General features: G+C 61.8%; 53 protein-coding genes and 1 tRNA gene (2 of these 54 only partly in view). 27 read left to right on the top strand and 27 right to left on the bottom strand.

Annotated elements, in window-relative coordinates:
• Positions 1 to 675, top strand: partial view of an NAD-dependent epimerase gene (locus IB262_RS06190; protein ID WP_112975738.1) — the 3' portion only. Its footprint begins 342 nt before the window's first position; 675 of the gene's 1017 nt are visible here — the last part of the coding sequence; its start codon lies beyond the left edge, outside the window; it ends in the stop codon at positions 673 to 675.
• A 169-nt stretch (positions 676 to 844) separates the two neighbouring features.
• Positions 845 to 2158, top strand: coding sequence for a UDP-glucose 6-dehydrogenase (gene rkpK / locus IB262_RS06195; RefSeq protein WP_060522103.1), 1314 nt, complete (start codon positions 845 to 847; stop codon positions 2156 to 2158).
• 33 nt (positions 2159 to 2191) lie between these two features.
• Here rkpK and IB262_RS06200 read toward each other — a convergent pair whose 3' ends face one another.
• From IB262_RS06200 to IB262_RS06215, 4 genes are all read right to left on the bottom strand, one after another.
• The gene (locus IB262_RS06200; protein ID WP_034804097.1) at positions 2192 to 2509 is read right to left on the bottom strand and encodes a hypothetical protein; all 318 of its coding nucleotides are present in this window, start codon (positions 2507 to 2509) and stop codon (positions 2192 to 2194) included.
• Between the two features lie 195 nt (positions 2510 to 2704).
• On the bottom strand, positions 2705 to 5014 hold the full coding sequence (locus IB262_RS06205) for a Tex family protein (protein WP_192493479.1): 2310 nt from the start codon (positions 5012 to 5014) through the stop codon (positions 2705 to 2707).
• A gap of 140 nt (positions 5015 to 5154) precedes the next feature.
• Positions 5155 to 6462, bottom strand: coding sequence for a cyclopropane-fatty-acyl-phospholipid synthase family protein (locus tag IB262_RS06210; RefSeq protein ID WP_112975740.1), 1308 nt, complete (start codon positions 6460 to 6462; stop codon positions 5155 to 5157).
• A gap of 316 nt (positions 6463 to 6778) precedes the next feature.
• Positions 6779 to 7777: a glutathione S-transferase family protein gene (locus IB262_RS06215; protein ID WP_034804100.1), complete on the bottom strand. Its 999-nt coding sequence runs from the start codon at positions 7775 to 7777 to the stop codon at positions 6779 to 6781.
• A 179-nt stretch (positions 7778 to 7956) separates the two neighbouring features.
• Here IB262_RS06215 and IB262_RS06220 point away from each other — a divergent pair, with 179 nt between their 5' ends.
• A complete protein-coding gene (locus IB262_RS06220) occupies positions 7957 to 8946 on the top strand; it encodes a glycerophosphodiester phosphodiesterase family protein (RefSeq protein ID WP_112975741.1) in 990 nt (329 codons plus the stop codon).
• Between the two features lie 102 nt (positions 8947 to 9048).
• Entirely contained in the window at positions 9049 to 9477 is a 429-nt protein-coding gene (gene arsC, locus IB262_RS06225; protein WP_112975762.1) for an arsenate reductase (glutaredoxin), read from the top strand.
• Between the two features lie 75 nt (positions 9478 to 9552).
• Here arsC and era read toward each other — a convergent pair whose 3' ends face one another.
• The 8 genes from era to rpoZ all read right to left on the bottom strand — a co-directional run bounded on the left by era (position 9553) and on the right by rpoZ (position 16439).
• Positions 9553 to 10482, bottom strand: a complete 930-nt coding sequence (gene era, locus IB262_RS06230; protein ID WP_112975763.1) for a GTPase Era — start codon at positions 10480 to 10482, stop codon at positions 9553 to 9555.
• 8 nt (positions 10483 to 10490) lie between these two features.
• On the bottom strand, positions 10491 to 11210 hold the full coding sequence (gene rnc, locus IB262_RS06235) for a ribonuclease III (RefSeq protein ID WP_034804107.1): 720 nt from the start codon (positions 11208 to 11210) through the stop codon (positions 10491 to 10493).
• Positions 11207 to 11950, bottom strand: coding sequence for a signal peptidase I (gene lepB / locus IB262_RS06240; protein WP_060522099.1), 744 nt, complete (start codon positions 11948 to 11950; stop codon positions 11207 to 11209). Before lepB ends, rnc begins: the two co-directional genes overlap by 4 nt.
• 160 nt (positions 11951 to 12110) lie before the next feature.
• Complete coding sequence (gene acpS, locus IB262_RS06245; protein WP_060580956.1) at positions 12111 to 12530, bottom strand: holo-ACP synthase; 420 nt, start codon at positions 12528 to 12530, stop codon at positions 12111 to 12113.
• On the bottom strand, positions 12527 to 13081 hold the full coding sequence (locus IB262_RS06250; RefSeq protein ID WP_034804125.1) for a DUF2062 domain-containing protein: 555 nt from the start codon (positions 13079 to 13081) through the stop codon (positions 12527 to 12529). The genes acpS and IB262_RS06250 overlap by 4 nt, the downstream gene beginning before the upstream one ends.
• A gap of 187 nt (positions 13082 to 13268) precedes the next feature.
• Entirely contained in the window at positions 13269 to 13418 is a 150-nt protein-coding gene (locus IB262_RS06255) for a DUF3563 family protein (RefSeq protein WP_112975742.1), read from the bottom strand.
• A 165-nt stretch (positions 13419 to 13583) separates the two neighbouring features.
• Complete coding sequence (locus IB262_RS06260) at positions 13584 to 15818, bottom strand: bifunctional (p)ppGpp synthetase/guanosine-3',5'-bis(diphosphate) 3'-pyrophosphohydrolase (protein WP_034804141.1); 2235 nt, start codon at positions 15816 to 15818, stop codon at positions 13584 to 13586.
• 213 nt (positions 15819 to 16031) lie between these two features.
• The gene (gene rpoZ / locus IB262_RS06265) at positions 16032 to 16439 is read right to left on the bottom strand and encodes a DNA-directed RNA polymerase subunit omega (RefSeq protein ID WP_112975743.1); all 408 of its coding nucleotides are present in this window, start codon (positions 16437 to 16439) and stop codon (positions 16032 to 16034) included.
• A 464-nt stretch (positions 16440 to 16903) separates the two neighbouring features.
• On the opposite strand from rpoZ, the gene IB262_RS06270 reads away from it, so the two are divergent.
• Entirely contained in the window at positions 16904 to 17485 is a 582-nt protein-coding gene (locus IB262_RS06270) for an NYN domain-containing protein (RefSeq protein ID WP_034804147.1), read from the top strand.
• 192 nt (positions 17486 to 17677) lie between these two features.
• Here IB262_RS06270 and smpB read toward each other — a convergent pair whose 3' ends face one another.
• The gene (smpB, locus tag IB262_RS06275) at positions 17678 to 18157 is read right to left on the bottom strand and encodes an SsrA-binding protein SmpB (RefSeq protein ID WP_192493480.1); all 480 of its coding nucleotides are present in this window, start codon (positions 18155 to 18157) and stop codon (positions 17678 to 17680) included.
• Positions 18157 to 19041, bottom strand: a complete 885-nt coding sequence (dapA, locus tag IB262_RS06280) for a 4-hydroxy-tetrahydrodipicolinate synthase (protein WP_060522097.1) — start codon at positions 19039 to 19041, stop codon at positions 18157 to 18159. Before dapA ends, smpB begins: the two co-directional genes overlap by 1 nt.
• A 293-nt stretch (positions 19042 to 19334) precedes the next feature.
• On the opposite strand from dapA, the gene IB262_RS06285 reads away from it, so the two are divergent.
• The 3 genes from IB262_RS06285 (at position 19335) to IB262_RS06295 (ending at position 23093) form a co-directional block, all read left to right on the top strand.
• Positions 19335 to 21404, top strand: a complete 2070-nt coding sequence (locus IB262_RS06285) for a lytic transglycosylase domain-containing protein (RefSeq protein WP_112975744.1) — start codon at positions 19335 to 19337, stop codon at positions 21402 to 21404.
• Positions 21405 to 21513: 109 nt separating this feature from the next.
• Positions 21514 to 22044: a BA14K family protein gene (locus IB262_RS06290; protein ID WP_112975764.1), complete on the top strand. Its 531-nt coding sequence runs from the start codon at positions 21514 to 21516 to the stop codon at positions 22042 to 22044.
• Positions 22045 to 22205: 161 nt separating this feature from the next.
• Positions 22206 to 23093, top strand: coding sequence for an alpha/beta hydrolase (locus tag IB262_RS06295; protein WP_112975745.1), 888 nt, complete (start codon positions 22206 to 22208; stop codon positions 23091 to 23093).
• A gap of 150 nt (positions 23094 to 23243) precedes the next feature.
• Here the strand turns inward: IB262_RS06295 and IB262_RS06300 are convergent, their stop codons facing one another.
• The 4 genes from IB262_RS06300 to IB262_RS06315 all read right to left on the bottom strand — a co-directional run bounded on the left by IB262_RS06300 (position 23244) and on the right by IB262_RS06315 (position 27392).
• Positions 23244 to 24293: a porin gene (locus IB262_RS06300; protein ID WP_112975746.1), complete on the bottom strand. Its 1050-nt coding sequence runs from the start codon at positions 24291 to 24293 to the stop codon at positions 23244 to 23246.
• Positions 24294 to 24947: 654 nt separating this feature from the next.
• Positions 24948 to 25037, bottom strand: a tRNA-Ser gene (locus tag IB262_RS06305).
• 74 nt (positions 25038 to 25111) lie between these two features.
• Positions 25112 to 26503 (bottom strand): SEL1-like repeat protein, encoded by a 1392-nt coding sequence (locus IB262_RS06310; RefSeq protein ID WP_192493481.1) that lies wholly within the window; start codon positions 26501 to 26503, stop codon positions 25112 to 25114.
• Positions 26460 to 27392 carry a caspase family protein gene (locus IB262_RS06315; protein ID WP_162728753.1) on the bottom strand — a complete coding sequence of 311 codons (933 nt, stop codon included), beginning with the start codon at positions 27390 to 27392 and terminating at the stop codon, positions 26460 to 26462. The genes IB262_RS06310 and IB262_RS06315 overlap by 44 nt, the downstream gene beginning before the upstream one ends.
• A 294-nt stretch (positions 27393 to 27686) precedes the next feature.
• Between IB262_RS06315 and IB262_RS06320 the strand changes: the two genes are divergently transcribed.
• The 3 genes from IB262_RS06320 (at position 27687) to IB262_RS06330 (ending at position 29858) form a co-directional block, all read left to right on the top strand.
• The gene (locus IB262_RS06320) at positions 27687 to 28043 is read left to right on the top strand and encodes a hypothetical protein (RefSeq protein WP_060585995.1); all 357 of its coding nucleotides are present in this window, start codon (positions 27687 to 27689) and stop codon (positions 28041 to 28043) included.
• A gap of 201 nt (positions 28044 to 28244) precedes the next feature.
• Positions 28245 to 28622, top strand: coding sequence for a PilZ domain-containing protein (locus IB262_RS06325; protein WP_034804171.1), 378 nt, complete (start codon positions 28245 to 28247; stop codon positions 28620 to 28622).
• Positions 28623 to 28742: 120 nt separating this feature from the next.
• Positions 28743 to 29858 carry a pyridoxal phosphate-dependent aminotransferase gene (locus IB262_RS06330; RefSeq protein ID WP_112975749.1) on the top strand — a complete coding sequence of 372 codons (1116 nt, stop codon included), beginning with the start codon at positions 28743 to 28745 and terminating at the stop codon, positions 29856 to 29858.
• A gap of 51 nt (positions 29859 to 29909) precedes the next feature.
• On the opposite strand, the gene IB262_RS06335 is transcribed toward IB262_RS06330, so the two are convergent.
• The gene (locus tag IB262_RS06335; RefSeq protein ID WP_034804178.1) at positions 29910 to 30176 is read right to left on the bottom strand and encodes a sel1 repeat family protein; all 267 of its coding nucleotides are present in this window, start codon (positions 30174 to 30176) and stop codon (positions 29910 to 29912) included.
• Between the two features lie 594 nt (positions 30177 to 30770).
• Here IB262_RS06335 and IB262_RS06340 point away from each other — a divergent pair.
• The 5 genes from IB262_RS06340 (at position 30771) to IB262_RS06360 (ending at position 33901) form a co-directional block, all read left to right on the top strand.
• A complete protein-coding gene (locus IB262_RS06340; protein ID WP_034804181.1) occupies positions 30771 to 31112 on the top strand; it encodes a DUF2147 domain-containing protein in 342 nt (113 codons plus the stop codon).
• Between the two features lie 314 nt (positions 31113 to 31426).
• Positions 31427 to 31600: a hypothetical protein gene (locus tag IB262_RS06345; RefSeq protein ID WP_034804185.1), complete on the top strand. Its 174-nt coding sequence runs from the start codon at positions 31427 to 31429 to the stop codon at positions 31598 to 31600.
• Between the two features lie 72 nt (positions 31601 to 31672).
• Entirely contained in the window at positions 31673 to 31849 is a 177-nt protein-coding gene (locus IB262_RS06350) for a hypothetical protein (RefSeq protein WP_162728748.1), read from the top strand.
• 145 nt (positions 31850 to 31994) lie between these two features.
• Positions 31995 to 32315 (top strand): YnfA family protein, encoded by a 321-nt coding sequence (locus IB262_RS06355; RefSeq protein ID WP_034804329.1) that lies wholly within the window; start codon positions 31995 to 31997, stop codon positions 32313 to 32315.
• Positions 32316 to 32398: 83 nt separating this feature from the next.
• On the top strand, positions 32399 to 33901 hold the full coding sequence (locus IB262_RS06360; protein ID WP_034804189.1) for an AMP nucleosidase: 1503 nt from the start codon (positions 32399 to 32401) through the stop codon (positions 33899 to 33901).
• Between the two features lie 42 nt (positions 33902 to 33943).
• On the opposite strand, the gene IB262_RS06365 is transcribed toward IB262_RS06360, so the two are convergent.
• Complete coding sequence (locus IB262_RS06365) at positions 33944 to 34897, bottom strand: lysylphosphatidylglycerol synthase domain-containing protein (protein ID WP_112975750.1); 954 nt, start codon at positions 34895 to 34897, stop codon at positions 33944 to 33946.
• 130 nt (positions 34898 to 35027) lie between these two features.
• On the opposite strand from IB262_RS06365, the gene IB262_RS06370 reads away from it, so the two are divergent.
• The gene (locus IB262_RS06370; protein ID WP_112975751.1) at positions 35028 to 36005 is read left to right on the top strand and encodes a glycosyltransferase family 2 protein; all 978 of its coding nucleotides are present in this window, start codon (positions 35028 to 35030) and stop codon (positions 36003 to 36005) included.
• Positions 35998 to 37527, top strand: coding sequence for a glycosyltransferase family 39 protein (locus IB262_RS06375; RefSeq protein WP_112975752.1), 1530 nt, complete (start codon positions 35998 to 36000; stop codon positions 37525 to 37527). Before IB262_RS06370 ends, IB262_RS06375 begins: the two co-directional genes overlap by 8 nt.
• Here IB262_RS06375 and IB262_RS06380 read toward each other — a convergent pair.
• Positions 37464 to 38387 carry a diacylglycerol kinase family protein gene (locus tag IB262_RS06380; protein ID WP_060522090.1) on the bottom strand — a complete coding sequence of 308 codons (924 nt, stop codon included), beginning with the start codon at positions 38385 to 38387 and terminating at the stop codon, positions 37464 to 37466. The genes IB262_RS06375 and IB262_RS06380 overlap by 64 nt on opposite strands.
• Before the next feature lie 167 nt (positions 38388 to 38554).
• On the bottom strand, positions 38555 to 39028 hold the full coding sequence (locus IB262_RS06385; RefSeq protein WP_060522089.1) for an Lrp/AsnC family transcriptional regulator: 474 nt from the start codon (positions 39026 to 39028) through the stop codon (positions 38555 to 38557).
• A 151-nt stretch (positions 39029 to 39179) separates the two neighbouring features.
• Between IB262_RS06385 and IB262_RS06390 the strand changes: the two genes are divergently transcribed.
• Positions 39180 to 40088 (top strand): DMT family transporter, encoded by a 909-nt coding sequence (locus tag IB262_RS06390; protein WP_112975753.1) that lies wholly within the window; start codon positions 39180 to 39182, stop codon positions 40086 to 40088.
• A gap of 76 nt (positions 40089 to 40164) precedes the next feature.
• Here IB262_RS06390 and IB262_RS06395 read toward each other — a convergent pair whose 3' ends face one another.
• From IB262_RS06395 to IB262_RS06405, 3 genes are all read right to left on the bottom strand, one after another.
• Entirely contained in the window at positions 40165 to 41052 is an 888-nt protein-coding gene (locus IB262_RS06395) for a proline/glycine betaine ABC transporter permease (RefSeq protein WP_060522087.1), read from the bottom strand.
• A 112-nt stretch (positions 41053 to 41164) separates the two neighbouring features.
• On the bottom strand, positions 41165 to 42163 hold the full coding sequence (locus IB262_RS06400; protein WP_112975765.1) for an ABC transporter substrate-binding protein: 999 nt from the start codon (positions 42161 to 42163) through the stop codon (positions 41165 to 41167).
• 231 nt (positions 42164 to 42394) lie between these two features.
• A complete protein-coding gene (locus IB262_RS06405; RefSeq protein ID WP_112975754.1) occupies positions 42395 to 42967 on the bottom strand; it encodes an ABATE domain-containing protein in 573 nt (190 codons plus the stop codon).
• 91 nt (positions 42968 to 43058) lie between these two features.
• On the opposite strand from IB262_RS06405, the gene IB262_RS06410 reads away from it, so the two are divergent.
• Positions 43059 to 43964 (top strand): alpha/beta hydrolase, encoded by a 906-nt coding sequence (locus tag IB262_RS06410; RefSeq protein ID WP_112975755.1) that lies wholly within the window; start codon positions 43059 to 43061, stop codon positions 43962 to 43964.
• 83 nt (positions 43965 to 44047) lie between these two features.
• On the opposite strand, the gene IB262_RS06415 is transcribed toward IB262_RS06410, so the two are convergent.
• Complete coding sequence (locus tag IB262_RS06415; RefSeq protein WP_192356864.1) at positions 44048 to 45709, bottom strand: electron transfer flavoprotein-ubiquinone oxidoreductase; 1662 nt, start codon at positions 45707 to 45709, stop codon at positions 44048 to 44050.
• Between the two features lie 455 nt (positions 45710 to 46164).
• Between IB262_RS06415 and IB262_RS06420 the strand changes: the two genes are divergently transcribed.
• From IB262_RS06420 to IB262_RS06440, 5 genes are all read left to right on the top strand, one after another.
• Positions 46165 to 47463 (top strand): Hsp70 family protein, encoded by a 1299-nt coding sequence (locus IB262_RS06420; protein WP_112975626.1) that lies wholly within the window; start codon positions 46165 to 46167, stop codon positions 47461 to 47463.
• A 97-nt stretch (positions 47464 to 47560) separates the two neighbouring features.
• Positions 47561 to 48445, top strand: coding sequence for a uracil-DNA glycosylase (locus tag IB262_RS06425; RefSeq protein WP_192356862.1), 885 nt, complete (start codon positions 47561 to 47563; stop codon positions 48443 to 48445).
• Positions 48446 to 48623: 178 nt separating this feature from the next.
• Positions 48624 to 48800 (top strand): hypothetical protein, encoded by a 177-nt coding sequence (locus tag IB262_RS06430; RefSeq protein ID WP_089043882.1) that lies wholly within the window; start codon positions 48624 to 48626, stop codon positions 48798 to 48800.
• A 74-nt stretch (positions 48801 to 48874) separates the two neighbouring features.
• The gene (locus IB262_RS06435) at positions 48875 to 49030 is read left to right on the top strand and encodes a hypothetical protein (protein WP_089043881.1); all 156 of its coding nucleotides are present in this window, start codon (positions 48875 to 48877) and stop codon (positions 49028 to 49030) included.
• Between the two features lie 197 nt (positions 49031 to 49227).
• Positions 49228 to 50520: an MFS transporter gene (locus IB262_RS06440; protein WP_060516199.1), complete on the top strand. Its 1293-nt coding sequence runs from the start codon at positions 49228 to 49230 to the stop codon at positions 50518 to 50520.
• Between the two features lie 8 nt (positions 50521 to 50528).
• On the opposite strand, the gene IB262_RS06445 is transcribed toward IB262_RS06440, so the two are convergent.
• Positions 50529 to 51467, bottom strand: a complete 939-nt coding sequence (locus tag IB262_RS06445; RefSeq protein WP_060516200.1) for a DMT family transporter — start codon at positions 51465 to 51467, stop codon at positions 50529 to 50531.
• A gap of 429 nt (positions 51468 to 51896) precedes the next feature.
• Here IB262_RS06445 and pepN point away from each other — a divergent pair, with 429 nt between their 5' ends.
• The gene (gene pepN, locus IB262_RS06450; RefSeq protein ID WP_112975628.1) at positions 51897 to 54545 is read left to right on the top strand and encodes an aminopeptidase N; all 2649 of its coding nucleotides are present in this window, start codon (positions 51897 to 51899) and stop codon (positions 54543 to 54545) included.
• 182 nt (positions 54546 to 54727) lie between these two features.
• A protein-coding gene (locus IB262_RS06455; protein WP_162728745.1) for an ATP-binding protein crosses the window boundary here: on the top strand, positions 54728 to 56735 show its 5' portion. Its footprint extends 320 nt past the window's final position; the window shows 2008 of its 2328 coding nt (coding positions 1–2008); the start codon lies at positions 54728 to 54730; its stop codon lies off the right edge, out of view.

Genomic DNA, 56735 nt, shown 5'->3' on the forward strand with positions numbered 1-56735 from the left:
CGGGAGCTTAACCCTAAGCACCTGATGCTGGCCTCGACCTCCTCGATCTACGGCGCCAACGAAAAAACCCCGTTTGCCGAAACCGACCGTGCCGACGAGCCGATGACGCTCTATGCCGCCACCAAGAAGTCGATGGAGCTGATGGCGCACAGCTATGCCCATCTCTACAAGGTGCCGACCACTGCCTTCCGCTTCTTCACGGTCTACGGCCCCTGGGGGCGGCCCGACATGGCGTTGTTCAAGTTCGTCGATGCCATCCACAAGGGACAGCCGATCGATATCTATGGCGAAGGCCGCATGAGCCGCGACTTCACCTATATCGACGACCTGGTCGAGGGCATTCTCCGGCTTTCCCATGTGGCGCCGGCGGAAGAAAACCGCGTGCCGGAGGAAAAGGCCGAGGACACGCTCTCGCGCCAGGGGCCTTTCCGCGTGGTCAATATCGGCGGCGGGCAGCCGGTCGAACTGATGACCTTCGTCGAAACGGTCGAGAAGGCGGTCGGCAAGCCGGCGGTGCGCAACATGCTGCCGATGCAGCAGGGCGATGTGCCCCGCACCTACGCCTCCCCCGACCTTCTCGAAGCGCTGACCAATTTCAAACCCTCGCTTTCTGTCGAAGAGGGCGTGGCGCGCTTCGCTGCCTGGTACAAGGATTACTACAACGCGAACCGGTGAGCCGCTCACCAGCTACTCCCCACGGATTATTCTGCTGGCGGGACGGCTTGCTTTAAGCGCAATCGAGCATAAATGGGTGTGAACCTGAGCGCATAAGCAATTGCAAAAATACGCAATTGCACGTTCTATGAACTGAGTTCGCTGTGGAACACAACAAGGGAAAGAGCCTATGAAAATCACGATGATCGGCGCCGGCTATGTTGGCCTTGTTTCCGGCGTGTGTTTTGCGGACTTCGGTCACGACGTCGTTTGTCTCGACAAGGATGAGAGCAAGATCGACGCCTTGATGCAGGGGCGCATTCCGATCTTCGAACCCGGCCTGGACCAGTTGGTGGCCAGCAACGTCGCTTCGGGCCGCCTTACCTTCACGACTGATCTCGTTGCCGCCGTCGCCGACAGCGATGTCATCTTCATTGCGGTCGGCACGCCGTCACGGCGCGGTGACGGCCATGCCGACCTTTCCTATGTGCATGCGGCTGCGCGCGAGATTGCCGAGAACCTCAAGGGGTTCACCGTGATCGTGACGAAATCGACCGTTCCGGTCGGCACCGGCGACGAGGTCGAGCGCATCATCCGCGAAACCAATCCGGACGCCGATTTCGCGGTCGTTTCCAACCCGGAATTCCTGCGCGAGGGTGCCGCGATCGAGGACTTCAAGCGGCCCGACCGCATCGTCATCGGCCTTTCGGGCGACGACGCGCGGGCGCGGGACGTGATGACCGAGGTCTATCGTCCGCTCTATCTCAACCAGTCGCCGCTGGTCTTCACCTCGCGCCGCACGTCCGAGCTGATCAAATATGCCGGCAATGCGTTCCTCGCGATGAAGATCACCTTCATCAACGAGATGGCGGATCTCTGCGAGCGGGTCGGTGCCAATGTGCAGGATGTCGCCCGCGGCATCGGCCTCGATGGCCGAATCGGCTCGAAATTCCTGCATGCCGGTCCAGGTTACGGCGGATCGTGCTTCCCGAAGGACACCCTGGCGCTGGTGAAGACCGCGCAGGATTATGACAGCCCGGTGCGACTGGTCGAGACGACGGTGGCCGTCAACGACAACCGCAAGCGGGCCATGGGCCGCAAGGTCATCGCAGCGGCCGGCGGGGACGTGCGCGGCCGCAAGATCGCGATCCTCGGCCTCACTTTCAAGCCCAACACCGACGACATGCGCGACAGCCCGGCGATCGTGGTCGTCCAGACGCTGCAGGACGCTGGCGCCCATGTCATCGGCTATGACCCGGAGGGCATGGAAAACGCGAAGAAGGTGATCGACGGGATCGACTACGCCAGCGACCCCTACGAGGCCGCCAACGAAGCCGATGCGCTGGTCATCGTTACCGAATGGAACGAGTTCCGGGCGCTTGATTTCCGCCGGCTCAAGACCGTGATGAAGACGCCCATTCTCGTCGACCTCAGGAACATTTACCGCGAGGACGAGGTGGTGAAGCACGGCTTCAGCTATTCGAGCGTCGGCCGGTCGCTCTGACAGGAGCGGCTGCGCCCGCTCAGCCCCAAGAAGCTAGGCTTTCGGTATCGGCAAGGGTGGCAGGGTTTCCCAGCTCTTGCCGGCGAGGATGACGCAGCTTCGCCCATTGACGTCGGTGACGATCAGCGTCCAGCTGCCGTTGTCGGCAGCGTAGATCTCCATGATCGCCTGCTGGTTGATCAGCGCGGTTGCCGCCTGCTTCTCTTGATATTGCCGCGTCAGAAACGCGATCACTTCGGACCGGTCGGCACAATTGACCGGAGCCTGGGAGATCGCGGGAACGGGACGCGCCGCCACGCCCGCCGCCAAGAGGGCGACCAATGCCAGGCCGCGGATCGCACTGCCCACCATCACCGAACTCCTTTCACCGGACGCCCGGCGAAGGAGTTTGCGTTGACCTTTCCGTCGCCGGCCGGCTGCGGCATGGGCACAATATGTCCGCGCCGCCCTGCAGTCAGTATGGTGGAAAGGCCAGATTATTACAATTAGCTAATTTATAGAGCATGCGGCCGGGGACGCCGGATGCGCCCGCGGCGAAGGCCTGCCCTATTTGCGCTTCATCGCTTCCATCAGCGCCGCACCGAAGGCGCCCTGAGCCGGTTGCTGCGGCTTCTGCTGGCGCGGCACGGGACCACGATTGTTGTTGCCGCCCGCCGCGCCCGACCGCGGCTCGCGGCCCGTCTCGGCGCCACCATCCTTGCGCATGGTGAGGCCGATCCGCTTGCGCGGAACATCGACCTCCGTGACACGAACGGTCACCACATCGCCGGCCTTTACCACCTCATGCGGATCCTTGACGAAGCGATCCGCGAGCTGGGACACATGCACGAGGCCGTCCTGGTGCACGCCGATGTCGACGAAGGCGCCGAAGGCGGCGACATTGGTCACGGTGCCCTCGAGCTGCATGCCGACCTTCAGGTCCTTGATGTCGTCGATACCGTCGGCGAAGGTTGCGGTCTTGAAGCTCGGGCGCGGGTCGCGACCGGGCTTTTCCAGTTCCGCAAGGATGTCCTTGACCGTTGGCAAGCCGAAGCGCTCGTCGACGAAAACCTTCGGATCGAGGCTCTTCAGCGCGACGCTGTCGCCCATCAGCGCACGTACGTCGCGACCACAGGCAGCAACAATTTTCTTGGCGACACCATAGGCCTCCGGGTGGACCGAGGAGGCGTCGAGCGGCTCTTTGCCGTTGGGAATGCGCAGGAAGCCCGCGCACTGCTCGAAGGTGCGTGCGCCGAGCCGTGGCACGTTCAACAGTTCCTTGCGGCTCGCAAACGGGCCGGTCGCATCGCGATGAGCGACGATCGCCTCGGCGGAGGATTTTCCGAGGCCTGAAACGCGCGCCAGCAGCGGCGCAGAAGCCGTGTTGACGTCGACACCGACGGCATTCACCGCGTCTTCCACCACCGCGTCCAGCGAACGGCTGAGCTTCGACTGGTCGACATCGTGCTGGTACTGGCCGACGCCGATTGACTTCGGCTCGATCTTCACGAGTTCAGCCAACGGATCCTGCAGGCGGCGGGCGATCGAGACCGCACCGCGCAGCGAAACGTCGAGGCCCGGGAATTCCAGGGCGGCGGTTTCGGAAGCCGAGTAAACCGAGGCGCCGGCTTCGGAAACGATGACCTTGGTCGGCTTCGGCGCCGGGAGCTGCGAGAGCATGTCGGCCACGAGCTTTTCGGTTTCGCGGCTGCCGGTGCCGTTGCCGATGGCGATCAGCTCCACCTTGTGCTTGCGAATGAGCGAAGCGAGTTCCGCCTGGGTGCCGCGGACATCGTTCTTCGGCGGAAACGGGTAGACGGTTGTGGTTTCGAGCAACTTGCCGGTGCCGTCGACGATGGCGACCTTGACGCCGGTGCGGATGCCCGGATCAAGCCCCATGGTCGCCCGCGATCCCGCAGGTGCGGCCAGCAGCAGATCCTTGAGGTTGCGGGCAAAGACGTGGATCGCCTCTTCCTCGGCGCGCTCACGCAGTTCGCGCATGAGATCGAGCGACAGCGACATGGAGAGCTTCACGCGCCAGGTCCAGCCGATCATCTCGGCAAGCCACTTGTCGCCCGGCAGGTGGCCACCGACATTGTAGGCGGCGGCGATCATGCGCTCGACCGGCTTGACCGGCGAGGTATCGTCCTGGTCGACGACGATATCGACGGACAGCACCTCTTCGTTCCAGCCGCGCAGCATGGCCAGCGCGCGATGGCCTGGCGTCGTCGCCCAGCGCTCGGAATGATCGAAGTAGTCGGAGAACTTGGCACCGGCCTCCTGCTTGCCGTCGACGACCTTGGCGCGCAGGAAGGCGGCCCCCTTCATGTGGTTGCGCAGGCGGCCGAGCAGATCGGAATTCTCCGTCATGCCTTCGGCGATGATATCGCGCGCACCATCGAGCGCCGTCTTCACATCGGCCACCTCTGCAGTCAGGAAGACCGCGGCGCGGTCGGCAGGCGCTATGGAGCGATCAGCAAGGATCGCTTCTGCCAGAGGCCCGAGGCCACGCTCGCGGGCGATTTCCGCCTTGGTGCGGCGCTTTGGCTTATAGGGCAGATAGATGTCTTCGAGTTCGGCCTTGGTTTCGACGGCGGCGATCTTGGCTTCGAGTTCGGCGGTCAGCTTGTCCTGGCCGCGGATCGATTCGAGGATCGATGCACGGCGCGCCTCGAGTTCGCGCAGATAGGTCAGCCGTTCCGAAAGCATACGCAGCTGCGTATCGTCGAGCCCGCCCGTCACTTCCTTGCGGTAACGCGCGATGAACGGCACCGTGGCGCCCTCGTCGAGCAGCTCGACCGCCGCAACGACCTGCGAAGGTGTCGCCTTGATTTCGCTGGCGATGATGGCGGCGATGGGTTTTGCAGGGCTGGCCATATGGGAATTCCGTCTTTGCTGTTTGATCGGCGACCATAAAGGCGCAGACCTTGAAGGCCAAGTGAAGGCCTTCGGCAGAAAACCGGAACTCCACAGAAGATGGATCGACCGCCCCGCTTTCAGGCGGGACGGCCGATGGTTCAACACGCCATGGCGGCAGGCTCGACATGCTCCTGCTCGGGCACGACGTCCCAGGTATTGACTGGCTCGAGCGGCGGCCGGCGCTTTTCGAACTCGATCAATTGCCGCTCCCTCTCCTCGATATAGCCGCGCGAGGCCGGGACGGCACCGAGAGACGGTGAGATCTGCAGCTGGAAGATGAAGTGCTTGTCGTAGAGGAAGGCCGTCTCAGACGCAGCCAGATAGAACTCCCACATGCGGAAGAACCGCTCGTCATAGAGCTTGATCGCCTCTTCGCGCCGGGCGACGAAACGCTCGCGCCAGGCTTTCAACGTCCAGGCATAGTGCATCGGCAGGATTTCGACATCCTTCACCAGCAGCCGCGTGCGCTCGACGGAAGGCAGGACCTCCGAAATCGCCGGGATATAGCCGCCGGGGAAGATGTACTTCTCGATCCACGGGTTGGTGGCCCAGGGCTTGTAGATCTGGCCGATCGAATGCAGCAGCATGACGCCGTCGGGCTTCAACAGCGCGTTCATCTTGTCGAAAAAGTTGCCGTAGTTGCCGATGCCGACATGCTCGAACATGCCGACCGAGACGATGCGGTCGAACTGCCGGCCCTGCAAAGTGCGGTAGTCCTGCAGTTCGAAGCGGACCCGATCGGAGAGCCCACGCCTGGCGGCACGATCACGCGAGACCTTCAGCTGCTCTTCGCTGAGCGTGATGCCGGTGACCTCAACGCCCGAGGATTCGGCCAGATACATGGCCATGCCGCCCCAGCCAGAGCCGACCTCCAGCACCTTCTGGCCCGGCTCCAGCAGGAGCTTTGCCGCGATATGCCGTTTTTTGGCGAGCTGCGCGGCATCGAGCGATATGCCCTGCGGTTGAAAATAGGCGCAGGAATATTGCCAGTCCTCGTCGAGAAACAGGTCGAAAAGCTTGCGATCAAGGTCGTAGTGATGGGCGACGTTGTGCCGGTTACGATTGACCGGGATTCGGCTCAGCAATTGCTGACGCAACACATGCCACAGGCCGGTCATCGTGTTGGTGGCATTGGCCGCGTTCTCGATGCCGTTTTCCTTGACGATCGAGAGCACATCAAAGATGTCGCCCTTCTCGATGACGACACGCCCGTCCATATACATTTCACCGAAACGAAGACCGGGATCACGAACGATCGCCGCCTCCGCATCCGCATCGATGATGCGGATTGATGCCGGCTTTCCGCTGCCGTCACCCAGGATCACTTTTTCACCGGAAGAAAATACAACCGTCAGGTTACCGTTGCGCACCAGACGGCGAAGCAATGTCAACAATGCTGCATTCATATCCCACCCCTACCAGAGCTTCCGAACGTGTCCTGGTGCATGAGAGATGCGAAGGGTCGGCTCTTTCGGGGCTTCAGGAGTGGTTGCGCGGGGCGCATCGGGAACAGGCGCCAGCGCGTCCGGAAGCGGCGAGAACCGGCACGGGCGTAGCCTCACGGGTATCCGGCGGGCACATCGCCGCGAATTCGTCAGGCAGCCGCCATCGGGCTCCTATCCATCAGAACTCAAATTAAGGTAGGAAGCTTCGATCGATTGACAATGGGTTCTTTATGGCCCCTCATAAATTTGTTTCCTTAGCAAATGCTGCGAAACAAACCTAGATTTCAGCGACACCTAGACCCGGCAGACGCGCGCGGTCATGGGGCCGGTCGAAATCGAGCAGCGGGCCTGCCGGAACGATGCGCGTCGGGTTGATGTGGACGATGCCATAGTAGCCGCGCTTGATATGGTCGATGCGTACGCTCTCGCGGATGCCTGGCCACTGGTAGATCTCGCGGAGGTAATTCGACAGCGCCGGATAATCCTCGATCCGGCGGATGTTGCATTTGAACGCTCCGTGATAGGCCGCGTCGAAGCGAACGAGGGTGACGAAGAGGCGGATGTCGGCCTCGGTCAGGTGCTCGCCGGCGAGGTAACGATTGTCCGCAAGGTGGGCCTCCAGTTCGTCGAGCATGCCAAAGAGGCTTGCCACCGCCTCGTCATAGGCGCCCTGGGTCTTGGCGAAGCCGGAGCGATAGACGCCGTTGTTGACACGCTCGTAAATCGGGCCGTTCCAGCGGTCGATCTCGGCACGCAGCGCCTCGGGGTAGAAGTCGAGCCGGTTGCCGGTGAGCCCATCGAAGGCCGAGTTCAAGATGCGGATGATATCGGCGGACTCGTTGTTGACGATCCGCCCTTCGCGCATGTCCCAGAGCACGGGAACAGAGACCTTACCGGTGTAGGTCGGATCGCTCGCCACATAGAGTTCGTGATGGAAGCGGATCTTGCCGACGCGCGCGCCGGCATCGACCGGCTCGTCATAGACCCAGCCATCTTCGCCCAGTTCCGGATTGGAAACGGTCAAGCCGACAATGTCCTGCAAACCCTTGAGATTGCGGAAGGCGATCGTACGCGAGGCCCAAGGGCAGAGATAGGAAACGAACAGGCGGAAGCGCCCGGCCTCGGCTGGCAGGGCCTCCTGCCCTTCCGGGCCCGGCCTGCCATCGGGCGTGATCCAGCGGTGAAACCGCGTCGGCTCGCGATGGAACGCGCCGCCCTTCATCTCGCTCGCCGCAACGTCGCCCTTGACCCATTTTCCCTCGACGAGCTGCGGCATCTCTTTCTCCTGGATCGCAAGTCTGTGACGGCTACCTCTCACGGGGCCCGGACCACGGTCAACCGCGCGCGCGGGTGACACATTGTTCGCAATCCGCGACACGCACGCACGCGATACGTGCAAAACAACATCGTCGCGCCACAATGTCGGGCAATCCCGATTCCCAGAGGAGAATCAGGATGAAGAAAGCGCTTGCCATTTTCGTGCTGTTTGTCGCGGTCGTGTGGTTGATGAACACATCGTTGTTCGTCGCGCCGCCGGCGGGCATCGCAAAACTGCTTGCCCACCGGGGCATGCATCAAACCTATCCGAAGGACAACGTCGGCAGGGACACGTGTACGGCAACGATCATCAGGACGCCGGAGCATCCCTATCTCGAAAACACGATCGCCTCGATGCAGGCCGCCTTCGACGCCGGCGCAGATGTCGTCGAACTCGACGTGCATCTGACGCCCGACAGACAGTTCGCCGTCTTCCACGACTGGACGCTCGATTGCCGGACCGAGGCCAAGGGCGTCACCGAGGAAACGCCGATGACGGCGCTGAAGTCTCTCGACATCGGCTATGGCTACACGGCCGACGGCGGCAAGACCTTCCCGTTCCGCGGCAAGGGCGTCGGCCAGATGCCGACGCTCGAGGAGGTGCTGGCCGCCCTGCCCGACCGCAAGTTCCTGATCAACTTCAAGAGCCGGCGCGCTGAGGAAGGCGCTGAACTCGCAACGCGTATCGACGCGCAACCGCAATGGCGGGAGGCCGTGTTCGGCGTCTATGGCGGCGAGGAGCCGACCCGCGAGACGCTGAAACGCCTGCAAGGGATGCGAGGCTACGACCGGACGTCGACGATGGCGTGCCTGACCCGTTATCTCGGCTACGGCTGGACCGGCCTGATGCCGGACGCGTGCAAGAACACGTTTGTGATCGTGCCCGGCAATTATGCCCCGTTTCTCTGGGGCTGGCCCGACCGTTTCGCTGCACGGATGAAGGCGGCCGGGAGCGAAATCATCCTGCTCGGTCCCTATGGCGGCGGCGATTTCACCACCGGCATCGACACGATGCAGGATCTGGAAATGGTACCGCCAGGGTTCTCCGGCTACATCTGGACCAACCGGATCGAGATGATCGGCCCGGCGCTCGCAAAGCGGCAGGTCGCTGACGCCGGTACGAACTGACACGGGCGGCCGACTTGCCTGCGGCAAGCTTCGACCCTATGGCTTTGAGCAACCGTGGAAGCTGGCCGCAGCGGCGGTCTCAACACCGCGGAAGGCAAGCGCATGAACGTCACGATCTACCACAACCTCGCCTGCGGCACCTCGCGCAACACGCTGGCGATGATCCGCAACGCCGGTATCGAGCCGACGGTGATCGAGTATCTGCAGGCGCCGCCGTCGCGGCAGGCGCTGGAAAAGATGATTGCCGATGCCGGCCTGACGGTGCGGGACGCACTCCGCGAGAAAGGCACGCCCTATGCGGAACTCGGGCTTGGCGAGCCCACGGTCAGCGACGAACGGCTGATCGACGCGATGATGGCCCACCCGATCCTCATCAACCGCCCCTTCGTGGTGACACCGATCGGAACGCGGCTCTGCCGTCCATCCGAACGGGTGCTCGACATCCTGCCGGACACGCACAAGGGCCCGTTCTCGAAGGAGGACGGCGAACCGGTTCTCGATGCAAAAGGAAAGCTGATAGCGGGCGCCTGAGGCCGCCTGCGTTTGATACGGCACCCGTTTCAACGGGTGCCGTAGAACATCACACCAAACGGTGTGCGTGCGGCCTTATCGCGGAAATTCCAGGCCCATTTCGCGGAAGCGCTCGGGGTCGTCGCCCCAGTTTTCGCGTACCTTGACGAACAGGAACAGGTGCACCGGCTGCTCAAGGATCTCGGAGATCTCCTTGCGCGATGCGGTCGAGATCGCCTTGATCGCATCGCCACCCTTGCCAAGCGCGATCTTCTTCTGGCTCTCGCGCTCGACATAGATCACCTGCTCGATGCGCACCGAGCCGTCCTTGCGCTCTTCCCACTTCTCGGTTTCGACATGCGAGGCATAGGGAAGTTCCTGGTGCAGCCGCAGGAAGAGCTTTTCGCGGGTGATTTCAGCGGCAAGCTGGCGCATCGGCAGATCGGAGATCTGGTCTTCCGGATAGTACCAGGGGCCTTCTGGCAGCGTCTCAGCCAGGTAATCCATCAGATCCGTGCAGCCCGAGCCGTTCAGCGCCGAGATCATGAAGGTGCGCTCGAACTTGATCGTCTCGTTGGCGGCAGCCGCCAGCTTCAAGAGGTCTTCGGGACGCACCTGGTCGATCTTGTTCAGCACCAGGATCTTCGGCTGGTGCACTTCCTTCAGCCCCTCAAGAATCGCTTCCGCATCGCCCTTCAGGCCGCGTTCGCTGTCGATCAGGAACATGATCACGTCCGCATCCTTGGCACCGCCCCAGGCGGTCGTGACCATGGCGCGGTCGAGCCGGCGGCGCGGCTTGAAGATGCCGGGCGTGTCCATGAAAACGATCTGGGCGTTGTCATGAATGGCAATGCCACGCACGATCGCGCGCGTCGTCTGCACCTTGTGGCTGACAATCGAAACCTTGGCGCCGACGAGGCGGTTGACCAGGGTCGACTTGCCTGCGTTGGTCGCTCCGATCATCGCCACGAAGCCCGAGTGGGTCGGCGCGCCTTCGGCGGCCGTATCTTTTTCAATGTCCGTCATGTTTTCCGTCAATTTCCGGCGGAACTCTTCCGCCACACGCCTTCGCGTTCCAACAATTTTGTCGCGGCCACCTGCTCGGCTCCGCGCTTGGATCTGTCCGTTCCGGTCTCCGGCGCGACACCCGTGACTTCGACGGTTACCGTGAAGCGGGGGTCATGGTCGGGGCCGGAGCGCTCATCCGTCCGGTAGGCCGGCGCGATGCCGAACTTGGCATGCGCCCATTCCTGCAATTCGGTCTTTGCATCGCGGCGAGCCCCATCGGCACGCACCGCGCGATCTTTCCAATGGCGCAGCACGAAGCCGCGGGCAGCTTCGAGACCGCCGTCGAGATAGATGGCGGCGATCAGCGACTCTACCACATCCGCCCGCACATTCATCATCGCCTTGCCGGTTATCTTCTTGACGTCCGAGCCTGTGCGGATGAATTGGTGCAGCTCCAGGTCGTCGGCGACCTTGGCGCAGCTTTCGGCGCTGACGAGCTGGTTCAGCCGGACCGAAAGCTCGCCCTCATTGGCATCGCGAAAGGTCTGGAACAGAAGCTCCGCCACGCAAAGCCCGAGCACCCGGTCACCCAGGAATTCGAGGCGCTGATAGTTGGAACCCTTGGCGCTTCGCGCGCTGGAATGGGTGAGCGCCCGATCAAGGCGCTCCTTCTCCGTGAACTGATAACCGATCACGGCCTCAAGCTTTACCCGATCCTCCGCGCCCAGCGACCGCGACTTCATCATTCGACCGCCTTGAACAGACGGTCGTACCGCAGGTTCGTCGGCCACTTCCACACTTCGCGGAACGACGTATCGTGACCGAGTGAGAAGAAGATCATGCTGGCGCGGCCGACGAGGTTTTCGGCAGGCACGAAGCCGACGTCGAAGCGGCTGTCAGCCGAGTTGTCGCGGTTGTCGCCCATCATGAAGTAATGGCCGGCGGGCACGATGAATTCGCGGGTATTGTCGCCGCGCGCATCCGGGAACTGGTCAAGCGTGTCATAGGAGACGCCATTGTCCATCGTTTCGCGGAAAACCGGAACGTCGCCGCCGGTGTCGTACTGGTCGTCGGCGCGGAAGCCGCCATCCGGCGTGCGCTCGACCGGCTTGTCGTTGATGTAGAGGATGCTGTTGCGCACCTGGATGCGGTCGCCCGGCAGGCCGACGAGGCGCTTGATGTAGTCGATATCCGGGTTCGGCGGGAAGCGGAAGACGACGATATCGCCGCGCTTCGGCTCACTTGCGAAGATGCGGCCGGAGAACAGATCGGGCGAAAGCGGCAGCGAGTACTTGGAGAAGCCGTAGGCGAACTTGTTGACGAAGATGTAGTCGCCAACCAGCAGCGTCGGCATCATCGAGCCGGACGGAATGGTGAAGGGCTGAAAGAGAACCGTACGGATGACCAAGGCCAGGAGCAATGCCTGGATGACGACCTTCACGTTCTCCCAGAGGCCGCTCTGCTTCGCTTCTGTCTTTTCTGCCACGCTACTGTGTTCCTTTATCATCGCAACGCCCGCGCGGGGCCTGCTCTCAACTTTTGTCCGTACTCTCGGTCCGGCTTTGGACTGCGCGCAATCCCGGTCTCATATGCTGCAAACCGCCGCCCCTTCAATCGGTCAGGGCCGGTTTTTCCAGCGGAATGCTCTAAACCGTTCCCTCAATCGGGGCAACGGGCAGCGCCTCGATAATCACGAAGGCCTGGGCCAGTGGAAAATCATCGGTAATCGTCAGATGAATGGCGGCGCGATGATGCGGCGGCAACATCTGCTCCAGACGCGCGGCGGCACCGCCGGTCAGGTTCATTGTCGGCTTGCCGCCCGGCAAATTGATGACGCCCATGTCCTTCCAGAAGACGCCCTGCGCGAGGCCTGTGCCGAGTGCCTTGGAACAGGCTTCCTTGGCAGCGAAGCGCTTGGCGTAGGATGCCGCGCGGTTCTTCCGCCCTTCGGACTTGGTGATCTCGATTTCGGTGAAACAGCGCTGAACGAAGCGCTCACCGAAGCGGGAAAGCGAGTTTTCGATCCGCCTGATATCGATCAGATCGCTGCCTATGCCTATGATCATGAAGAGGATCCGAGCTCTTTGGTGCGTGCCCGGCGGCGCTTTTGGAAGAGCCGGGCCGCCTGGTAGGCCGCAATGTAGGAAAGGACGGCGCCGCCTGCCGCGAGCGGCAATGAGCCGACCAGCATCGGCTTGAACACCGGACCCCAAAGGGCCGGAAGGTCGAGGTGCTCGACCATGCGCATGACGTCGGCCGAGCTCGCAGCGTGTGCGCTCTCGACGCCGAGGATTGCCGTCCCGAGTTCGTAGGACGCCGTCAGGATCATCGGGATCGTGACCGGATTGGCGAGCGCGGTCGTGATCGCCGCCGCCACGAGATTGCCCGAGAACAGGAAAGCGAGCGCAACCGCTATAAGGATGTGCAGACCGAAAAACGGCGTGAAGGACGAAGCGGCACCCGCCGCCACGCCGACGGCAATCGAATGCGGTGTCGATGAAAGGCGCAACACACGCAGCGTCACATAACGCAGGCCGCGTGCAAAACCCTTGCGCGGCCAAACGAGGGACCGCAGCCTTTCGGAAATCGTAACCGGTTTTCTGCGCCTGAATAACATATGCCGTCATGACCGCGTCTTGAAGCCGTCAGCCGGCACAAGACCGCGCGTCCGCCTGTTTTCTGGCCGCAAGATAGGCGTCCTGCCTGTCGCTTGCAACCCGCACAGGCGCCGCGCGCATGTCGCAGGCGAGCCATCCACCGAACGCATGGCTCGGCATCCCGCCAGAAGACGGGACGCAGCGGGCTTAGTAGTTACGGAACAGGCCGCGATCGATCTGGCGCTGGCGGTACTCGAGGTCGATACGGTCGACCGAGTTATTGAGATAGGCGAGCTCGCGCTCTTCCTGAGTGGGGACGCGCAGAGCGCGGGTGATCTTCTTCAACTGATTAAACATGGCAAACCTCTTTGGTTACCTCCCGACCGAGAAGATAGTTTAGAGGTCCCTGTTCCACCAGACACAGGAAATAGCGGCAGCCATGCGCTGATGGCATGGCTTGCCATTTCGCCCCGCGCAGGCTGCCTGTTTTGCAGGCATTTGCGCAAGGCGCGGCCAGTCGGCTCATTCGAACAGGCGCTTCACCATGGACACGCTCGGCAATTCCTTGAGCTGCGTGATCAGGTGGTTGAGCTGGCGCAGGTCCCAGACTTCGAGGTCGAACTGCAGTTCGCTGAAGTCCGCAGCCACGCGCCCCATCGACAAAGTCCGGATGTTGACGTCGCTGGTGGCGATCGCCTGGGCCACCTCGGCCAGCGTCCCCGGCTCGTTCAGGGCGCTGATCGCGATGCGGGCGATGAAGCGGCTGCTGTTGGCCTCGTCCAGATCCCAGCGCACGTCGATCCAGCGCTCCGGCTCGTCATCGAACTTCTGCAGGATCGGCGACTGGATCGGGTAGATGGTGATCCCCTTGTCCTTCTCCATGATGCCGACGATGCGGTCGCCCGGGATGGCCCCGGCCGGGCTGAAATGAACCTCGGCATTGCCCGAGAGACCGCGGATCGGCAGGGCCTCCGGCCCCTCGACCTGGGCGACACCGTTGGCATCCTTGCCGCGGCCCGGCAACTTGAACACCATGCCGGCGGCACTGCGCATGTTGAACCAGCCGTCGTCGGCACTGGGCTTCACCGTGACCCGCTCGTCCTGATGATCCGGGAAGACCGCACGCAGCACGTCGAGCGAGGAAAGCTCGCCACGGCCGACGGAGGCGATGGCGTCCTCGACTTCCTTCTGACCGAGCCGATGCAGCGCCGGCTTCAGCGCCTCGCGCGAAAAGCTCTTGCCGGCGCGCTCGAAGGTGCGCTCAAGAATGCGATAGCCGAGGCCGGCATATTGCTTGCGGATGGCCGCACGCGTCGCGCGGCGGATCGCCGAGCGGGCCTTGCCGGTAACGACGATTTCTTCCCAGGCCGGCGGCGGCACCTGGATGCCCGAGCGGATGATCTCCACTTCGTCGCCATTATTGAGGCGGGTGACCAGCGGCATGATACGGCCGTTGATCTTGGCGCCGACGCAGGTGTCACCAATATTTGTGTGAACGGCATAGGCAAAGTCGATTGGCGTCGCGCCGCGCGGCAGTGCGATCAACTGGCCCTTGGGCGTGAAGCAGAATACCTGATCCTGGAAAAGTTCGAGCTTGGTGTGCTCCAGGAACTCTTCCGGGTTGTCGCCTTCCGCGAGCGATTCGATCGTGCGCCGGAGCCAGGAATAGGCGTTCGACGTCGGCGACAGGGCCGCATCTGCCGACGCACCCTCCTTGCCCTCCCTGTCCTTGTAGAGCGAGTGCGCCGCGATACCGTATTCGGCGATGTCGTTCATGCGTCGGGTGCGGATCTGTAGCTCGATGCGCTGGCGGGACGGGCCGACGATGGTGGTGTGGATCGACTGGTAGTCGTTCTGCTTCGGTGTCGAGATGTAATCCTTGAAGCGGCCCGGGACGACGCGCCAGCGCGTATGGACGATGCCGAGCGCCCGGTAGCAGGACGGGATATCGTCGACGATGATGCGGAAGCCCCAGACGTCGGACAGCTGCTCGAAGGACAGCGACTTCGACTGCATCTTGCGGAAGACCGAATAGGGCTTCTTCTGCCGACCCTTCACCTGCGCCGCCTTCAGGCCCTCGGCCTGAAGCAGCTCGCGAAGCTCGTCCTCGATCTTCTTGATCAGGCCCTCGTTGCGCTCGGACAATTCCTCCAGCCGCCGGGTGACCGTTTCGAAGGCCTCGGGATTGATATGGCGGAACGAGAGGTTTTCGAGCTCCTCACGCATGTCTTGCATACCCATGCGGCCGGCGAGCGGCGCGTAGATATCCATGGTCTCTTCGGAGATGCGGGCGCGCTTTTCCGCCGACATGTGGTCGAGCGTGCGCATGTTGTGCAGCCGGTCGGCGAGCTTCACGAGCAAAACCCGCACATCGTCCGAAATGGCGAGCAGCAGCTTGCGCAGGTTCTCCGCCTGCTTGGCCTTCTTGGTGACGAGATCGAGCTTCTTGATCTTCGTCAGTCCTTCGACGAGCGCGCCGATATCCTCGCCGAAGAGATCGTCGATTTCCTGCCGTGTGGCCGTCGTGTCCTCGATCGTGTCGTGCAGAAGAGCAACGGCGATGGTCGACTCGTCGAGACGCATCTCGGTCAGGATCGCCGCCACCTCCAGAGGATGGGATATGTAGGGATCGCCGCTTGCCCGCTTCTGCTGGCCATGCTTCTGCATCGCATAGACGTAAGCCTTGTTGAGCAAGGCTTCATTGACGTCGGGCTTGTACTTCTGCACGCGCTCAACGAGCTCGTATTGGCGCATCATTCGCTGGCGATCCTCTAGATCATGATGATTTCAGGTCCCATCGACCTAAAATCATAAACGTGATCGTTCTCCTAATTTAGAGCGGGATGCGGGCGGAAAACCGCAAACACTTTCCTTTTCTCGCTCTAGAAGAAATCAATAAAAAAGTGCGCCAATCATACGAGTGGCGCACTGCTTTGAAAACACGTGGGAACGGGCGTTCCGCGACGGATCTCAGTAGTCGTCGCTCTTTTCCGGCGGCACCAGACCTTCGATACCGGCAAGCAGTTCTTCTTCCGACATGCGGTCGAAGGTGATGGCTTCCGGCTGATCTTCGTCTTCGGCGACTTCGGTAAACGTCGTCTCGGCATCGGCCTGAAGCAGCGAAGCCGGATCGGGCTCGGGCTCGTCCACTTCGACATGCTTCTGCAGCGAGTGGATCAGGTCTTCCTTGAGGTCGCCGGGAGACAGGGTCTCGTCTGCAATCTCGCGGAGCGCGACGACGGGGTTTTTGTCGTTGTCGCGATCGATGGTGATGGCGGCGCCCTGAGAAATCAGGCGCGCGCGGTGGCTGGCAAGCAGAACGAGTTCGAAACGGTTATCGACCTTGTCGATGCAATCTTCGACGGTGACGCGGGCCATTGCCTGTCCTTTTGGGCTCGAAGCGCGGCGGCATCGCCGCTGCACGGATTGACAACACGAAACCGGAGCAGTCGCCTGACGGCGCCTCATCGGGTCCGATTTCTGGAATTAAGCGCCCGGATACAATCAAAACAAGGCAAGTTCAAGTTTTTCCTTCAAGGGACGCTCACGTAACGTCACACTTCGTGATAAAATGCGATGCGAATGAGTTGGAGACGTCGCTCACACATTAAGGTTGCATTTTCTGGCCATAAATAAAGCCCCTGATGGAAAAAGCGACCCAGAGATGTGGACGATCTATAGCAACTGCTAAAACTAGCTATATTCGCGAGCGCGCGGCTGGAATAATGCAATACATAAGCTACATTATTTGCCATATCAGCAATTATTAATGTAATCGACTTACTTTTGCGCACCCGCCGGCAGGCGGCCTTTGATGCGCCGCGATTGAAAAAGGAAAGACGATGTTCGACCCCCGCGAAAAAATCGCACTCTTTATCGACGGCGCGAATCTTTATGCGGCATCGAAAAGCCTCGGCTTCGACATCGACTATCGTAAGCTCCTGAAAGCATTCCAGAAGCGCGGCTATCTGCTGCGCGCCTACTACTACACGGCCCTCATCGAGGATCAGGAATACTCTTCAATCCGCCCGCTCATCGATTGGCTAGACTATAACGGTTACAAGGTCGTGACGAAGCCGGCCAAGGAATTCACCGACTCGCTCGGCCGCCGCAAGATCAAGGGCAATATGGATATCGAACTGGCGATCGACGCCATGGAACAGTCCGAAACCGTCGATCACCTCGTCATCTTCTCCGGCGACGGCGATTTCACCACGCTGGTGGAAGCCCTGCAGCGCAGGGGGCGCAAGGTTTCTGTCGTTTCGACCATGTCGACGCAGCCGCCCATGATTGCCGACGACCTGCGCCGCCAGGCCGACCACTTTATCGATCTTGCGACGCTGCGTGCCGAAATCGGCCGCGAACCGTCCGAACGTACCCCGCGACACAACACCGAGCCGGTGGCCGATCCGGTCGAGATCTGAGGCGTTCATTCGAACGCAAGGCGCGTGATCGCGATTGCGCGAGCGCCGCTTGAACCACTCCGCGTCAACGACGTCGATCGTTGAGTTCTCTCAATAAATATCAAGAATTGCAGGCAGGGCTTTCAGCGCGCCGTGGCCGACAGCTGCGTTGCATCGGCCGTCTTTGGCGTATGCAACGCAAAGCGATTTTTCTTAGCCACGGTCTTTCAACAGGCGGCTTTTCTGCCGGTTCCAGTCGCGCTCTTTCGAGCTCTCCCGCTTGTCGTGCAGCTTCTTGCCCTTGCCGAGCGCCAGCTCCAACTTGGCGCGGCCGCGATCGTTGAAGTAGATCTTCAGCGGGATCAGCGACATGCCTTCGCGGTTGACGGCGCCCTGCAACCGGTTGACCTCGCGCTTCGACAGGAGCAGTTTCCGCCGCCGCCGCGTTTCATGATTGAAACGGTTCGCCTGCAGATATTCCGGCAGATAGGAGTTGATCAGCCAGATCTCGCCGCCCTCGTCCGTCGCATAGGATTCGGCAATGTTGGCCTTGCCTTCGCGCAACGACTTGACCTCGGTGCCGGTCAAAACCAGACCGGCCTCGTAGGTGTCGACGATCTCGTAGTTGAAGCGTGCCTTACGGTTTTCCGCCACAACCTTGTTGACCGTGCGCTGGCTTCCTTTGGGTGTCATCAGTTCATCAATCCTGCATGTCTGAGTGCTGCATCGATCGCAGCCTCGGTTGCCGGCTCGAGCGTCGGCAACAGCGGCGAGCGCACGGTGCGGCTCATACGGCCGAGGCGGTTCAGCGCATACTTGGCGCCGCAGAGACCCGGCTCCATGAAGATCGCCTTGTGCAACGGCATCAACTTGTCCTGATAGGCAAGCGCCTTGGCATAATCGCCGGCAAGCGTCGCTTGCTGGAACTCGGCGCAAAGGCGCGGCGCAACGTTCGCCGTGACCGAAATGCAACCAACACCGCCATGGGCGTTGAAGCCGAGCGCGGTTGCGTCTTCGCCCGAAAGCTGGACGAACTCCGGACCACAGGCCATGCGCTGCTCGGAGACGCGCTCGATCTTGCCGGTGGCATCCTTGACGCCGATGATGTTGGCGTAAGCCTTGCTGAGCGCCGCCATGGTCTCGACACTCATATCCACGACCGAGCGGCCGGGGATGTTGTAGATGACGATCGGCAGCTTCACGCTCTCGGCTATCGCGGCATAGTGCGCGAAGAGGCCCTTCTGCGTCGGCTTGTTGTAGTAGGGCGTAACCACGAGGATCGCATCGGCGCCAGCCTTTTCGGCGTGCTGTGCAAGCTCGATCGCTTCCGTCGTGTTGTTGGAGCCGGCGCCGGCGATAACAGGCACGCGCTTGGCAGCCGCTTCGATGCAGAGCTCGACCACCTTCTTGTGCTCATCATGTGAAAGGGTCGGAGACTCGCCGGTGGTGCCAACGGGCACCAGGCCATGGCTGCCTTCTTTTATCTGCCATTCCACATGCGCGACGAAACCATCCGCATCCACCGCGCCGGTGGCGGTGAATGGTGTTACGAGAGCGGGAATGGAACCCTTGAACATGCACAACTCCTGACGGCGTAAAAGCGAAGTCTGCACTCATGCTTTGGCCGTAATCGACGGTTAAAAAACTGCCGCACCATAATCATGTGAGGTGGCTGCGGCAAGCGTTGTAACACGGCATTTCACGCCGGTTTTCATGCAAAAGCTTGATGTTTGGCCTGCATAGTCACGACCGCCCAACCAGGGCGAGAGCGGGTTTGGCGCAATTGTTGCGATCGATACTGGCCGCCCGTCTTGTCATCGGGCAATCTGGCGGCGGATGAATGTTGGACACGGGGAACACGGGGTTCTTGATGCGCGGGTCAATATATCTGCCTGTCGCCGCCATCATCGGCGCGGCGGCGCTTCTGGCAGCGCCGGCGGGCAGCGCAGAAACCCTTGACCGCATACCGGTTCCGACACGCAAACCAACGTTTTCGGACAAGGTGGCGCCCACTGCCGCGAACGAAACCACGAATGCCATCGCGACGGCTGCCGGACCCGTCAGCAGCGATCTCAAGGCGGGGCTCGATGCTCTGTCCAACAAGCAGCCGGCCGCAGCGATTGCCGTACGCGACGCGATGCTCGAAGGCACGCTCGACCGGCACATATTGACCTGGGCGATCGCCGTTTCCGGCCAGCGGGGCGTACCTTCCTTTGAAATTGCCGATGCCCAACGGGAATTGCAGGGATGGCCGGGGCTGAAATCGCTGCGCGCCAACTCCGAACGAGCGCTCTATCGAGAGAACCCGCCGGCGGCCGATGTGCTCGCCGCTTTCGGCAACACGCAGCCGGAAACGACGGAAGGCGCCCTCATTCTTGCGCGTGCTCTCGTCGCCGCCGGAAAAGCCGACACAGCCGCCAAGAACCTGCGTGCGATCTGGCAACGCGACATGCTCGACAAGGACATCGAGACCAAGATCCTTGACGAGTTTTCCGGCCTCTTGACCACAGACAATCATCAGCGCCGCATGGTGCTACTTCTCTATCGCAACCGCGTCGAGCAGGCCGAACGCTTCGGCGACCTTGGAAAAGCTCAATCGCTTTATCGCGCCTGGGCGGCGGTCAGCCGTGGCAGCGACAAGGCGCCGGCCCTCATCGCAGCGGTCGATCCTACCTGGCGCAAGGACGCAGCCTATCTCTTCATTCAGATCGAGCACCTGCGCAAACAAAAGAAATACGAGGAAGCAGCAAAGCTCCTTGCGCGCATGCCCAAGGACAAGAGCGCCCTGGTCAACCCTGGCGAATGGTGGGTCGAGCAACGGGTCGTCAGCCGCGGGCTGCTCGACAGCGGCGATTTTCGAGGCGCCTATCGGATCGCCGCCGGCCATCTCGCGACCGAGGCGACCGATATTATCGACGCCGAGTTTCATGCCGGGTGGTATGCCCTGCGCGGCATGGAGGACCCGGCGACCGCAGCGAGTCACTTCCGCCGCATTCTGGATGTGTCGAGCCGTCCCCTCTCCGCTTCGCGCGCTTGGTACTGGCTCGGGCGCTCGGCCGAGGCCGGCGGACCGGGTGACGCCAACGGGTATTTCGCAAACGCAGCCCGCTATCCCGGAACATTCTACGGGCAACTCGCAGCCGCCCGGCTGGGTCGCAAGACGCTGAACGTCGCCTATCCGGCCCCGACGGCGGACGACCGATCGCGGTTCGAAAGCCGCGAGGCCGTGCGCGCCATCACGCGGCTCGAAGGCACAGGCCACACCTGGCGCGCCGACAGCATCTACCGGGCGCTTGCCGACGAACTGACGAGCCCCGGCGAGCTGGCGCTGCTTTCGGCCCGAGCGGAAAAAACCGGCAACCACCAGCTTTCCCTACAGGTCGGCAAGATTGCCTTTGGGCGCGGAATCGATGTTGCAGCGCTCGCGTTTCCCGTGGGCGTGATCCCGTCAAGCGCCAATATCGACGGCTCCGGCAAGGCACTCGCCTACGCCATCGCGCGTCAGGAAAGCGCCTTCAACCCGGGCGCCATCTCCACCGCCAACGCCCGCGGTCTGTTGCAGTTGATGCCGGGAACGGCCAAGGGCGTTGCCAGCCGCTACGGCCTTGCCTACTCGCAGGACCGGCTGACGAGCGACGCCGGCTACAACGCCACGCTCGGCGCCCACTATCTCGGCGAACAGATCAGCAGTTTCGGCGGCTCCTACATCCTCACCTTTATCGCCTACAATGCCGGCCCGCGCCGCGTTCCGGAATGGCTCGACCGCTACGGCGACCCGCGCGGCAAGCCGATCGACGAAGTCGTCGATTGGATCGAACGCATTCCGTTTCAGGAAACGCGAAACTATGTCCAACGGGTGATGGAGAACTATCAGGTCTACAAATCGAGGCTCGGGCAAAAAGCCGATATCGTCGAAGACCTGAGAATGGGACGGCAATAGCCGGCCTCAGCCGCGATCAAATAATTGTGATCAGCGTCAACGGCACAAACCGCGCCTTCAACCATTTCCTTTCTAAGGCCAGACTTTTCCGAAGGAAATGGTGAACGTTATGAAGACCTTGACAATCGTCGCCCTTTCGCTCGCGACCGCCTTGAGCAGCGTGCCGGCCGCCGGCGCGTTCCCGAGCGCTCCGCCAATCGTCTCCGGGACGACCAATGTCCAACAGGTTCAATTCTCCTACGAGCGCGGCGAAGAACGCAAGAGCCGATCCAGTTGCGCCGTTCCCTATTGCGAACTTCGTGGGCGACATGGCTATTATCGGGATCGCGACTACCGCGACGATAATCGCGGCGGGTATTACCGCGACAGATACTACCGCGATCGATATCGCCGCCACTATGACCACGACGACAACGACGTCGGGGCGGTGATCGGCGGACTGGCCGCAGGCGCGATCATCGGCGGTCTGTTGAGCCAACCGCGATATTACAACAGCCCGAGATACTACAACGGACCAAGAGCTGTCAGCGGCAATGCACACCAGCGTTGGTGCTATGCGCGCTATCGTTCCTATAGGGCCTGGGACAACAGCTATCAGCCCTATGGCGGCCCGCGCCGCCAATGTAGCTCGCCCTATTGAGCTAAGAATTTATTGAGTAGATCGCTGCCAACGCAAAGGGAAAAGCCACAACCGTTGGCCATCGCCCGCCACGGCTCGGGTCGCCGAACAGCTATGTCGGCTCGAGCAACTTGCCCTTCACCTTCAAACGGATAGATTTTAGCTGTCCGAGAGGGAGCAGCATGGGCCAAGGCGTATTCCACGAGCATAACTTCCGTAGTTCCGATGGGCTGCTGCTCTACGCAAGAAGCTACGGCCCTCCCCCTTCGCCATCCGCGGCAACACCGATCATTTGCCTGCCAGGCCTCACCCGCAACAGCCGGGACTTTCACGAACTCGCAAGCTTTCTTTCGACGTCACGGGGCATTCCCGTCATCGCACTGGATTATCGGGGGCGCGGCAACTCGGAACGCGACGCCGATAAGAGCCACTACACGGTGCCCGTCGAAACGACCGATGTGATAACGGCCTGTGCTCACTTTGCGGTCGAAAAAGCAATCTTTATCGGCACATCGCGAGGTGGCCTGATCCTCCACAACCTCGTCGATCGCGCCCCTTCGTTGATTGCAGCCGCAGTGCTCAACGATATCGGGCCTGTGATCGAAATTGAAGGTCTGCTTGCGATCCGGGATTACCTCAACTCCAGCGCCGCTCCGCCAAGCTGGGCGAAGGCACCCGGCTACCTGAGGACACTGCAAGGCGGCGACTTTCCAGTCTTAAGCGACGGCGACTGGTCGGACATGGCCAAAGCGATTTTTCGCGACGAGGACGGCATCCCGGTTCCCGATTTCGATCCAGCAATCGCGCAGTCCCTGCGCGGATTGACACGCGAAACACCATTGCCCGATCTGTGGACACCCTTTGACGCCATGGGCCAAGTCTCCCTGATGGTCGTTAGGGGCGAGCATTCACGGCTTCTTTCAGAGACGACAGTGCGCGAAATGCGCCGGCGACACCATGCGACAACCGCCTTCATCGCGCTTGGCCAGGGCCATGCGCCGCTACTTCATCTGGACGGTCCGCGCGACGCCATCACCGCATTTCTAAACGACCTCCCGCGCTCGCGCTGACCCAAGAAGCCGCGCCGACGCGGTCTCTACCCCCTGATCTCCTCAAGCACGATACTGCAAGTGCGGGACCAAATTTCACGGTGCCATACCAAAACGAAAAAACCCGGCTCGAAAGCCGGGTTTCTCTGTTCTGACCGAAGTCAGACGATATTAGAAGTCGCGCTGCAGGCGGACGAAGCCGAATACCTGGTCGTCGCCGTTGTCTTCGTCTTCGTACTGAACCGAGACGCGGGTCGCGAGACCTTCGGTGATCTTGTAGTCGAGCGTGACGCCAGCGCGCCATGCGTCATCGTTACCGAAGCTGGTGAGCGAATCCTGCAGGCTACCGAAGTACTGAACGCCGGGGGTGATGGCGAGCTTGTCGGTGGCGTTGAAGCGGTAGGAGGCCGCAACGGTCCACTCAGACTTATCCCAGTAAGCGTTCGGGTCGGAAGCCCAGATACCAGCGACCTGGAAGACGCCCGGGCCGAGGTCAGCCGAGAGCAGAGCGCGGATTGCGCCTTCTTCGAATTCAGTGTCGTAGCCGCCGAGCAGGTCGAAGGATACGCCGCCGAGCGAAGCCGACACGATACCGGAAACGCCAACGCCGTTCGACTTGGTCGAGGCGCCTTCAAGTTCGTCAACCGAGATACCGGCCTGGAACGAACCGCCGTCATAGAGGTAGGCGATCGAGTTGAATTCGGTGAAGTTGCCGAGCGAGTCGGTTTCGCCGTTCAGGCCCTTATCCCACCAGTTGTAGAAGAAGCCGACCTTGAGGCCACCGAGCTGGATGTAGGCTTCGTCGACATCGATGAAGCTGTCGCCAGCGTCGGTGTCGTTGTCAGCGTTGAATTCAGCAGCGAAGAAGCCGGTGAGCGTGCCATACTCGGTGTCGCTCTTGGCATCGAACGAGATGTAAGCGCGCGAGAAGGCATCCCAGTCCGACGTGGAGCGGTCTTCACCCGTGACCGGGTTGTAGCCCTGACGGTAACGGCTGTCAGCAGCATCTTCACCAAACGAAGTTTGGAAGCGGATGAAGCCGCCAATCTTGAGGCAGGTTTCGGTGCCCGGGATGTAGAAGTAGCCAGTGCCGAAAGCGTCGCAAACGCGAACGTATTCCATGGGCTCCGGCTCTGCTGCGACGATTGCGTCGGCTGCCTGAGCGCCGGAAACTGCTGCGAGAGCTGCAGCGGAGCCGAGAAGAAGGCTCTTGATGTTCATTTCTGACCTCCAGTCAAAAGTTTCAAACGGGTCTGGGTATTTTGCTGAAGGACAGCTTTCCCTGCCCCATCCCCAACGTTCAAGAAGTCGGACGATCAACCGCCCTTGCTTCCGGAGTTGAAAATACAAGACCGGATCACCGGCGCAACGTCCAACTAGCGAGTTCACGTCCTTTGCATCGCCCTTCGCCGAGGCCTGTTGCTGAAACGACACAAAATCGCCGCAGACCCCCGCAGAAAATTAACAAAGCATTAAGAAAACCCTTTAGCGACGGGGGGTTAGCATAAGGAAGGTGGGGGTCGCCTGTTTCAGAAAGAGGCAGAAACCCGACCAAAACAGGGGAAAAGCTGAACGCGAACCCCGTTTCAGATGTCCAGTGAATGCCTAAAACAGCATTCGCTCCAAGAAAGCGCTTGGTGGAGAAAGGATGGCGGCCTGAGGAATCAGCAGAATCACCGCAGAGATTCGGCAAACGCCCCGGCCAGGTGATTCTGGACGATGCAAAGATCAGCACCGCGCAGCACCAAGAATGCACGGGCGCCCCTGGCGACGACTGCCGCCACGGCCAACGAACCACAACAAATGAAATTCAGTCGCGAGATAGCCGAAACCAAATGCTCGCTCGAAGGGCGGGGCGCGGGCTATTTGGGATAATGGCGGAGAGGAAGGGATTCGAACCCTCGATACCGTTTCCGGTATACTCCCTTAGCAGGGGAGCGCCTTCGACCACTCGGCCACCTCTCCGTTAGCGCCTGACTAGTGTCACTCAGCGGCCAATGCAAGATTTTTTTGTCGGTTTCCGGGAAATCCTCGCATTTTCATGTGGGCCGCGATCGGCAACGCCCGTCGTGCCGCGTCGTGTTCGCCCTCATCTCCGCAGGCAAGACCAGCGTACACAGCGATGTGATTCCACATCGGCGCATCGCCTGTTGGGTCGCCGCGCCGAACTCGCCGTCGACCGGACCACCATAATACCCGCGGTCCTTCAGCAGGTTCTGCATTTCCTTGCGGAATGCGGGCGTGAAATTGTTGGGCTGGCTCTTCAGTTCATCGAGTTTCGCCGGATCGCCGCCCTCGACGCTGGCTGCAGCCCAGCGAACCGCCTCCTTCGCGTCCGCCTTGGTGCCGAGGCCGTAATCATAGAGGCGACTGAGGTTGCCCATCGCATAGGCGCTGCCGGCGTTGGCCGCCATCTCATACCAGGTGCGCGCCTGCACATAGTCCTGCGCGACACCATTGCCGATATCGTAGAACCAGGCGAGCAGCGCCATGGAATAGGAATCACCCACGTTGGCCGCCTTCTCGCACCAGATCTTGGCTTCCGGGTAGCTCTGCTCAGTCCCCAGCACGTTCTGATAGGCCCAACCGAGCGACGACATGGCGTTGGCGTCGCCGCTTTCGGCTGCCTCCTTATACCAGGCGAGCGATTGTTGGAGGTCTTTCGGCAGGCCAAGACCTTCGCGATAGAACCAGCCCATCGTCGCCATGGCATTGGCATAGCCCTGATTGGCCGCCAGTTCATACCACCGGGCGGCTTCCGCATAGTCCTGCGCGATGCCGTCATAGCCCTCGCGATAGAGCCAGCCGAGCGAGGCCTGCCCATAGGCATTGCCGGCGCGGGCCGCCTGGTCGAACATGCGCTTGCCCTCGTCGACGTCCACCGGCCCATCGGTCCCATAGACCGAGAACCACGCGAGATTGGTCAACGCATACATGTTGCCGCCGTCGGCCGCCTTCCGGTAGTTGCGCCGCGCCTCGACATAGTTCCGCCCGGCGTCCTGCGCGCGCCCCAACATGTTGACGAGCATCATATCGTCAGGGTTTTCGTTGACGGCCTGGGCACAGGCGGCGAGCGCCCTTTCGGCGTCGAGCTTCAGGAAATTGACCCCGAGGAAACCGGGCATCGACTGCGGGTCGCCGGCAAGCAGATAGCAATCGCGCGAAGCCTGGGTGTCCTTGCCGGTCGGCGAGACGTTGAGGCCCTTCTGTGGCTCGTGGGCCGCAATTTGCTGCTCGGCCTCCGCCTTGTGCTTGCTGTCAGGGTAGCGCTCGATGAAGCGCGTCAGCGCCGCCGCATAGGTCGACTGCTTCAAGGCGTCCCAGGCAATCTCGTCCGGCGTCACGCTCGATGTCTGCTCGGCTTCGCTCAAGAGCTTCAGCTTCTTTCTATAGACCGGGTCCGAACCATGCTTGGCCAGGAAGGCGGTCAACAGGTCCTTGTCCGCGAGATCGCGGATGTTCTGCCAGTCGGCAGCCGCCTCGGATGTTGGGCGACAACTGTCCGCCATTATTGGTGACGGTGATGTTCACCTCTTTGATGTTGAGAAAGATCTGGGCGCCGCCGAGCGAGCCGTAGACGAAAGGCTCCTGGCCGCGATTGGTCACCGACACCACCTCGTTGCGAACCTTTCCAAGCGCGATGCGGAAATCGACGCCCGGTTCCGTCAGATACTTGGCGAGTGCCGTGGCGAAGGGGCTGCTCTTGCCCTCCCCGTCGAGCGCGACCGTGCCGGCCTTCGAGGCGAAGGCGACGAGCAGATCGGCCGATTCGGGCTCGACGCGCGCCAGTCCGCGCGAAACGGCCCTGGTCGAGATCGAACGCGTCATGCTCTGCTCGAAAGGATTGTTGCGACGGGCGTCGAGAATCACCAGCTTGAGCTTGGTCGCGCCTTCGAGCGAACGCTGAACTCGATCGAGGCCGATCGCCTCGTCCTCGATATCCTTATCAGTCTTCAGTTGCGCGTCGACGGGAAGCAGGAAGTTCTCGCCATTCATCTCCATGCCATGGCCTGAGTAATAGACGATCGCAACTTCGGCACCGGTCGCGAGATCCTCGAAGTCGCGCAGCGCCTTGACCATGTCCTGGCGACCGACGTCGTGCACCGTCGTCACCGAGTCGAACCCGGCATCCTCAAACGAAGCCTTCATCAGTTCGACGTCGTTGGCGGGGTTGTTGAGCGGCGACGTCGCTTCATATTTCTCATTGCCGATCAGCAGCGCGACGCGTTTTGCCGCCCATGCCCCTGATGGCATCGACACAAGCAGCGCCACACAGACGATCGAAAGCGGCAGCCACCGCCGCGCAAGCCCCAAGGCCATGTTATTCCCTCCAGCACCCATCATCGTCTTCCGCCTTGCCCAGCGTGAACGACAGACGATGCCTCGCCCGATTACCCCTCGGGGGCGGCCATCGGCGCCCCGGTCATGTCTAATGAAAGTATTACGTATGAGGTTGGGGCTTTCAATGTGCGCGCATGCCAAATTTAGCGACGACGCCTGCCGATGGCACAAGGTCTAAGCAAGGCGGCGTGCTTAGCTCAATCACGGGGGGCGCGGCGAGTCCGCCAAGAACACCACAGATCCGCCCAGGGCTGCGCTGATACGGAGCTTGCCATGTCGATGAAAATGCATGTCGCCGAGGGAAAGCCAGGCCAGCTCGCCACGACCCACCAGCATTATTTCATCGAGCGGCCGTGCAGGATCCTCGTCATTGGCCAGCACCTGAAAGCGAAGACAAAGTATCGGTGCCTGCTGCGCCATATCTCTATTGCCGGCGCGATGCTCGACTTCAATGCGACGATCCCGCTGCCGAAGCACTTCTTCCTCGAGATCGAGGGCTTCAAGGAAGAAATCGGTTGCTCTGAGGTTTACCGTGAGAGCGCGGAACTCGGGGTGCGTTTCAACATGCTGCTTTCGGCAGATTTCCTGAGACGCCTGATCCGCATGCAGTTTTCCAGCGGCGGACTTTGATCTCCTCAAATCAAGCGAGCCCCGACATTAGATTTTTAGTGATCGATTTCAGGGGATTGCAAGTTTCTTCTGCAAGACTGATTCTAGCATCGGTGGAAATCGTCCACCGATATGATGTGGGACAAATGAATTGTCCGGGGTCCACGAATGCGGTCAAAGGTTGATCGTGCCGTGCGACCCGGCACTGGCGGAGAAAGACGCATGCAGAACCAGACCATGTATTCCTGCGTCCCCTCGCCATTTTACGAGCGGCGCTACGAGCGTTTCAACATCGGCCATGCGGGCACGCTGACCGCCGTGCAGCCGGGGCTCGGAAGCGTCTCGGTCCGGTCCTGCCGGATGATCGACATATCGCGCGGCGGCGCGAGCTTTGCCGTCGACACCAATATCGGTCTGCCGCAACATTATTATCTGCACATCGTCGGCACTTCGCTTCGGATCGGCTGCGCAGAGGTCTATCGCAACGGCGAGCGCATCGGCGTCCAGTTCATCAAGCCGATCGAGCAGACCTTGCTGCGCGAAATCATCCGGCAGGAGTTCTTCACCGGGCAAGTCAAAAACGCAAAGCCGCGGCGATAGGCCAGCCACAAAACGAAAGGCGGCGGATTCCCGCAGCTTTTCTTTCGGGAACGATTCCGAATTGCCAAAGCATGCGATAAGTTCCCCCGTACGTCATCCGAACGGGGCCTTATCTTCAGCATGTCCGCATTCTCTCGCTTCACGCCGCTCATCCAATCCCTACCATCCACCATCCCCTTTGTCGGGCCGGAGGCGATCGAACGCCAGCGCGGCCGCGCGATCGCGGCGCGCATCGGCGCCAATGAAAGCGGCTTCGGTCCGGCGGAGAGCGTGCTTTCAGCGATGAGAGAGGCATCTAGCGGAACCTGGAAATATGCTGACCCGGAAAATCACGATCTGAAACAGGCGCTTGCAGCCCATCTCGGAACCAGCCCGGCCAATCTCGCGATCGGCGAAGGCATCGACGGCTTGCTCGGCCAGATCGTCCGCATGGTGATCGAGCCGGGCATGCCGGTCGTCACCTCGCTCGGGGCTTACCCCACCTTCAATTACCACGTCGTCGGCCATGGCGGCCGGCTCGTCACAGTGCCCTATGCGGGGGACCGGGAAGACCTCGATGGGTTACTGGCAGCCGTGAAGCAGGAAAATGCGCCGCTCATCTATTTCGCCAATCCCGACAATCCGATGGGAAGCTGGTGGTCGGCCGAACACATTGTCGAGTTCGCGAGGGGCCTGCCCGAAACCACGCTGTTCATTCTGGATGAAGCCTATTGTGAAACCGCGCCGGCCGAAGCGCTACCACCGATCGACGCCCTGATCGACATGCCGAACGTGGTGCGCACGCGCACGTTCTCGAAGGCCTACGGGCTTGCGGGTTCGCGTGTCGGCTATGTGGTCACCACGCCGGGCACGGCCCAGGCTTTCGACAAGATCCGCAACCATTTCGGCATGAATCGGATCGGCGTCGCCGCGGCAATCGCAGCGCTTGCGGACGAGGTGTATCTGAAGGAAGTGACGGCCAAGATTGCGGCGTCGCGGCAGCGCATTGCTGCTATCGCCACGCAAAATGGCCTTGCCCCGCTCGTCTCAGCCACCAACTTCGTGGCCGTCGATTGTGGCCGCGACGCGGTCTATGCCCGCGCGATCGTCGATACCTTGATGAGCGACCACGGCATCTTCATAAGAATGCCGGGGGTGGCGCCGCTCAATCGCTGCATCCGGATCAGCACCGGACCGGAGACGGAGATGGCCCTGCTCGAAGCAGCCATGCCCGCGGTCCTGAAGAAACTCGCCTGACCCCTTTTCTCAAGGCCCAGCTTGCGGCGCCATCGGGCGCCGCCCGTCCGATCAGTGAACCGTCATCCATTCGCGAGCGGCGCGCAGCGCCGCTGCGAGGTCCGGCTTGCTCATCGTCATCGCCAGATCGGCGCGCAGATCGACGGCGCGGTCGCAACCCTTGATCGCCGCGATGTTCAGCCACTTGTGGGCGGCGACGAGATCGACCGGGCGACCGTGGCCGGTCGCATAGGCCAGACCCATGTCGCAAAAGACTTCCGCCTGGTTGTCACCACCCATCGCGGCATCCGAAGCAATCTGCATATCAAAGCGTGCCATTGTCGTGTCCCTGTCTTGCCTGGTTGGTTTTTCCGAAGCGGCCCGCCCGTTTGGGGCGGACCATGCTCCAGATCAGCACTTGTTTTGGTCCCTGTTCGACCTTGCCTCTTTGCGGGCCTTTCCGAAGCGCGCCGTCTTTTTGCGGTGTCGTCCTCGGTGGTTTTTCGGAGCGTTTCGTTCCGCTCGTCTTATGGCTTCACTATGCCTGACGGGCTTCAATGGGCGCTTAAAATGCATGCTTAATTTGCGACAAACAAAGTTCAAACGCTTGGTAAACTTGAGTTTTTGTTAAACATCGGAAGGCCTGAAATCCCGCGCATTCGCCTCAAAATTTACGAAAAATTCAATCGACGATTTCAACCAAACGCTAACCACGAAAAGATCGGCGCCAGCAAAGTCCGCGCAATTCCTTGCGCAAGAAGCGCTCAAAACCGCCCAGGAAAAAGCGGCAAAGGCCGCGATTCGGCTGGTTTACCTTTACGTGCGCGTAAGCTATCTTGCCCGCGGCGGTGAGGAGACTGCCTTTTCATACGAGGACATCTTGAGCTGCCGGCGGAGCGGACCACGCCGGCAGCCTCAATCTGGAGGACACGAATGCTACGTACATTGCTCATCACCGCGACGCTGGCTCTTGGCATTGCCGGAACCGCCGCGGCGGCGGAACCGATTTTAGGCAACTGGAAGACGGCGAGCGGCGCCACGGCGGAAATCGCCCCCTGCGGCGGCGCCTTTTGCATCACGCTGAAAACCGGCAAGCATGCCGGCAAGCGCATCGGCAATCTTTCGGGCACCGATGGCAGCTACTCGGGCGAGATTACCGATCCGGACACCGACAAGACCTACAGCGGCTCGGGCGCTGTCAACGGCAATTCGCTGAAGATGAAGGGCTGCGTGCTGAAGGTGCTGTGCAAGTCGCAGACATGGACCCGTCTCTAACAGAGCCGGCGCGGCAGAAATCGCCGCTACGATTACGACGATGAAAGGGCAGCCGATGGCTGCCTTTTTTTATGGGCGCGAAGGATCTGCCGAGCGGCCTTTCGCCGGCGCCCTCAACCGGCCTTTTGAAATGGCCCGAGCATACGCCTTCCGTTTCGACGGACAGTGCCACCGGGGTCGGCCGGCTCTCGGCTCCGTGGGCGTACAACCGAAGATGAACGCCAGATGAACGGACATCTCAGCATCAATTCAGTTTGGGTATGCGAAAACACACTCAATCGATTTGAACCTGCCTCCAAACAACGGACAGAACCATGGATATCCTCGCTCGGCGCCTCACCATCATCAGCCTTCTGATGGTCGTTTTCGCTGTCACTCTTGCAGCTGCAGTCAGCGCTGACACCGAACGTCGCCGCAGCAACACCTATCTCGGTTCGCTGACCGATTGCACCGCCCACACGGCACAGTACTGCCAGGCCAAGCTCTAACGCAGCCAGGTAGGCTAAGTTCCAGAGCCTCAACTGAAACCGATCACTTCGTGGTCTGATGGAGAGACGAACATGCTGGCAGCACTTTCGACTTCGGCCTTTCTGTCGCTGCGCGTCCTGGCGCTTGCCAGCCTGCTGATGGCGCCGGTCGGGGCGCTCGCCTATTCCAAGGCCAGCGGCACGGGCGTCGGCAAGCAGGGCGCGGGCCTTGTCCTCTTCGTCACCCTGCAGCGCCAGGCCATGACCTGACGGATCGTTGCGGATCGGAACTACGAGCTGAAAGGGGCGCACATTGCGCCCTTTTGTTTTAACCGGCTTGCGCATCGGCGAGCCGCTTTCCTATCCTTGGTTTTCCAGAGGATTCGTCTCAGCCAAGGCCACCAGACCCGAACCGATGCCCGCCTATCTCATCTATGCCCTCGCCGCCCTTGCAGAAATTGCCGGCTGCTTTGCCTTCTGGGCCTGGCTGAAGCTCGACAAGTCTGCGCTCTGGCTTGTTCCCGGAATCGTCTCGCTGGCGCTCTTTGCCTGGCTGCTGACCTTGATCGACAGCCCCGCGGCCGGCCGCGCCTATGCGGCCTATGGCGGCGTCTATATCGCCGCATCGCTCATCTGGCTCTGGCTGGCGGAAGGCGTCAGACCGGACCGCTGGGATCTTGCAGGCATGACGGTTGCACTGATCGGCAGTGCGATCATCCTCGCCGGCCCGCGTTGAGCAACGGGCCCCAAATCGCCCCGCGGTTGTGCGTGCTGTCATCTTGTCGTTTGCTTGTCAGAAGCCGCAGCCTATAATGCGACATGAACAAGCGAATCTCTTCACACTCCGTCCTTTCCACAGCAACGCCCGAGCCTTTCGAGCCGCAGTATTTCGATGATCCTGCGGCCGCAGTCGATTGCCTCGAGGCGCTTTACGAGCGCAATACCCGGTTCCTCTGCGAGGCGTTCGAGGGGCTGGGCAAGGGCGGCAAGCCGTTGACCCGTTATCGCGCCTGCTACCCGCAGGTCAGCATCGAGACGAGCAGCTTCGGCCATGTCGATTCCCGTCTTTCCTATGGCTATGTCAGCGCGCCCGGCGTCTATACGACGACGATCACGCGGCCAAAACTCTTCCGGCACTATCTGAAGGAACAGCTCGGGTTGTTGACGCGCAACCACGGTCTCGGCATCACGGTCTCGGAATCGGCCACCCCGATCCCCTTGCATTTCGCCTTCGGCGAAAGCGCCTATGTCGAGGCATCGGCCGCCAATGCCATCGACATCCCCTTGCGCGACCTGTTCGACGCGCCTGATCTGACGACCACGGACGATGAGATCGCCAACGGTTCCTACGAGCCAGGTCCGGGCGAACCGTCGCCGCTCGCGCCGTTCACGGCGCAGCGCATCGACTATTCGCTGGCGCGCCTCAGCCACTACACGGCGACGAGCGCCAATCATTTCCAGAACTTCGTGCTCTTCACCAACTACCAGTTCTATATAGACGAATTCTGCGCTTGGGCCCGCCAGCAGATGGCGGAAGGCGGCAACGGCTACACGGCCTTCGTCGAGCCCGGAAACATCATTACGCCCGCCGGGGCCGACAAGCCGGAGACGGACTTTACCCTTCCGCGGTTGCCGCAGATGCCGGCCTATCACCTGAAGAAGAAGGGCCACGGCGGCATCACCATGGTCAACATCGGTGTCGGCCCGTCCAACGCCAAGACGATCACCGACCATATCGCCGTGTTGCGCCCGCACGTCTGGCTGATGCTCGGCCACTGCGCCGGCTTGCGCAACAGCCAGCGGCTCGGCGACTACGTGCTTGCCCATGCCTATATGCGCGAGGATCACGTGCTCGACGACGACCTGCCGGTCTGGATCCCGCTGCCGGCGCTCGCCGAAGTGCAGGTGGCGCTGCAGGATGCCGTAGCCGAAGTGACCGGTTATCGGGACTACGATCTCAAGCAGATCATGCGCACCGGGACCGTCGCCACCATCGACAACCGCAACTGGGAGCTTCGCGACCAGCGCGGCCCGGTCAAGCGCCTGTCGCAGGCGCGCGCCATCGCGCTCGACATGGAATCGGCAACGATCGCCGCCAACGGCTTCCGTTTCCGCGTGCCCTATGGAACGCTGTTGTGCGTCTCCGACAAGCCGCTGCATGGCGAACTGAAGCTGCCGGGCATGGCAACGGCCTTCTACAAGACGCAGGTCAGCCAGCATCTGAAGATCGGCATCCTGGCGCTGCAGAAGCTCGCGGCGATGCCGCCGGAAAAGCTGCATTCGCGCAAGCTCAGAAGCTTCTACGAGACCTCGTTCCAGTAGAGGTCAAAACGTCGCTAGGACATTGCCCCGCGGCACGGCGCTCTAGCGACGTTTCCCCAAAACCATCGACAACAGCGTGCCCGCGACTGCGGACACGATGATCAGGAGATGCGCGTTGACGCCGGCCGTCGCCAGCAGTTCGAGGCCCGCCCGGCCGGCGGGGGCGCCGAAGGAAACGGCACCGGCCGCAATCGCTGCCGGATAGGTGCCGACGCCAGCCGGCGCATGCATCGGCAGCACCGAAGAAAGCTCGCCTCCGAGCGCGCCGCCAAAACAGGCCGCAAGCGGCGCAACTCCCATGAACGCCAGCACCCAGGCGAGCACGATTACCTTGACGGCCCAGTTGAGGATGGTCATGCCCCAGGCGCGCAGGAACGCAGCCACGGTGCCCGGCAGGCCCGCCTCCAATTCCTCGACGACCGGCTCGAACTTTGCCGGCAGGAGCCTGCGCGCCAGCGCGATTGCGTGGTCCTTCAAGAGAAAGAAGAGAAGCGGCGAGACAAGCGCCGCAAACCAGACGAGCCAGAGCCCGAGCGACCCTCTGCCGAAGACCAATCCGACGACGGCCACGACGAGGAGCGCATGCAGGTCGAGCAGGCGCATGACCAGAAGAGCGGCCGTCCCCCTGGCGAGCGGGACAGAAAACTCCGAACGCATCAGGAGAGGAAAGCTGGTCTCGCCGGCCCGAAACGGCAGCATGATGTTCAGGAGATTGTGGACCTGGGTGACCCGAAAGAGCGGCAGGAAACGCCCCGACGTTTCGCTCGGGAAGTAATCGTAGATGCGATAGCAGCGAATGAAGTAGGTCGCGATGAGCAGCAAGAGGGCCGCAGATGCGGCACCAACGCCGATTTCGGACCACTGGCGCAAGAGCGCCGACCAGCCCCAGAACCACTCAACGAAGGCCGCGTAGGCCGCAATGGCGCCCGCCGACAGCAATGTCATCCGGTTGCGGACGAGCCAGGATCGCCGGTCAGGCTCGCAATCCGATGTCATCAGGCCTCGATTTCCCGTGTTGAAGGGCAAGATTGAACGTTGGTTATCACCGATAACTGTGCAAGAAAACGATTATGTAAGCAGTCCAATTCTTGCGGCAGCGTGAGCGCCGTATGTATGAGCGGTTCCCATGCATCCCATAGAGCTATCCGTCGTCATTCCCGTATTCAACGAAGAAGACAGCATTCAGCCGCTGATTACGCGGGTCCGCGATGCGCTGGCGAATTTTCCGTCCCCTTGGGAACTGATCCTCGTCGACGACGGCAGCACCGATCGAACGCTTGTGAATGCAAGAAAGGCCCTTTCCGATCCCGGCATCGACCTCAAGATCGTTGAACTGCAAAAGAACTTCGGACAGACGGCCGCGATGCAGGCGGGCATCGATGCCGCCACCGGCCGCCTGATCGCCACGCTTGACGGCGACCTGCAGAACGACCCGGCCGATATTCCCGATATGGTCACAGCGATCGAGGAGCGTCAGCTCGACCTGCTCGTCGGCTGGCGAAAGAACCGACAGGATGGCCTGCTCCTTCGAAAAATCCCGTCCTGGTGCGCCAATCGCCTGATCGGCAAGATCACCGGCGTCCGGCTTCATGACTATGGCTGCAGCCTGAAGGTCTATCGCGCGTCCGTCATCAAGCAGGTGAAGCTGATGGGCGAAATGCATCGCTTCATCCCCGCCTGGGTCGCAGGCGTCGTGCCGAGCAGCCGCATCGGCGAAATGCCGGTCACCCACCACGCACGGCAGCATGGCCAATCCAAGTACGGGATCTCCAGAACCTTCCGGGTGATTCTCGATCTTTTGTCGGTGCTGTTCTTCATGCGCTACAAGGCGCGCCCGGGACACTTCTTCGGTTCGATCGGCCTTGCGACGGGGGCGCTCAGCGCCCTGATCCTGCTCTATCTCGGCTTCGACAAGTTCGTGCTCGGCAACGATATCGGAACCCGCCCGATGCTGATCGTCGGCGTGATGTTGTTCCTGTCGTCGGTTCAGCTCATCACCACGGGCATTCTCGCGGAAATGATGGCGCGCACCTATTTCAGCGACGACGGCACGACGAACTATATCGTCCGGCAGGTCTTCGTGCGGGACCAGACAGATGCTTGAGGCCGTCAACCGCCGGCCAAACCTGATCCTTGCGCTGATTGCGGGCTACTTCCTGCTTTGCATCGCACTGAGGCTTTCCGCTTCGACTTCGCTCGAGATCGACGAATCCGAGCAGGCCTATGTCTCGCAGTTCCTGATGCTCGGCTACGGTTCGCAACCGCCTTTCTACAATTGGCTGCAATACGGGCTGACCTCGCTGTTCGGCCCGTCAGTGGCGACGATGACCGTACTCAAGAACGGCCTATTGTTCCTCTGTTGTCTCTTCTTCGGCCTTGCATCCCGCGAGGTTCTCGGCGACCGGCGCCTTGCAGCCATCACGACAATGGGCGTCCTCGCTCTGCCGCCGATCTTCCTGCTTGCCCAGCGCGACCTCTCGCACACGGTCGCCGCGCTATTTGCCGTTTCGCTCTTCCTGTACGCATTCCTGCGGACGATGAGCCGACCGACCTTCTTTGCCTACGCTCTTACAGGCGTCGCCGTCGGGATCGGCGTCATTTCAAAGTACAACTTCGTGATCGTTCCGGTCGCGGCGATCGTCGCGATCCTGCCCGAACCGAAACTTCGCGCCCGGCTCTTCGACTGGCGCATCCTTGTCGCACTCGCCGTCTGCGCGCTGATCGCCCTGCCGCACGGCACCTGGGTCCTGCAAAATATCGGCGCCGCGTCGAGCAATACCTTCAAGGAAATGGGAACGGGGCAGGAAGCCGGTTTCGTGTCGAAGGCGTTGAAGGCGATCGTCGCGCTCTTTGCCTCGACGCTTCGCGGCTCAGCGATCATCTTCGTCGTCTTCGCCCTCGTGTTTCGCAAGGACCTGCCGGCGATCTGGCGCGCCGACAGCCTCTGGGCTCGGGTCGTCGGGCGCATGCTGGTCCTCTGTCTCGGCGCCGTTCTCGTCATCATGCTGGTCACCGGCGCCACCCATATGCGGGAAAAGTGGCTGGTTCTCTTCCTCGTCCTGCTGCCGCTCTATCTGGCCCTCAAGGTCGAGGCGTCCGGCGTTGACACCACACGTAGCGTCCGGCCCGTCGCCCTCTTTATCGGCTTCGTCATCGTGACCACGCTGGTCGTGGTGTCTACCCGCGCAGTCGTGCGGCCTTGGTTCGGCAAGGTTTCGAGACTGAGCATCCCCTACAGCAGCCTCGTCGACACCATCGTTCAGCAGCAGGGACGCGAACCGGCGATGGTTCTGGCCACCAACAAGCAGGTGGCCGGCAATCTGCGAACGCGCCTGCACGGGGCCAAGGTCTACGTGCCCGGCAACAACAGCAGCCCGGCGATCGGTCAGCTGGCCGGGCCGCTTCTCGTTGTCTGGACCAACGACGGCAAGGCCGATGCAGCGCCACCGGCGCCACTCGTCGATGTCCTCAAATCCTTCGGCGTGCCGGAAACGCACTTGCAGCCGCAGCAACTCGCCCTGCCCTATCTCCACGGCACGCTCGAGGATCGCTACAGTTTCGGCTACTTCTGGATCGACGATCCGTCGCGATCCGCGCCGACGAGCAGCTTGAGTTCGCCAGGGTGAATGCGCAGCGCGACGTCGCGGCCCATGGGCAGAAGTTCGCCGTCGATGACGCAGTTGATCTTTCGTTCGACCTTCGGAAAATGCAGATCGAGGGCATGACCGCTCATGGCGGTAATCAGCGGACTGTCGCGAAACTTGCCGCGCATTACATCGAGCGCGAGCTTGGCGACACCTGGCGGGCTCAGCGGCGGCGCCGTGTAAAAGCCGAGATGGCCGGCGGTCACGTCGTCCGCATACATCAGCGTGTCGCGGCCGAACGGATTGTTGGAAACCGAGACTGCCGAGACATGACGGCTCTCCTTGTGACCATCGACATCGAACTCGATCTCGAAATCCGGAGGATTGAGAATCACTCCGACTGCGGCGCGGGTGCTGGCGGCGATCTTTCCCGCTCTTGAGCGAAAGCTGTAGGATTCGCGGTAGCGCACCATGCGCGCATGCAGCCCCATGGAGAATTGATGCACGAACGCACGGCCATCGGCGCTGCCGATGTCACCGTCGATGATCACGCCATTCGCCAGCACTTCCGGCACTTTCCAGATATCGAGCGGCAGCTTCAGCGTGCGAGCAAAAAGATTCATCGTTCCGGCGGGAACGACGCCGAGCGGCATGCGGTTCTTCCAGGCGACGCCGGCGGCGGCCGAAATCGTGCCGTCACCTCCGCCGGCAAGAATGGCGTCGAGGTCGTCGCGACGGCAGGTCCGCTCCAACGCCTCTTGCATCTCGTTTCCGGAAACCGCTGCAATCTCGATCTGGTGGCCTGCGGCCTGGAAGACGTCTTCGACCTTCTGGCCATAGGCGGCCATGTCTGTCGTGCGGAACGTGCCGCCGTCGCGATTGAAGATGGCCTTGATTTTCATGAACGGGTCATCGGCTCCACTGCCGCGGCAATGCGGCTCACCGCGATCAAATAAGCGCGATTGCGGCCAATTCCAGAACCTTACCGAAACTTAACGGGAGCGCCGGTCGTTCGTCCGCTCCATCACGACCAGCACAACAGAAGCCGAGTGTCACAGCAATGCAGCGATCAGCGCGGTTCGGGCAACTTCAGCGGCCCGCCTGTCTTGATCGAGCGGATCGCGAAATTGGACCGGATGTCGGTGACGCCGGGCAAGGCCAACAGCGTCTCGGTCAAGAGTTTCTCATAGGCAGGCAGATCCTCGACGACGACCTCGGCGAGGAAATCGGCATTGCCGGAGATCAGGAAGCAGGAGACCACCTCGGGGATGGCGAGCAGCGCCTCCTGCTGCTGCTGTGCGTTCTCGCGGCTATGGCGCCCAACCTTGATTTCGACGAAGACCGTCAGCCCGAGACCGGCTTCCTTACGATCGATGTCGGCCCTGTAGCCGCGCAGGATGCCGGATTTTTCCAGGTTGCGGATGCGCCGCAGGCAGGGCGACGGCGAAAGATTGACCTTTTCGGCAATCTCGACGTTCGTTGCGCGCGCGTCCTCCTGAAGGATTCTAAGGATGGCGAGGTCGAATTTATCGAGGCTTGGCATTTTTATGAACTTCAGTTGTTGTTATTGGCACATTGTTGCTGACGATAGTCTATTTCGGGCACAAATCGCAAGGACATGCCCCGCTATCAGGGCGTAATCTCCTTCCAGACCCAAAAGCCTCTCAGGTATCCAATTCGGGAAGGAAATTCAAATGGTTGCGCTCGCTCTCGATCGCGGCAATACGACGCCTGTCGCCGCCGGCTATGCCGGCGCCTTCGTAACCGTCCTCATCTGGGCGGGCTGGATACTGGCGACCCGCCACTCGGCCGGCACCGCGCTTGGCACGATCGACCTCGGGCTGATCCGCTACGGCGTGCCGGCGATCCTTCTTGCCCCGGTCTGGCTGAAGACCGGACTTCTGCCGCGCAAGCTGCCGCTGCTGTTGCTCGTCCTGATGGTCGCCGGTTCGGGCGCCCTGTTCTTCCAGGTCTCCGCCTTTGCGATCCACTCCGTTCCAGCTTCCTCGGTCGGCGTTCTCCTCGGTGGCTCGATGCCGCTTGCCACCGCGCTCATCGGCATCACGGTCTTCGGCGAGCGGCCGGACCGGATGCGCGGGCTCGGCTTTGCCGCAATCCTTGCCGGCGTCGCCATCCTCCTGACGCGAAGCCTCGGAAGTGCGGCCTCGACCGGCTGGAGCGGCTATGCGCTGCTGCCGACTGCGGCGACCCTCTGGGCGATCTATACCCATGCCTTCCGCCGCTCCGGCCTCAGCCCGCTGCAGGGAAGCGCCCTGATCGCCATCTGGTCGTTCCTGATCCATCTCGGACTTGCCGCCTGCTTTGGAACCACCCTTGCCAGCGTTCCGATCCAGGAGATCGCCTTGCAGGTCACCAGCCAGGGCATCCTGTCCGGCCTCGTCGCCATGGTAGCCTACGGCTTTGCCGTGAAGAGCCTTGGCGGTACCCAGGCGGCCGCCTTCACGGCGCTGACACCGGTTCTCGCGATGATCGGCGGCGCCGTCCTGCTCGGCGAGCAGATCGGCCCCTTCGAGATCCTCGCCGCGGTCGTCACCGCTACCGGCGTCGCGCTTTCGACCGGCGTTCTTTCGTCCAGGCCCTGAACGCAAAGCTCGTTAGAATGCGAAGGCCCCGGAGGTGTTCGCTCCGGGGCCTTTTTTTTCTGTCTCGACGACAAGCTCAACCGTGAATGATTTCACGGTGTTTTTGCAGCCGGTGACCGTAGGCCTGGCTGACGCGATCGAAGATGATGGCAATGCCGACGATCGCAAGGCCGTTGAAGATGCCGAGCGTGAAGTACTGGTTGGCAATCGCCTTCAGCACCGGCTGGCCGAGGCCCTGAACACCGATCATCGAGGCGATGACCACCATGGCGAGCGCCATCATGATCGTCTGGTTGATGCCGGCCATGATCGTCGGCAAGGCGAGCGGCATCTGAACGTTCTTGAGCTTCTGCCACGCCGACGAACCGAAGGCATCGGCCGCCTCCAGCACGTCCTTGTCGACGAGGCGAATGCCAAGGTTCGTCAGGCGAATCATCGGCGGGATGGCGTAGATGACGACGGCAATCAGCCCCGGCACTTTGCCGATCCCAAGCAGCATCACGACCGGGATCAAGTAGACGAAGCTCGGCATGGTCTGCATCACGTCGAGGATCGGATTGACGATGTTCTGAAACCGATCCGAACGGGACATGACGATGCCGATCGGAATGCCGATGGCGATCGACAGCACGGTGCAGACGAAGATCATCGAGACCGTCTTCATCGTGTCGTCCCACATGTCGAAGTAGCCGATCAGAAGCAGCGTGCCGATGCAGCCGGCGACGATCTTCCAGTTGCGGCTTGCCACCCAGGCGATGAAAGCGATCAAGATCAGGATGATTGGCCAGGGCGTCTTCGTCATGAAGCGCTCCGACTGGATGAGAAAGAATTGCAAGGGCTCGAAGAAGCCTTCGATCGCGTCGCCATAGGCGCGCGTGAAGCCGCGAAATCCCTCGTCGATCGCCTTTTTCAAGGCTCTCAGGCTCTCGTCATCCATGTGTGGAAACTGGGTTAACCAGTCCATTCCATTTCCCCTTCAGATTTCGCCGGCCGCGATTGTTGTTTTGCCTTTGCCGGACCTCGAACGAAGAGGCGGCGCACATGACTGCGCCGCCCGCTGGTTATGACCATCGCGATCAGAGCGCGGCCTTCACCTTTTCGGCGACCTCGGGCGAAACCCACGGGGTCCAGATATCGGGGTTTTCCTGCAGGAAGTGCTTGGCGCCCTCCTCCCCGCTCGCCTGATTGTCGGTCATCCAGGCCATCAGCTTGTTGACCGTGTCGTTGGTCCAGGCGCGCTTGTTGAGGTAATCCATAGCCGGGCCGGCGCGATCGGCGAAGGCCTTGGTCACCAGCGTCTGGACCTTGTCCTTCGGCCAGTCGTTCTTCTTCGGATCCGGGCAATCGGCAACCGTGTTGCAGCGCTTCCATTCGGCCGGATCGGCGGCCACACCATGCTCGAGCTTCACCATCTCGTACTTGCCGAGAAGGGCCGTCGGCGCCCAGTAGTAGCCGACCCAGCCCTGCTTGCGCTCATAGGCCTTGGCGATCGAGCCATCGAGGCCGGCGGCCGAACCGGTATCGACCAGCGTGAAGCCAGCCGTTTCGCCGCCATAGGCTTTATAAAGCTGCGTCGTCACGACCGTGCCGCCCCAGCCCTGCGGGCCGTTGAAGACGGCGCCCTTGCTTGCGTCTTCCGGATCCGGGAACAGTTCCTTGTGCTTCAAGGCGTCATCGATCGTCTTGATGTCGGGATTGGCATCGACGATGTATTTCGGCACCCACCAGCCCTGGACGGCGCCATCGGAGAGCGCCACGGCGGCGCCGACGAGCTTGCCCTCCTCGAGGCCGCGATTGACGACATCCGGAAGCAGGTCGACCCAGCCTTCGGGTGCGACATCCGGCTGGCCCTTTTCGATCATCGAGGTGATCGTCGGCACGGTGTCTCCGACCACCAATTCGGCATTGCAGCCGTAGCCTTCCGTCAGGATGATCTTGTCGACACTCGCCAGCACCTCGGCGCTCTGCCAGTTCATGTTGGCGATCGTCACGTCGCCGCATTCGGCGGCCGAAGCTGCGGCGGCGAGGCCAAAGAGGCCCGCGGCCAGGCAAGTCGTTGCAAGAAGCTTCTTCATTTCCGTTCCCTTGTTTTGGCGGTGCATCCCGTCGCACTGCCGATCTCACCGCGGGGATCGACAGCGTCACAGGGCTCGGTCCAACTCAAGACAACAGGGACCGAACGGCCTGCAGATCCGTCGGCTTCAAGCCGATGACATCATGAAAGCTAACGGGCTTTTCCGGCAAGGACTTTCCCATTTGCGTCAACGGGTGCCTTTCCTAATATTTGCGCATCGTTGAAGTGGTCGTCAGGACGTTTTGCTGCGCTGGTAATAGCGCGACACGCGCACCCGGTTTCCGCAGCGCGCCGCCGAGCACCAGCGCCGCCGGGCATTGCTGCCGACGAACAGCATCACACAATCCTGCGCCTCGCATTTGCGGATCAGCCTGGCGTCGCCGCCGGCAAGCAACGCCGCAGCGTCCTCGGCGAGGAAACCGGCTAGCTGGAGCATGGGCTTCGCCGTTCTTTCGCTGACGAGCCGCGGCGGATCGGTCCAATCGAGACGGCGGACGACCGGTGCTGCCTCCATTGCCGCGTTAAGGCCCTCGATATCCGCGGCCGGAACAGGTTGCCTGTCCATCACATGTGCGATGGCCGACGCCACATGCGAGCGGACGGCAAGGACTGGCGCGAGATCGTCGGCGTCGGCCGCACCGATGCTGGCAAACGCGACATCCGACATGCGAGGCCCCTCCAACGCCAGCCAATGCGCGAGCCCGCCATCGGCCGCGAAGAGATCGACACGGCCGCTCGCGGTCAAAGGGCGAGTGTTGACGAGATCGAGAGCAAGGGGCTCTCCGACGAAAGGAACCAGATCCATGCGGCCCTCACATAATGCATGATTTCGATATTGACACATTAGGTTTTCAGGCGCAATTCTAATGTCTAAATAATTAAAATAGGAGTGTTAAATGGGCAGGCATAGCATTCCATCGATCCGGCACCGGTTCATCGAGGCCGGAGGCGTCCGGGTCTTCTACCGCGAGAGCGTGCCGACCGGAGCGCCGGCCGATTTCCCGACAATCCTGCTTCTGCACGGCTTCCCCTCGTCTTCCCACCAGTACCGGCGGCTAATGGACGCGCTTGGCAGCGACTACCGTCTGATCGCGCCTGACTATCCGGGCTTCGGGCATAGCGACGCGCCGACCTCGACGAACGAAGGCGGCAGTTTCGTCTACAGTTTCGACAAGCTGGCGGATGTCATGGAAGCGTTCGTGGATGCGCTCGCGCTGAAACGCTTCGTCCTCTACGCCTTCGATTTCGGCGCGCCCGTCGGGTTTCGTCTTGCAAGCAGAAAGCCCGAGCGCATTCCCGGGCTGATCGTCCAGAACGGCAATGCCTATCTGGAGGGGCTTTCCGACATTGCCCGCGACTTCATTGCGCTCAAATCCGAGGACGAAGGCGCTGAAGAGCAGGTGCGGCAGCTACTGACCTTGGAGATGACCCGTGCGCAATATGTTGGCGGGACGAAGGATCCGGACCTGGTCGCACCTGACGGCTGGACCATGGATCAGCACTTCCTCGATCGCCCGGACCGCCGCCAGCCGCAGATCGATCTTGCCTTCGACTACAAGAGCAACCTTGCCCGCTATGGCGAATGGCAAGAGTGGCTGCGCCGCGAACGGCCGCCGACCCTGATCACCTGGGGCCGTAACGATCCCTTCTTCACAGAGAAGGGCGCCCGCGCCTTCCTCACCGACCTTCCTGAGGCCGAGTTCCACCTGTTCGATACCGGCCACTTCGCGTTGGAAGAAAACCTGCCGGAGATCGCACCGCTGATTGCCGATTTCGTTGATCGCATCTGGGCGAAGGCATGAAACGACAAAGGCGCCGTGGCCAATGGCCGCCGGCGCCCTTGTAATCCTTTACGGGTCGAGATTCTGAGACCCGACTTCGAACATTACATATTCGGATAGACCGGGCCTTCGCCGCCTTGGGGCGGCACCCAGTTGATGTTCTGGTTCGGATCCTTGATGTCGCAGGTCTTGCAGTGCACGCAGTTCTGGGCGTTGATGACGAAGACGTCCTTCCCGTCCTTCTCCACCCATTCGTAGACCCCGGCCGGACAGTAGCGCGTCGACGGACCGGCATAGACGTCGTGCTCGGAGCGCTTCTGCAGCTCCATGTCCTTCACCTGGAGATGAACCGGCTGGTCTTCCTCATGGTTGGTGTTCGACAGGAACACCGACGACAGCCGGTCGAAGGTCAGGACCCCGTCCGGCTTTGGATAGTCGATCTTCTGGTGCTGCGCTGCGGGCTCAAGGCTCTGCGCGTCGGTCTTTCCGTGCTTCAGCGTGCCGAAGAAGGAGAAGCCGAACAGCTGGTTGGTCCACATGTCGAGACCGCCGAGCCCAACGCCGATCGCCGTGCCGAACTTCGACCACAGCGGTTTGACGTTTCTCACCCGCTTCAGGTCCTGGCCGATGGCGCTGTCGCGCCAGCCGCGTTCGATCTCGATCGGCTCGTCATTGGCGCGGCCGGAGGCGATCGCTGCTGCCAGCTTCTCGGCCGCGAGAATGCCTGAAAGCACCGCATTGTGGCTGCCCTTGATGCGCGGCACGTTGACGAGACCGGCCGAACAGCCGATCAGCGCGCCACCGGGGAAGGACAACTTCGGTACCGACTGGTAACCGCCCTCGGTGATCGCACGTGCGCCATAGGAAAGCCGCTTGCCGCCCTCGAACGTGCCGCGGATCGCCGGATGCGTCTTGAAGCGCTGGAACTCCTCGAAGGGGAAGAGATAGGGGTTCTTGTAATTCAGGTGCACGACGAAGCCGACGGCGACCATGTTGTCTTCGAGGTGATAGAGGAAGGAACCGCCACCGGTCTTCATGCCGAGCGGCCAGCCGAAGGAGTGCTGCACCAGACCCGGGCGATGGTTCTCGGGCTTGACCTGCCAGAGCTCCTTCAGACCAATGCCGAACTTCTGGACGTCGCTGTCCCTGGAGAGATCGAACTTGGCGATCAGCTGCTTGGCGAGCGAACCGCGCACGCCCTCGCCGATCAGCGTGTATTTGCCGAGCAGCGCCATGCCGCGGGCAAAGTTCGGGCCCGGTTCGCCGTTCCGCTCGATGCCCATGTCGCCGGTGGCAACCCCGATGACCGCACCCTCGTCGTTGTAGAGCACTTCGGTGGCGGCAAAGCCCGGATAGATCTCGACGCCGAGTTCCTCCGCCTTTGTCGCCAGCCAGCGACAGACGTTGCCGAGCGATACGATGTAGTTGCCGTGATTGTTCATCAGCGGCGGCATCAGGAAGTTCGGCAGGCGGATCGAGCCGGCGGGCCCTAAGAACAGGAAATGATCGTCCGTCACCTCGGTCTTGAACGGATGGTCGGCGTCGGCGCGCCAGTCCGGTAGCAACCGGTCGATGCCGATGGGATCGACGACGGCGCCCGACAGGATATGCGCACCGACTTCGGCGCCCTTTTCGAGCACGACGACCGAAAGCTCCGGATTGACCTGCTTCAGCCGGATCGCCGCGGCAAGACCCGCCGGTCCCGCACCCACGATCACAACGTCGAACTCCATGCTCTCGCGTTCGGGCAGGTCTTGTTCGGTCATACCGTCTCTCCAGTCTCACCGGTCTTCTGCCGGCTCCGTTCCCAGGGCATATCATTCCGTCATGGCAAATGCAGTTTGGCTTGTCGAGCCGGGATGCGACAGACGATGCCCGCTTTTGCGCATGAGGTCATGAGTATAGGCAAATATCTATATGACGTGTACGTAAACGTAAATATATCAATTTGTCGCGCAGCGAAGCTATGACCCATGCGGCCTTGCTTTTGCCGAAGAGCCGTGCGACGAGGCCGCCGCACCCTTCCAGCGGTACGCGCTGGCACACCCCATTCGCAATCGGCACGCGGCAAGGCGCCTCTCGGCGTCCGGACGGCGTGTCTTTCGGCTTTGAAGCCGGCCGCCCATCGATCCCCGAAAGCGGCCCACGGAATTCATGTTGCGTCGCGCGCCACCGGCCCCACTCCGGGCGGCGAAGCGACGCCAGATGCAAGGAGACACTCATGGTCAAGGCACTCGGCTTTGATTTCGGCACCACCAATTCCGTTCTGGCGGTTGCCGCGGGCGACACGACCCATTCGATGCGCTTCGACAGCCTCGCCGGCTCGACCGATGCCATGCGCACTGCCCTCTCCTTCATGAAGGATGCCAAGCTTGGCGCCCAGGCGCTGAAGGTCGAGGCGGGCCAGGCCGCCATCCGCGCCTTCATCGACAATCCCGGTGACTGTCGTTTCCTGCAGTCGATCAAGACCTTTGCCGCAAGCCCCCTCTTCCAGGGCACGCAGGTCTTTGCCAAGCGCCACAGCTTCGAAGACCTGATGCGCGTGTTCCTGACCAAGCTGCGCGACTATGCCGGTGACGGCTGGGCGGACCAGTACAGCCGCATCGTCGTCGGCCGTCCGGTGCACTTTGCCGGCTCCAGCCCCGACCCCGCGCTGGCGCTCGAGCGCTATGGCGCAGCCCTCTCCGAATTCGGCTTTCCGGAGGTGCATTACGTCTACGAACCTGTGGCAGCGGCCTTCTACTTCGCCCAGAACCTGAAGCAGGACGCAACTGTGCTCGTCGCCGACTTCGGCGGCGGCACCACCGACTATTCGCTGATCCGCTTCGAGACCAAGGCCGGGCGCCTGACGGCAACCCCGATCGGCCATTCGGGCGTGGGCATCGCCGGCGATCACTTCGACTTCCGCATCATCGACAACGTCGTCTCGCCGCTGATCGGAAAGGGGAGTCTGTTCAAGAGCTTCGACAAGCTGCTTGAAGTGCCGTCGAACTACTATGCGAATTTCGGCCGCTGGAATCAGCTTTCGATCTTCAAGACCTTGAAAGACTTCGCGGATCTGAAGCAGCTGGTGCGCCAGAGCCTTGAGCCGGAAAAGCTCGAAGCCTTCGTTGACCTCATCGAACACGACGAGGGCTACCCGCTCTACAACGCGATCTCGGCGACGAAGATGCGGCTGTCGCAGGAAGACGAGACCGAGTTCTATTTCGCGCCGCTCGGCGAAATGTCGCGCCGCACCGTTCGCCGCAGCGATTTCGAAGGCTGGATCGCGCCGGAGCTCGCCCGCATCGAGGGCGCGCTGGATGATGTGCTGCAGTCGACGGCAACGGCACCCGAGACGATCGACAAGGTGTTCTTGACCGGCGGGACCTCCTTCGTTCCGGCCGTACGCGGCATCTTCGAGCGGCGTTTCGATGCCGACCGGATCGAGAGCGGCGGCGAACTGCTGTCGATCGCCCATGGCCTGGCGCTGATCGGCGAGCACGAGGACATCGCCCACTGGACCGCGAACGCGGCCTGAGCCGACGCGCGAACCCGATGTGCATGACCTTGGATAGGAGGGCCGAGCGCCGGAAAAGCGGTTCCGGTCCGGCCGCTTATGGGCTAGGTTGGCGGCCATGATTTCCGCCAACGACCTCTCTCCGGCGCAGCTTGCCGCCCTCCTCGCCTTCCACGGCGATGCGGGCGTCGAATGGCTGCTGGAAGAGGAACCGGTTGACCGTTTCGCCGAGTTCGAGGCGATGAAGGCAGCACGCGGCACCGCCCGCGCGGCAGCAACCAGCAACCGGGCGGAGGCACCCGCTTCGCAACCGACGGCGCGCCAGACAGCGGCGGCCGCTGCTCCCACCCCTTCCCGCGCACCTGCCCCAGTCGCGAACGCCCCTGCGGTCGCCATCCCCGATGCGCAGGCGATCGAAGAGGCGCGCTTTGCCGCCGAATCGGCCCGGTCGCTCGCCGAGCTCCGCGTTGCGATGGAAGGTTTTGCCGGCTGCAATCTCAGGAACAGCGCCCGCAATCTGGTCTTTGCCGAGGGTGATCCGGCAAGCGGGATCATGATCGTCGGCCCGATGCCCTATGCCGATGACGATCGCGACGGCCAGCCTTTTGCGGGCCGCCTCGGCGAGATGCTGACCCGGATGATGGCGGGCATCGGCCTTACGCGCGAAAGCGTGCTCTTGAGCAATGTCGTGCCCTGGCGCCCGCCGGGCAACCGCGTCCCGACGGCGCGCGAGGCCGATATCTGCCGACCCTTCATCGAACGCCAGATCGCGCTGGCAGAGCCTAAGCATCTGCTGCTGCTCGGCAATTTCACCGCCCGTTTCTTCTTCGGCGGCAACGACACGATCCACCAGCTTCGCGGCGAATGGCGCGAGCTTGCGATCGGCGGCATTAACGTGCCGACCCTTGCCACCCTGCATCCGCAGGACCTGGTGACGGCGCCGATCAACAAGCGCTTCGCCTGGCAGGACCTGCTTGCCTTCAAGGCCCGCATTCACGGCTGATCCTAAGGAAAGCGCCCTGCCCGGATCGTGCTCCCGGCCGCTTGCCCGTTTCATGAACAAAGAATGAAGAAAGCCATGCGGTTTGCGCATATCAGCGGCGCATTTTGACGCATTGCAAAACGTCATGTTGCAGCGCAATATACTGGTACGGGAGGAATGGAATTTAAGGAATTGAACCATGACTGCCCGCTTTCGTCCGATCCACAGCAGCTTTGAGACGCTCCGCCACACCGGCGCTGCTTACCGGACGCCGTTCAACCGCTTTGGCACGGCAGCCAACGAGCAGATGACCGCGATCGGCCTCGCCCGGACCACCCGTCCGGCGCAGATTTTCGCCGACTTCATCCAGCGCTGATCCCCACGCGATACGCGGCTTTTGCGTATCGCGTGACGCATCGTTTGACCCGACACGAAGAAAGGAACGAACCCATGACCAAGCCGATTGCCAGCCTCAAGGTCCTGCTCGATTCGATCTCCGACATCGGTACGGCCGTGCGCGCCTCGCGCGAATATACCGTTCTCAGCACCAAGAAGGATGCACGCCGCGCCCATCGCACGGCCGTGAGCCCGTTGCTGCCGAACTGACTGCGGCCCGCAGGTATAAGCACCGCCTTTTTGCCATCGCCTGTCGCAATCGACAGGGCGTAAAAAACTGGATAGAGCCACACTCGTCCCGACTAAGGAGTGTCAGGCTCATCCGGCCCTGCCAGACCGTTCCTCGCTCCATCTGCGTTTGCTTGTCATCGGACAAATGACGAAGCGCCACGTTTCCAGGAGCGCCGATGCTGGCCAGCCTCGCTTCCGTCTTCAGCCTGATGGTGTCGACCCTGCTCATGATGGTCGGCTTCGGCCTGCAGAGCTATGTGATCCCCGTGCGTTCCGTCGCCGAGAACTGGTCGACGCTGACGGTCTCGGTGATCGCCACCGGCTATACGGTCGGCTTCACCCTTTCCTGCGTAGTCACGCCGAAATTCGTGCTGCGTGTCGGCCATGTGCGCGTCTTCACCGCGCTGATCACGCTGCTCTCCATCGCTATCCTGCTCTGCGGCCTCATCGTCGACTGGCGCCTCTGGATTGTGTTCCGTGCCATAGCCGGCTTTGCCATCTCCGGCAGCTATCTCGTCATCGAGAGCTGGCTCAACGAGCGCGTTACCAACGAGAACCGCGGCCTGCTCTTTTCGCTCTACCTGATCACGACGATGGTCGGCACGATCGGCGGGCAGTACATGGTGCCGCTCGGCGACCCGACAAACACGTCGCTGTTCATGCTCTGCAGCGTGCTGTTCTCGCTGGCGCTATTGCCGACGGCGCTCTCCTCCTCTCCCATGCCGGCGCCACCGGCACAGGCGAAGTTCGATATCCCCGCCCTCTTCCGCCGCTCGCCGGTCGCCGTCGTCGGCGGTTTTCTCGCCGGCGCGCTCTCCGGCGCCTGGCTGAACCTCGGCGGTGTCTTCACCCAGAAGATCGGACTTTCGACGGCGGAAGGAGCGACACTGCTCGCCTCGCTTCTGACGGGCAGTGCCCTCTCGCAGATCCCGATCGGGCGTCTCTCCGACAAGATCGACCGGCGCATCGTCATGGTTGGCTGCGGCATCGTCGGCGTCATCTCGTGCCTGGTGATGTCGGCATCGATCGGCAGCCAGCCCGCCGTTCTCTACATCATCGCCGCTTTCGTCGGATCGGTGCTCTTCCCGATCTACGCACTGAACGTCGCCCATGCCAATGATCTCGCCAAACCCAACGAGTATGTCGAGACATCCTCGGGCCTGATGATCACCTACGGGCTCGGCACGATTTCCGGCCCGCTGATGGTCGGTCCGGTCATGGATCGCTTCGGCCCGGCGGCGCTGTTTCTCGTCCTTGCCGTCTACTTCGCGCTCTATGGCGGCTATGCAGCCTGGCGCATTCTGCGGCGCGAGCAGCACAAGGGGCTCGTCGTCAAGACCGACTTCCAGGCAACGAGCGTCATGCCGACACCCGGCCCTGATGTGACGAGCCCGGCTGCCCAGCAGGCGGCGCAGGAACCGCTGATCGACGACGATACGGTTCCGGCCTGGGAAAACCCGCGGCCGTAGGCCGTGGCTCAGCCCTGCGGCGTCACATGCTTGCGAGCGCCCCGGCGCTCGAGGCCAAGCCGATGCTCACGGAAAATGATGAAGATGCCTGCACCGACGACGATGGCCGTGCCGACGAGCATGGCGGCCGTCGGGATATCGTCGAACAGGAAGTAGCCGATGATCAGGCCGAGCACGATCGAAGTGTATTCGAACGGTGCGATGGTCGACATGTCGGCATGGCGATAGCTCTCGGTCAAAAGGATCTGGGCGACACCGCCACAGAAACCGGCGACCATCAGCAACAGGAACGCCTCGCGCGAGATCGACGGCCAGCCGAAGGGCAAGGTCGCCAGCGAGAAGACCGAGGCCGACAGCGAGAAATAGAGCACGATCGTGTGGGTGCGTTCATTCTTGACGAGTTTTCGCACCAGCACCATGGCAACTGCCCCCAGGGCCGCTGAAACCAGTACGGCAGCAGCGCCAAGCGCCTCCAGCGAACCGAAGCCGCCTTCGCGAAAAAGGGTCAGCCGTGGCCAGGTGATGATCATCACGCCGACCAGCCCGACGACAACGGCCGACCAACGGTAGAGCCGCACCGACTCGCCTAGAAAAATCGCGGCGAAGGCGACGGCGATCAGCGGCATGGCATAGCCGATGGCGATGGCTTCAGGCAGCGGCAGGTGCACGAGGCCGTAAAAACCGAAGCTCATTGCGAGAATGCCGACGAAGCCGCGAGCGATATGGCCGGTGAAATCTTCGGTCTTGAAGGCGTCGCGCAGCTGTCCGCGGAAGGCGAGATAGCCGAGGATCGGCACCATGGCGAAGGCCGAGCGGTAGAAGGTGATCTGGCCGGTGGCGATCTCGTTTCCGGCCGCCTTGATCAGCGTCGACATGCAAACGAAAATGACGACGGAAAGGACCTTGAGCAGGATCCCCTTCATCGGGCTTTCGACTTCCGCATCCATTGAGGGCACTTTTCGAACAGCCTTGACCGGCGATCAGCTGGCACGCGGGCTGGTTTGGAGATTTTTCAGCGGAGAGCACCGCTGCAGGACCGGGCCACCTTAGCGACGCTTTTCTCGAAAGTCGGATCAAACTTCGTGATGAATGACGTTTTTTCTTGATCGATTAACCTTCGACAGTAGGGCGGCCGGCTTTTCTTTAGCTGCCCCGAAAAAAACCTTTCCAATTCATGTCTTGTTAGTCCCACTTCGATACACATCGGTCCGATAAGGGAGCGGGAAGAATAACGGGCGCCATGTCTTTTCTGTCGGAAGTGCGGTCGCCGGCATCACAATCGTGTGGCACAGCCCAGCTTTTCGCCCCTTGGCCTTTTCACCATCACAGGCACCCTCTACAAATTCTCCAGTAGAACGGTGCAAGCGGGACTGACCATGCGGACAAATACTGGCCAGATCATTCATCTGGAAGACTACCGGCCGACCGACTTCGTTCTGGAGAGAGTGGATCTGACCTTCGAGCTCGATCCGAAGGAGACCAAGGTCGAGGCCCGGCTGATCTTCCATCGCCGCGAAGGTGTCGACAGTGCCGCGCCGCTCGTGCTTGATGGCGACGAGTTGACCATGACCGGCCTGCTGCTCGACCAGGAAGAGCTTGCGACGACGCTCTACGATGTCGCCGAGGATACGCTGACGATCCGCGGCCTGCCCGAAACCGCCCCGTTCGAAATCACCATCACCACCCTGCTTTCGCCCGAGACCAATACGCAGCTGATGGGGCTCTACCGCACCAACGGCGTCTACAGCACCCAGTGCGAGGCCGAAGGCTTCCGCCGCATCACCTATTTCCCCGATCGTCCCGATGTGCTCGCCGTCTACACGGTCAACATCATCGCCGACAAGGCGTCCTCTCCCCTCCTGCTTTCGAACGGCAACTATCTCGGCGGCGCCGACATGGGCGACGGCCGTCACTTCGCCGCCTGGTTCGATCCGCATCCGAAGCCGAGCTATCTCTTTGCGCTGGTCGCCGGCGACCTCGGCGTGGTCGAGGATACGTTCACAACGATGTCCGGCCGCGACGTTGCCTTGAAGATCTATGTCGAACACGGCAAGGAGCCTCGCGCCTCCTATGCCATGGATGCGCTCAAGCGCTCGATGAAGTGGGACGAAGAGGCCTTTGGTCGCGAATACGACCTCGACATCTTCATGATCGTCGCCGTCTCCGACTTCAACATGGGCGCCATGGAGAACAAGGGCCTCAACATCTTCAACGACAAATACGTGCTTGCGGACCCGGAAACGGCGACCGATGCGGACTACGCCAACATCGAGGCGATCATCGCACACGAATACTTCCACAACTGGACCGGCAACCGCATCACCTGCCGCGACTGGTTCCAGCTCTGCCTGAAGGAAGGCCTGACGGTCTACCGCGACCACGAATTCTCCGCCGACATGCGCTCGCGCGCGGTCAAGCGCATCGCCGAAGTGCGGCATCTGAAGTCGGAACAGTTCCCGGAGGATGCAGGTCCCCTCGCCCATCCGGTGCGCCCGACGAAATACCGCGAAATCAACAACTTCTACACGACGACCGTCTACGAAAAGGGATCGGAAGTCACCCGCATGATTGCGACCATCCTCGGCCGCGATCTGTTCAAGAAGGGTATGGATCTCTATTTCGACCGGCACGACGGCCAGGCGGTGACGATCGAGGATTTCGTCGCCTGCTTCGAGGCGGCAAGCGGTCGGGATCTGCGCCAGTTCGCGCTCTGGTATCACCAGGCCGGAACGCCGCTGGTCACCGCTTCGGGCGCCTATGACGCCGCCAAGCAGACCTTCACCCTGTCGCTCGAACAGACCGTGCCGCCGACGCCCGGACAGAGCGCCAAGGAAGCGATGCACATTCCGCTGAAGATGGGTCTGCTGCTCGAAGACGGCAGCGAAGCCGCCCTTGCCGCGGTTTCCGGCGCCGACATGACCGACGATGTCCTGCATCTGACAGAGCGCAATCAGACGGTGGTCTTCTCGGGCATCCCGTCGCGCCCGGTTCCGTCGTTCAACCGCAGCTTCTCCGCGCCGATCAACCTGCATATCGAGCAGAATGCCGACGATCTGGCGCTGATCGCGCATCACGAAAGCGACCTCTTCGCCCGCTGGCAGGCGCTCAACGCCATCGCGCTTGGCAATCTCGTCGAGGCGACGGCGAATGTCCGCGCCGGCAAGCCGGTCACCTCGGACAAGGCGCTGATCGACGGCCTGATCCGGGCCGCCGCCGACAACAGCCTGGAGCCGGCCTTCCGTTCGCAGGCGCTGGCCTTGCCGAGCGAATCCGATATCGCCCGCGAGATCGGCACCAACAACGATCCGGACGCGATCCACGCGGCCCGTCAGCAGATCCTGACAGCGGTTGCGGCCGCCGGACGCGACACCTTCCTCAAGCTCGCCGACGAACTCGTCTCCAGCGGAGAATTCAGCCCGGACGCGGCAAGCGCCGGCAGGCGGGCACTGCGCAACAGCGCGCTCACCTACCTCGTTCAGGCCGATGAAGGCCCTGAACGTGCCGCGAAGGCCTTTGCGGCCGCCAACAACATGACCGATCTCAGCCATGCGCTGGCGCTGCTGGCGCACCGCTTCCCGGATTCGGCCGAGGCGACAGACGCGCTTGCAACATTCCGCAAGCGTTTCGCCGACAACGCGCTCGTCATCGACAAATGGTTCGCCGTGCAGGCGACGATCCCGGGCGCTGGAACGCTCGATCGTATCAAGGCGCTGATGAACGAGCCGCTGTTCAACGGCAACAATCCGAACCGCGTGCGCTCGCTGGTGGGCACCTATGCCTTCGCCAACCCGACCGCGTTCAACCGCGCTGACGGCGAAGGCTACCGCTTCCTCGCGCGCCAGATCCTCGATATCGACCCGCGTAATCCGCAGCTTGCGGCTCGCATCCTGACCTCCATGCGCTCCTGGCGTTCGCTGGAGGACAAACGTGCCGGGCATGCCCGCAAGGCGCTGAAAGAGATCGCCGGCGCGTCGAAACTTTCGGCCGATGTCGGTGACATCGTCGAGCGCATGCTCAAGGCCTGAGCATCGCCAAAGCCTGATTTTCCTGGGGCCGGGTCGCTAACGCGACCCGGCCTATTATTTTCCAACGATAAGAAATGGTTAACAAATCTTTACCAGTGCCTCTGGACAAGGCGAATCGCCCTGTGATTCATTGAGTCAGATTCGGGCGAGCGGCGCGCCGAATCATCAGAGGGTTTAGACAATTGGGAAAGATGGCGGACGCGCGACCAGCGAGCGCAGCCGACGGGCGGTTGCGACTCAAGCTTCCAGGCGTTACCGGCCTGGAGCAGGAGTTTATCTCGCAGGCGAAGATCTTTGCCGGGCCGGCTTCACGCCGCCTGGCAAACGCGGAGCCTGTTCTCAAGCGCTCCATCCCGATCCTGATCATTGCATTCTTGATCATCGTTGCGGTTTCGCGCATGTCCAGCATCATGGACGAGCACGCCCGCATGGAGGAAAGTTCGCGCCAGACCGTCGGTCTTGCGGCGGCGATCGCCGTCGCCGCCTTCCAGACGGACGGAGTCGCGCTGTTCGATGAGGGCCGTCGTGCCGAGGCGGAGCAACGCTTCAGCCAGTTTCTGCCGACCGGTATGCTCGATCCCGGAACGTTCATCCTCGCAGTGCGCAAGGACGGGCGGATCTTTGCAAGCACGGAAGGCGGAGGCCCGCTCATCGGCCGCACGCTCGCTGCGGCCGCGCCCGACATCGCGACACTGCAATATTTCGGCGAACATTCGAGCGTCATGAAGACCGCGATCGCGGGCGCCGACCACATCGTGGCGCTGGCGCAGCTGCCCGATGCGGCTGGCGTCGTGCTGGCCGCAACGCCGGTCACCCAGCTCGAAACGACCTGGCGAGACGAGGTTTCGCTGAACGTCACCCTGTTTGCAGGTATCTCGGCGATCCTGTTGATGGTGCTCTACGCCTATTACATCCAGGCCAAGCGTGCCCGCGACGCCGATTCGGTCTTTGCGGAATCGAACCTGCGGGTCGAGACGGCGCTCTCGCGCGGCCGTTGCGGCCTCTGGGATTTCGATCTTGCCAACCGTCGGCTGTTCTGGTCGCGCTCGATGTACGAAATGCTCGGCATGCCGGGCGAAAGCAGCGTGCTCTCCTTCGGTGACGCCGCAAGGCTGATGCATCCGGATGATCACGGCATCTACAGCGTGGCGCGCACGATCGCGCGTGGCGACGCGCGCCAGATCGACCAGGTGTTCCGCATGCGGCATGCGGACGGTCACTATGTTTGGCTACGGGCCCGCGCCGAGATCATCCGCACGGCCTCGGGCCGCGCGCATCTGATCGGCATCGCCATGGACGTGACCGAACAGCATCGTCTTGCGCAGCGCTATGCAGAGGCCGACCAGCGGCTCGCCGACGCCATCGAATGCACCTCCGAGGCTTTCGTGCTCTGGGACAAGCACGACCGCCTCGTCATGTGCAACACCCACTTCCAGGAGGCCTACAAGCTGCCGGATCACGTCCTGGTGCCCGGCACCGAACGCATAGCCGTGCATATGGCGGCAGCGCGGCCGGTGGTCGAGCGGCGCATCGCCGACCCGGATCACAGCAACCAGTCGCAGACGAGCGAAGTCCAGCTTGCGGACGAGCGCTGGCTGCAGATCAACGAGCGGCGCACGCGCGACGGCGGCCTTGTGTCCGTTGGCACCGACATTACGCTTCTGAAGCGACACCAGGTGCGCCTGCGCGAATCCGAACGGCGGCTGATGGCAACCATCGGCGACCTCTCGGCCTCGCGCATGACGCTGGAGCGGCAGAAGACCGAGCTTTCGGTCGCCAATTCCAACTACCAGGTCGAAAAGGACCGCGCCGAAGCGGCCAACCGCGCCAAGTCCGAGTTCCTCGCGAACATGTCGCATGAGCTGCGCACGCCGCTCAACGCCATCCTCGGCTTTTCGGAAATCCTGCAGAACCAGATGTTTGGGCCGCTCGGCTCGGAGAAGTACGACGAGTACTCACGCGACATCCATGAGAGCGGCAAGCATCTCTTGAACGTCATCAACGACATCCTCGATATGTCGAAGATCGAGGCCGGGCACATGCGCATCAGCCGCGAGACGATCGACCTCGCGCCATTGATCGAAGAGACGCTGCGCTTCACCACCATACCGGCCGAGCAGAAGAACATTCACGTCGTGCAGCAGATCTCGTCCGGCCTCACCATGGTCGCCGATCGCCGCGCCATGAAGC

The organism is Ensifer sp. ENS02 (genome assembly GCF_014851885.1).
Classification (GTDB): Bacteria; Pseudomonadota; Alphaproteobacteria; order Rhizobiales; family Rhizobiaceae; genus Ensifer; species Ensifer adhaerens.

What these genes read in the sequence shown, in the direction of transcription:
- rkpK (WP_060522103.1), top strand. Translation starts at nt 845, where the DNA reads ATGAAAATCACGATGATCGGCGCCGGCTATGTTGGCCTTGTTTCCGGC.
- IB262_RS06200 (WP_034804097.1), bottom strand. Translation starts at nt 2,509, where the DNA reads ATGGTGGGCAGTGCGATCCGCGGCCTGGCATTGGTCGCCCTCTTGGCG.
- IB262_RS06205 (WP_192493479.1), bottom strand. Translation starts at nt 5,014, where the DNA reads ATGGCCAGCCCTGCAAAACCCATCGCCGCCATCATCGCCAGCGAAATC.
- IB262_RS06210 (WP_112975740.1), bottom strand. Translation starts at nt 6,462, where the DNA reads ATGAATGCAGCATTGTTGACATTGCTTCGCCGTCTGGTGCGCAACGGT.
- IB262_RS06215 (WP_034804100.1), bottom strand. Translation starts at nt 7,777, where the DNA reads ATGCCGCAGCTCGTCGAGGGAAAATGGGTCAAGGGCGACGTTGCGGCG.
- IB262_RS06220 (WP_112975741.1), top strand. Translation starts at nt 7,957, where the DNA reads ATGAAGAAAGCGCTTGCCATTTTCGTGCTGTTTGTCGCGGTCGTGTGG.
- arsC (WP_112975762.1), top strand. Translation starts at nt 9,049, where the DNA reads ATGAACGTCACGATCTACCACAACCTCGCCTGCGGCACCTCGCGCAAC.
- era (WP_112975763.1), bottom strand. Translation starts at nt 10,482, where the DNA reads ATGACGGACATTGAAAAAGATACGGCCGCCGAAGGCGCGCCGACCCAC.
- rnc (WP_034804107.1), bottom strand. Translation starts at nt 11,210, where the DNA reads ATGATGAAGTCGCGGTCGCTGGGCGCGGAGGATCGGGTAAAGCTTGAG.
- acpS (WP_060580956.1), bottom strand. Translation starts at nt 12,530, where the DNA reads ATGATCATAGGCATAGGCAGCGATCTGATCGATATCAGGCGGATCGAA.
- IB262_RS06250 (WP_034804125.1), bottom strand. Translation starts at nt 13,081, where the DNA reads ATGTTATTCAGGCGCAGAAAACCGGTTACGATTTCCGAAAGGCTGCGG.
- IB262_RS06255 (WP_112975742.1), bottom strand. Translation starts at nt 13,418, where the DNA reads ATGTTTAATCAGTTGAAGAAGATCACCCGCGCTCTGCGCGTCCCCACT.
- IB262_RS06260 (WP_034804141.1), bottom strand. Translation starts at nt 15,818, where the DNA reads ATGATGCGCCAATACGAGCTCGTTGAGCGCGTGCAGAAGTACAAGCCC.
- rpoZ (WP_112975743.1), bottom strand. Translation starts at nt 16,439, where the DNA reads ATGGCCCGCGTCACCGTCGAAGATTGCATCGACAAGGTCGATAACCGT.
- IB262_RS06270 (WP_034804147.1), top strand. Translation starts at nt 16,904, where the DNA reads ATGTTCGACCCCCGCGAAAAAATCGCACTCTTTATCGACGGCGCGAAT.
- smpB (WP_192493480.1), bottom strand. Translation starts at nt 18,157, where the DNA reads ATGACACCCAAAGGAAGCCAGCGCACGGTCAACAAGGTTGTGGCGGAA.
- dapA (WP_060522097.1), bottom strand. Translation starts at nt 19,041, where the DNA reads ATGTTCAAGGGTTCCATTCCCGCTCTCGTAACACCATTCACCGCCACC.
- IB262_RS06285 (WP_112975744.1), top strand. Translation starts at nt 19,335, where the DNA reads ATGCGCGGGTCAATATATCTGCCTGTCGCCGCCATCATCGGCGCGGCG.
- IB262_RS06290 (WP_112975764.1), top strand. Translation starts at nt 21,514, where the DNA reads ATGAAGACCTTGACAATCGTCGCCCTTTCGCTCGCGACCGCCTTGAGC.
- IB262_RS06295 (WP_112975745.1), top strand. Translation starts at nt 22,206, where the DNA reads ATGGGCCAAGGCGTATTCCACGAGCATAACTTCCGTAGTTCCGATGGG.
- IB262_RS06300 (WP_112975746.1), bottom strand. Translation starts at nt 24,293, where the DNA reads ATGAACATCAAGAGCCTTCTTCTCGGCTCCGCTGCAGCTCTCGCAGCA.
- IB262_RS06315 (WP_162728753.1), bottom strand. Translation starts at nt 27,392, where the DNA reads ATGGCCTTGGGGCTTGCGCGGCGGTGGCTGCCGCTTTCGATCGTCTGT.
- IB262_RS06320 (WP_060585995.1), top strand. Translation starts at nt 27,687, where the DNA reads ATGTCGATGAAAATGCATGTCGCCGAGGGAAAGCCAGGCCAGCTCGCC.
- IB262_RS06325 (WP_034804171.1), top strand. Translation starts at nt 28,245, where the DNA reads ATGCAGAACCAGACCATGTATTCCTGCGTCCCCTCGCCATTTTACGAG.
- IB262_RS06330 (WP_112975749.1), top strand. Translation starts at nt 28,743, where the DNA reads ATGTCCGCATTCTCTCGCTTCACGCCGCTCATCCAATCCCTACCATCC.
- IB262_RS06335 (WP_034804178.1), bottom strand. Translation starts at nt 30,176, where the DNA reads ATGGCACGCTTTGATATGCAGATTGCTTCGGATGCCGCGATGGGTGGT.
- IB262_RS06340 (WP_034804181.1), top strand. Translation starts at nt 30,771, where the DNA reads ATGCTACGTACATTGCTCATCACCGCGACGCTGGCTCTTGGCATTGCC.
- IB262_RS06345 (WP_034804185.1), top strand. Translation starts at nt 31,427, where the DNA reads ATGGATATCCTCGCTCGGCGCCTCACCATCATCAGCCTTCTGATGGTC.
- IB262_RS06350 (WP_162728748.1), top strand. Translation starts at nt 31,673, where the DNA reads ATGCTGGCAGCACTTTCGACTTCGGCCTTTCTGTCGCTGCGCGTCCTG.
- IB262_RS06355 (WP_034804329.1), top strand. Translation starts at nt 31,995, where the DNA reads ATGCCCGCCTATCTCATCTATGCCCTCGCCGCCCTTGCAGAAATTGCC.
- IB262_RS06360 (WP_034804189.1), top strand. Translation starts at nt 32,399, where the DNA reads ATGAACAAGCGAATCTCTTCACACTCCGTCCTTTCCACAGCAACGCCC.
- IB262_RS06365 (WP_112975750.1), bottom strand. Translation starts at nt 34,897, where the DNA reads ATGACATCGGATTGCGAGCCTGACCGGCGATCCTGGCTCGTCCGCAAC.
- IB262_RS06370 (WP_112975751.1), top strand. Translation starts at nt 35,028, where the DNA reads ATGCATCCCATAGAGCTATCCGTCGTCATTCCCGTATTCAACGAAGAA.
- IB262_RS06375 (WP_112975752.1), top strand. Translation starts at nt 35,998, where the DNA reads ATGCTTGAGGCCGTCAACCGCCGGCCAAACCTGATCCTTGCGCTGATT.
- IB262_RS06380 (WP_060522090.1), bottom strand. Translation starts at nt 38,387, where the DNA reads ATGAAAATCAAGGCCATCTTCAATCGCGACGGCGGCACGTTCCGCACG.
- IB262_RS06385 (WP_060522089.1), bottom strand. Translation starts at nt 39,028, where the DNA reads ATGCCAAGCCTCGATAAATTCGACCTCGCCATCCTTAGAATCCTTCAG.
- IB262_RS06390 (WP_112975753.1), top strand. Translation starts at nt 39,180, where the DNA reads ATGGTTGCGCTCGCTCTCGATCGCGGCAATACGACGCCTGTCGCCGCC.
- IB262_RS06395 (WP_060522087.1), bottom strand. Translation starts at nt 41,052, where the DNA reads ATGGACTGGTTAACCCAGTTTCCACACATGGATGACGAGAGCCTGAGA.
- IB262_RS06400 (WP_112975765.1), bottom strand. Translation starts at nt 42,163, where the DNA reads ATGAAGAAGCTTCTTGCAACGACTTGCCTGGCCGCGGGCCTCTTTGGC.
- IB262_RS06405 (WP_112975754.1), bottom strand. Translation starts at nt 42,967, where the DNA reads ATGGATCTGGTTCCTTTCGTCGGAGAGCCCCTTGCTCTCGATCTCGTC.
- IB262_RS06410 (WP_112975755.1), top strand. Translation starts at nt 43,059, where the DNA reads ATGGGCAGGCATAGCATTCCATCGATCCGGCACCGGTTCATCGAGGCC.
- IB262_RS06415 (WP_192356864.1), bottom strand. Translation starts at nt 45,709, where the DNA reads ATGACCGAACAAGACCTGCCCGAACGCGAGAGCATGGAGTTCGACGTT.
- IB262_RS06420 (WP_112975626.1), top strand. Translation starts at nt 46,165, where the DNA reads ATGGTCAAGGCACTCGGCTTTGATTTCGGCACCACCAATTCCGTTCTG.
- IB262_RS06425 (WP_192356862.1), top strand. Translation starts at nt 47,561, where the DNA reads ATGATTTCCGCCAACGACCTCTCTCCGGCGCAGCTTGCCGCCCTCCTC.
- IB262_RS06430 (WP_089043882.1), top strand. Translation starts at nt 48,624, where the DNA reads ATGACTGCCCGCTTTCGTCCGATCCACAGCAGCTTTGAGACGCTCCGC.
- IB262_RS06435 (WP_089043881.1), top strand. Translation starts at nt 48,875, where the DNA reads ATGACCAAGCCGATTGCCAGCCTCAAGGTCCTGCTCGATTCGATCTCC.
- IB262_RS06440 (WP_060516199.1), top strand. Translation starts at nt 49,228, where the DNA reads ATGCTGGCCAGCCTCGCTTCCGTCTTCAGCCTGATGGTGTCGACCCTG.
- IB262_RS06445 (WP_060516200.1), bottom strand. Translation starts at nt 51,467, where the DNA reads ATGGATGCGGAAGTCGAAAGCCCGATGAAGGGGATCCTGCTCAAGGTC.
- pepN (WP_112975628.1), top strand. Translation starts at nt 51,897, where the DNA reads ATGCGGACAAATACTGGCCAGATCATTCATCTGGAAGACTACCGGCCG.